Annotated in this window: 54 protein-coding genes, 2 tRNA genes, 1 pseudogene and 1 riboswitch (1 of these 58 only partly in view); of the genes and pseudogenes, 35 read left to right on the top strand and 22 right to left on the bottom strand. The window is 65.0% G+C overall.

Translation table 11 applies throughout. The features are described 5' to 3' along the window. From ACYCUK_RS05200 to ACYCUK_RS05190, 3 genes are all read right to left on the bottom strand, one after another. Nucleotides 1–1100, bottom strand: partial view of a translocation/assembly module TamB domain-containing protein gene (locus ACYCUK_RS05200; protein ID WP_461593763.1) — the start only. The gene continues 2884 nt to the left of window position 1, outside the view; 1100 of the gene's 3984 nt are visible here — the first part of the coding sequence; the start codon lies at nt 1098–1100; its stop codon lies beyond the left edge, outside the window. 1 nt (nt 1101) lies between these two features. Next, nucleotides 1102–3015 (bottom strand): autotransporter assembly complex protein TamA, encoded by a 1914-nt coding sequence (locus tag ACYCUK_RS05195; protein WP_461593762.1) that lies wholly within the window; start codon nt 3013–3015, stop codon nt 1102–1104. Nucleotides 3016–3268: 253 nt separating this feature from the next. Beyond that, entirely contained in the window at nt 3269–3910 is a 642-nt protein-coding gene (locus ACYCUK_RS05190) for a riboflavin synthase (protein WP_461593761.1), read from the bottom strand. A gap of 200 nt (nt 3911–4110) precedes the next feature. On the opposite strand from ACYCUK_RS05190, the gene ybgC reads away from it, so the two are divergent. The 4 genes from ybgC to tolA all read left to right on the top strand — a co-directional run bounded on the left by ybgC (nt 4111) and on the right by tolA (nt 7045). Further along, complete coding sequence (gene ybgC / locus ACYCUK_RS05185) at nt 4111–4575, top strand: tol-pal system-associated acyl-CoA thioesterase (protein ID WP_461593760.1); 465 nt, start codon at nt 4111–4113, stop codon at nt 4573–4575. Between the two features lie 174 nt (nt 4576–4749). Next, the gene (gene tolQ, locus ACYCUK_RS05180; protein WP_461593759.1) at nt 4750–5493 is read left to right on the top strand and encodes a protein TolQ; all 744 of its coding nucleotides are present in this window, start codon (nt 4750–4752) and stop codon (nt 5491–5493) included. Next, on the top strand, nt 5494–5976 hold the full coding sequence (locus tag ACYCUK_RS05175; protein WP_461593758.1) for an ExbD/TolR family protein: 483 nt from the start codon (nt 5494–5496) through the stop codon (nt 5974–5976). 88 nt (nt 5977–6064) lie between these two features. Then, on the top strand, nt 6065–7045 hold the full coding sequence (gene tolA, locus ACYCUK_RS05170; protein ID WP_461593757.1) for a cell envelope integrity protein TolA: 981 nt from the start codon (nt 6065–6067) through the stop codon (nt 7043–7045). Between the two features lie 131 nt (nt 7046–7176). On the opposite strand, the gene dnaE is transcribed toward tolA, so the two are convergent. After that, on the bottom strand, nt 7177–10662 hold the full coding sequence (gene dnaE, locus ACYCUK_RS05165; protein WP_461593756.1) for a DNA polymerase III subunit alpha: 3486 nt from the start codon (nt 10660–10662) through the stop codon (nt 7177–7179). 324 nt (nt 10663–10986) lie between these two features. Between dnaE and ACYCUK_RS05160 the strand changes: the two genes are divergently transcribed. Beyond that, nucleotides 10987–12213 carry a cation:proton antiporter domain-containing protein gene (locus tag ACYCUK_RS05160; protein WP_461593755.1) on the top strand — a complete coding sequence of 409 codons (1227 nt, stop codon included), beginning with the start codon at nt 10987–10989 and terminating at the stop codon, nt 12211–12213. Further along, nucleotides 12210–13334 (top strand): YbdK family carboxylate-amine ligase, encoded by a 1125-nt coding sequence (locus ACYCUK_RS05155; RefSeq protein WP_461593754.1) that lies wholly within the window; start codon nt 12210–12212, stop codon nt 13332–13334. Before ACYCUK_RS05160 ends, ACYCUK_RS05155 begins: the two co-directional genes overlap by 4 nt. 33 nt (nt 13335–13367) lie before the next feature. Here the strand turns inward: ACYCUK_RS05155 and ACYCUK_RS05150 are convergent, their stop codons facing one another. Next, nucleotides 13368–15134, bottom strand: a complete 1767-nt coding sequence (locus ACYCUK_RS05150; protein ID WP_461593753.1) for an ATP-binding cassette domain-containing protein — start codon at nt 15132–15134, stop codon at nt 13368–13370. Between the two features lie 300 nt (nt 15135–15434). Here ACYCUK_RS05150 and ACYCUK_RS05145 point away from each other — a divergent pair, with 300 nt between their 5' ends. From ACYCUK_RS05145 to ACYCUK_RS05105, 9 genes are all read left to right on the top strand, one after another. Continuing rightward, nucleotides 15435–16361 carry a glycosyltransferase family 2 protein gene (locus ACYCUK_RS05145; protein ID WP_461593752.1) on the top strand — a complete coding sequence of 309 codons (927 nt, stop codon included), beginning with the start codon at nt 15435–15437 and terminating at the stop codon, nt 16359–16361. Between the two features lie 49 nt (nt 16362–16410). After that, complete coding sequence (locus tag ACYCUK_RS05140) at nt 16411–17184, top strand: glycosyltransferase family 2 protein (protein ID WP_461593809.1); 774 nt, start codon at nt 16411–16413, stop codon at nt 17182–17184. 238 nt (nt 17185–17422) lie between these two features. Further along, nucleotides 17423–18763, top strand: a complete 1341-nt coding sequence (gene tolB, locus ACYCUK_RS05135) for a Tol-Pal system beta propeller repeat protein TolB (protein ID WP_461593751.1) — start codon at nt 17423–17425, stop codon at nt 18761–18763. Nucleotides 18764–18950: 187 nt separating this feature from the next. Next, nucleotides 18951–19496, top strand: coding sequence for a peptidoglycan-associated lipoprotein Pal (pal, locus tag ACYCUK_RS05130; RefSeq protein WP_461593750.1), 546 nt, complete (start codon nt 18951–18953; stop codon nt 19494–19496). Nucleotides 19497–19510: 14 nt separating this feature from the next. Further along, nucleotides 19511–20314: a tol-pal system protein YbgF gene (ybgF, locus tag ACYCUK_RS05125; RefSeq protein WP_461593749.1), complete on the top strand. Its 804-nt coding sequence runs from the start codon at nt 19511–19513 to the stop codon at nt 20312–20314. A 6-nt stretch (nt 20315–20320) separates the two neighbouring features. Next, entirely contained in the window at nt 20321–21052 is a 732-nt protein-coding gene (queC, locus tag ACYCUK_RS05120) for a 7-cyano-7-deazaguanine synthase QueC (RefSeq protein ID WP_461593748.1), read from the top strand. Nucleotides 21053–21258: 206 nt separating this feature from the next. After that, nucleotides 21259–22374, top strand: a complete 1116-nt coding sequence (locus ACYCUK_RS05115) for a YeeE/YedE family protein (protein WP_461593808.1) — start codon at nt 21259–21261, stop codon at nt 22372–22374. Nucleotides 22375–22428: 54 nt separating this feature from the next. Beyond that, the gene (locus ACYCUK_RS05110) at nt 22429–23235 is read left to right on the top strand and encodes a tRNA threonylcarbamoyladenosine dehydratase (RefSeq protein ID WP_461593747.1); all 807 of its coding nucleotides are present in this window, start codon (nt 22429–22431) and stop codon (nt 23233–23235) included. A 61-nt stretch (nt 23236–23296) separates the two neighbouring features. Further along, a tRNA-Lys gene (locus ACYCUK_RS05105) sits at nt 23297–23372 on the top strand. 20 nt (nt 23373–23392) lie between these two features. Here ACYCUK_RS05105 and ACYCUK_RS05100 read toward each other — a convergent pair. The 6 genes from ACYCUK_RS05100 to ACYCUK_RS05075 all read right to left on the bottom strand — a co-directional run bounded on the left by ACYCUK_RS05100 (nt 23393) and on the right by ACYCUK_RS05075 (nt 27102). Then, nucleotides 23393–24391, bottom strand: a complete 999-nt coding sequence (locus ACYCUK_RS05100; RefSeq protein WP_461593807.1) for a tyrosine-type recombinase/integrase — start codon at nt 24389–24391, stop codon at nt 23393–23395. Further along, entirely contained in the window at nt 24301–24636 is a 336-nt protein-coding gene (locus ACYCUK_RS05095) for a helix-turn-helix domain-containing protein (protein ID WP_461593746.1), read from the bottom strand. The genes ACYCUK_RS05100 and ACYCUK_RS05095 overlap by 91 nt, the downstream gene beginning before the upstream one ends. Further along, the gene (locus ACYCUK_RS05090; protein ID WP_461593745.1) at nt 24630–25580 is read right to left on the bottom strand and encodes a rolling circle replication-associated protein; all 951 of its coding nucleotides are present in this window, start codon (nt 25578–25580) and stop codon (nt 24630–24632) included. Before ACYCUK_RS05090 ends, ACYCUK_RS05095 begins: the two co-directional genes overlap by 7 nt. Beyond that, nucleotides 25580–26017 carry a hypothetical protein gene (locus ACYCUK_RS05085; RefSeq protein WP_461593744.1) on the bottom strand — a complete coding sequence of 146 codons (438 nt, stop codon included), beginning with the start codon at nt 26015–26017 and terminating at the stop codon, nt 25580–25582. The genes ACYCUK_RS05090 and ACYCUK_RS05085 overlap by 1 nt, the downstream gene beginning before the upstream one ends. A gap of 54 nt (nt 26018–26071) precedes the next feature. Then, nucleotides 26072–26440 (bottom strand): hypothetical protein, encoded by a 369-nt coding sequence (locus ACYCUK_RS05080; protein ID WP_461593743.1) that lies wholly within the window; start codon nt 26438–26440, stop codon nt 26072–26074. 416 nt (nt 26441–26856) lie between these two features. After that, a complete protein-coding gene (locus tag ACYCUK_RS05075) occupies nt 26857–27102 on the bottom strand; it encodes a YidB family protein (RefSeq protein WP_461593742.1) in 246 nt (81 codons plus the stop codon). 329 nt (nt 27103–27431) lie between these two features. On the opposite strand from ACYCUK_RS05075, the gene ACYCUK_RS05070 reads away from it, so the two are divergent. The 12 genes from ACYCUK_RS05070 (at nt 27432) to galE (ending at nt 35721) form a co-directional block, all read left to right on the top strand. Further along, nucleotides 27432–27507: transfer RNA gene (locus ACYCUK_RS05070), tRNA-Lys, on the top strand. Nucleotides 27508–27841: 334 nt separating this feature from the next. Beyond that, complete coding sequence (locus ACYCUK_RS05065; protein ID WP_461593741.1) at nt 27842–28894, top strand: tyrosine-type recombinase/integrase; 1053 nt, start codon at nt 27842–27844, stop codon at nt 28892–28894. A 3-nt stretch (nt 28895–28897) separates the two neighbouring features. Beyond that, on the top strand, nt 28898–29485 hold the full coding sequence (locus ACYCUK_RS05060) for a hypothetical protein (protein WP_461593740.1): 588 nt from the start codon (nt 28898–28900) through the stop codon (nt 29483–29485). A gap of 102 nt (nt 29486–29587) precedes the next feature. Next, complete coding sequence (locus ACYCUK_RS05055; protein ID WP_461593739.1) at nt 29588–29818, top strand: hypothetical protein; 231 nt, start codon at nt 29588–29590, stop codon at nt 29816–29818. A gap of 220 nt (nt 29819–30038) precedes the next feature. Further along, nucleotides 30039–30905, top strand: a complete 867-nt coding sequence (locus ACYCUK_RS05050) for a toprim domain-containing protein (RefSeq protein ID WP_461593738.1) — start codon at nt 30039–30041, stop codon at nt 30903–30905. Beyond that, nucleotides 30902–32374 carry a DUF3631 domain-containing protein gene (locus ACYCUK_RS05045; RefSeq protein WP_461593737.1) on the top strand — a complete coding sequence of 491 codons (1473 nt, stop codon included), beginning with the start codon at nt 30902–30904 and terminating at the stop codon, nt 32372–32374. The genes ACYCUK_RS05050 and ACYCUK_RS05045 overlap by 4 nt, the downstream gene beginning before the upstream one ends. Next, nucleotides 32374–32832 carry a TubC N-terminal docking domain-related protein gene (locus ACYCUK_RS05040; protein WP_461593736.1) on the top strand — a complete coding sequence of 153 codons (459 nt, stop codon included), beginning with the start codon at nt 32374–32376 and terminating at the stop codon, nt 32830–32832. Before ACYCUK_RS05045 ends, ACYCUK_RS05040 begins: the two co-directional genes overlap by 1 nt. Continuing rightward, nucleotides 32829–32993, top strand: coding sequence for a hypothetical protein (locus tag ACYCUK_RS05035; protein WP_461593735.1), 165 nt, complete (start codon nt 32829–32831; stop codon nt 32991–32993). The genes ACYCUK_RS05040 and ACYCUK_RS05035 overlap by 4 nt, the downstream gene beginning before the upstream one ends. Continuing rightward, nucleotides 32974–33141, top strand: coding sequence for a hypothetical protein (locus ACYCUK_RS05030; protein ID WP_461593734.1), 168 nt, complete (start codon nt 32974–32976; stop codon nt 33139–33141). The genes ACYCUK_RS05035 and ACYCUK_RS05030 overlap by 20 nt, the downstream gene beginning before the upstream one ends. Next, on the top strand, nt 33138–33611 hold the full coding sequence (locus ACYCUK_RS05025) for a hypothetical protein (RefSeq protein ID WP_461593733.1): 474 nt from the start codon (nt 33138–33140) through the stop codon (nt 33609–33611). The genes ACYCUK_RS05030 and ACYCUK_RS05025 overlap by 4 nt, the downstream gene beginning before the upstream one ends. 72 nt (nt 33612–33683) lie before the next feature. Beyond that, on the top strand, nt 33684–34094 hold the full coding sequence (locus tag ACYCUK_RS05020; RefSeq protein ID WP_461593732.1) for an HGGxSTG domain-containing protein: 411 nt from the start codon (nt 33684–33686) through the stop codon (nt 34092–34094). Between the two features lie 607 nt (nt 34095–34701). Then, nucleotides 34702–35721 carry a UDP-glucose 4-epimerase GalE gene (gene galE / locus ACYCUK_RS05015; protein WP_461593731.1) on the top strand — a complete coding sequence of 340 codons (1020 nt, stop codon included), beginning with the start codon at nt 34702–34704 and terminating at the stop codon, nt 35719–35721. Nucleotides 35722–35834: 113 nt separating this feature from the next. On the opposite strand, the gene glyA is transcribed toward galE, so the two are convergent. Both glyA and ACYCUK_RS05005 read right to left on the bottom strand, forming a co-directional pair. Next, nucleotides 35835–37088 (bottom strand): serine hydroxymethyltransferase, encoded by a 1254-nt coding sequence (gene glyA / locus ACYCUK_RS05010; protein ID WP_461593730.1) that lies wholly within the window; start codon nt 37086–37088, stop codon nt 35835–35837. Nucleotides 37089–37153: 65 nt separating this feature from the next. After that, a riboswitch (ZMP/ZTP riboswitch) is annotated at nt 37154–37271 on the bottom strand. Between the two features lie 149 nt (nt 37272–37420). After that, a complete protein-coding gene (locus ACYCUK_RS05005; protein ID WP_461593729.1) occupies nt 37421–38275 on the bottom strand; it encodes a transglycosylase SLT domain-containing protein in 855 nt (284 codons plus the stop codon). A 286-nt stretch (nt 38276–38561) separates the two neighbouring features. On the opposite strand from ACYCUK_RS05005, the gene ubiD reads away from it, so the two are divergent. From ubiD to msrA, 3 genes are all read left to right on the top strand, one after another. Then, nucleotides 38562–40103 (top strand): 4-hydroxy-3-polyprenylbenzoate decarboxylase, encoded by a 1542-nt coding sequence (gene ubiD, locus ACYCUK_RS05000; RefSeq protein WP_461593728.1) that lies wholly within the window; start codon nt 38562–38564, stop codon nt 40101–40103. 145 nt (nt 40104–40248) lie between these two features. Next, a complete protein-coding gene (locus ACYCUK_RS04995) occupies nt 40249–44301 on the top strand; it encodes a DUF748 domain-containing protein (RefSeq protein WP_461593727.1) in 4053 nt (1350 codons plus the stop codon). A 496-nt stretch (nt 44302–44797) separates the two neighbouring features. Next, complete coding sequence (gene msrA, locus ACYCUK_RS04990) at nt 44798–45382, top strand: peptide-methionine (S)-S-oxide reductase MsrA (protein ID WP_461593726.1); 585 nt, start codon at nt 44798–44800, stop codon at nt 45380–45382. Between the two features lie 85 nt (nt 45383–45467). On the opposite strand, the gene ACYCUK_RS04985 is transcribed toward msrA, so the two are convergent. The 4 genes from ACYCUK_RS04985 to ACYCUK_RS04970 all read right to left on the bottom strand — a co-directional run bounded on the left by ACYCUK_RS04985 (nt 45468) and on the right by ACYCUK_RS04970 (nt 48433). Further along, nucleotides 45468–46064 (bottom strand): thioredoxin fold domain-containing protein, encoded by a 597-nt coding sequence (locus tag ACYCUK_RS04985; RefSeq protein ID WP_461593725.1) that lies wholly within the window; start codon nt 46062–46064, stop codon nt 45468–45470. A gap of 294 nt (nt 46065–46358) precedes the next feature. Further along, on the bottom strand, nt 46359–46997 hold the full coding sequence (gene pdxH / locus ACYCUK_RS04980; protein WP_461593724.1) for a pyridoxamine 5'-phosphate oxidase: 639 nt from the start codon (nt 46995–46997) through the stop codon (nt 46359–46361). Nucleotides 46998–47141: 144 nt separating this feature from the next. Next, the gene (locus ACYCUK_RS04975) at nt 47142–47735 is read right to left on the bottom strand and encodes a thioredoxin fold domain-containing protein (RefSeq protein ID WP_461593723.1); all 594 of its coding nucleotides are present in this window, start codon (nt 47733–47735) and stop codon (nt 47142–47144) included. A gap of 77 nt (nt 47736–47812) precedes the next feature. Then, nucleotides 47813–48433, bottom strand: coding sequence for a thioredoxin fold domain-containing protein (locus ACYCUK_RS04970; protein WP_461593722.1), 621 nt, complete (start codon nt 48431–48433; stop codon nt 47813–47815). A gap of 206 nt (nt 48434–48639) precedes the next feature. Here ACYCUK_RS04970 and ACYCUK_RS04965 point away from each other — a divergent pair, with 206 nt between their 5' ends. From ACYCUK_RS04965 to ACYCUK_RS04955, 3 genes are all read left to right on the top strand, one after another. Continuing rightward, complete coding sequence (locus ACYCUK_RS04965; RefSeq protein ID WP_461593721.1) at nt 48640–49221, top strand: sigma-70 family RNA polymerase sigma factor; 582 nt, start codon at nt 48640–48642, stop codon at nt 49219–49221. Then, complete coding sequence (locus ACYCUK_RS04960; RefSeq protein WP_461593720.1) at nt 49218–49436, top strand: zf-HC2 domain-containing protein; 219 nt, start codon at nt 49218–49220, stop codon at nt 49434–49436. Before ACYCUK_RS04965 ends, ACYCUK_RS04960 begins: the two co-directional genes overlap by 4 nt. A 115-nt stretch (nt 49437–49551) precedes the next feature. Continuing rightward, entirely contained in the window at nt 49552–49998 is a 447-nt protein-coding gene (locus ACYCUK_RS04955) for a VOC family protein (protein ID WP_461593719.1), read from the top strand. Nucleotides 49999–50009: 11 nt separating this feature from the next. Here the strand turns inward: ACYCUK_RS04955 and ACYCUK_RS04950 are convergent, their stop codons facing one another. Genes ACYCUK_RS04950 through ACYCUK_RS04940 form a run of 3 tightly spaced genes read right to left on the bottom strand, consistent with a single transcriptional unit; the run spans nt 50010 to nt 52911 of the window. Further along, the gene (locus ACYCUK_RS04950) at nt 50010–50942 is read right to left on the bottom strand and encodes a DMT family transporter (RefSeq protein WP_461593718.1); all 933 of its coding nucleotides are present in this window, start codon (nt 50940–50942) and stop codon (nt 50010–50012) included. Next, complete coding sequence (locus ACYCUK_RS04945; RefSeq protein WP_461593806.1) at nt 50939–51472, bottom strand: methylated-DNA--[protein]-cysteine S-methyltransferase; 534 nt, start codon at nt 51470–51472, stop codon at nt 50939–50941. The genes ACYCUK_RS04950 and ACYCUK_RS04945 overlap by 4 nt, the downstream gene beginning before the upstream one ends. Continuing rightward, nucleotides 51451–52911 carry an AlkA N-terminal domain-containing protein gene (locus tag ACYCUK_RS04940; RefSeq protein WP_461593717.1) on the bottom strand — a complete coding sequence of 487 codons (1461 nt, stop codon included), beginning with the start codon at nt 52909–52911 and terminating at the stop codon, nt 51451–51453. Before ACYCUK_RS04940 ends, ACYCUK_RS04945 begins: the two co-directional genes overlap by 22 nt. Before the next feature lie 235 nt (nt 52912–53146). Between ACYCUK_RS04940 and ACYCUK_RS04935 the strand changes: the two genes are divergently transcribed. Both ACYCUK_RS04935 and ACYCUK_RS04930 read left to right on the top strand, forming a co-directional pair. Then, nucleotides 53147–53713 carry an isochorismatase family protein gene (locus ACYCUK_RS04935; RefSeq protein WP_461593716.1) on the top strand — a complete coding sequence of 189 codons (567 nt, stop codon included), beginning with the start codon at nt 53147–53149 and terminating at the stop codon, nt 53711–53713. Next, the gene (locus ACYCUK_RS04930; RefSeq protein ID WP_461593715.1) at nt 53710–54699 is read left to right on the top strand and encodes a GlxA family transcriptional regulator; all 990 of its coding nucleotides are present in this window, start codon (nt 53710–53712) and stop codon (nt 54697–54699) included. Before ACYCUK_RS04935 ends, ACYCUK_RS04930 begins: the two co-directional genes overlap by 4 nt. A gap of 98 nt (nt 54700–54797) precedes the next feature. Here ACYCUK_RS04930 and ACYCUK_RS04925 read toward each other — a convergent pair. Both ACYCUK_RS04925 and ACYCUK_RS04920 read right to left on the bottom strand, forming a co-directional pair. Further along, nucleotides 54798–55108: pseudogene (locus tag ACYCUK_RS04925) on the bottom strand (HigA family addiction module antitoxin). Nucleotides 55109–55118: 10 nt separating this feature from the next. Then, nucleotides 55119–55217, bottom strand: coding sequence for a hypothetical protein (locus ACYCUK_RS04920; protein WP_461593714.1), 99 nt, complete (start codon nt 55215–55217; stop codon nt 55119–55121). Nucleotides 55218–55611: the final 394 nt, after the last annotated feature.

Here is a 55611-nt window from a genome sequence, read left to right as displayed (position 1 = left end):
CCGGCCAGGGTGCCGCCGCCGGACAGGCGGGCCAAAAGCTGCTGGACCTGCACCCGCCCCGGCTGCAAGTCCAGCACCGCTTGCAGGCCGAGCAGTGGCAGGCGCTTGGTGTTGATCGCACCGGGGCGGGCGTTGCTCAGCTTCAAGCTGCCACGCACGCGCTGCGCGCTGGAAGGCTGCAGGTCGAGCTGCAGGTCGAGCAGGGCCGTGGGCAGCTTGGGGTCGATGCGCGCCGGGTCCACATGCTTGGCGTCGATCGTCGCGCTGCGCAGCGGCAGCGCGGCAAACGGCGCCAGCTCGGCGTTGAAACTGGCGCGGGTTTGCAAGGCGCTGGCCGTGCCCCGCAGGCGCAAGGCTTGCAGGCTGCCGGTGGATTGCATGTCGAGCTGCACCTGCGCTGGAACCCTTGCGCCCTGCAGGCGCAGCGTCGCCTGCAGGCTGCCCTGCACGGCGAACGGCCGCGCCGCGCCCAGCGTCAACTGCGCCCGGCCCTGGCCCCAGGGCGTGGTGGCTTCGGCATGGAGCTGCACTTGCCCTGCCCTGGTCTGCAGGCTGGCGTCGAGTCCGCCCAGGGTTTTGCGTGCGCCGGACGGGCCCAGGCGCAGGGTGCCGATGTGCAGCCGCGCCACGCGCAGGTCCAGTGGCAGCGCCAGGCTTTGCGGCAGCGTGGGCGGGCCGCTGCCCGGGCTGGGCGGCAGGGTCAAGTCGAGCGCGCTGACCGACAAGAGCTGCACATCCACCAGCCCGGGCTGGTGCAACAGGGCGCGCGGGTTCCAGCGCAGGTGCAGGTCGCGCGCATCCACATCCACCTTGGGGCTTTGCAGTTGCAGCCGGTCGATGCGCAAATCGCCCCAGACATCGCCCCGCACACCTTGCAGTTCCAGGTGGACGGCGCCGAACTGCAAGGGCTGGCTGCCGAGCCAGCGCAGGCCCGGGCCGCTGCCCAGCCAGGCGAGCGCCGCCAGCAGCAGCGCGATGAGCAGCAGCAAAGCCGCAAGGCCGCGCCAGGCCCAGAACCATGGCCGGCGCCAGGCGCTGCGCCGACGTGGCGCGGGCGCCTCGGGCGCAGCGGAAGGGCTTGGATCCGGCGTCAGGGCCATCTCAGAAATTCACCCCGGCGTTGAACTGCAGGCGGTAGGACTGGGTGGCCTGGCCATAGGCCAGGTCGACGCTGATGATGCCGGCCGGGCTGCGCCAGCGTGCGCCGATGCCGTAACCGGCCACGGTCTTCAAGGCGCCGAAGCTGTTGGCAGCGTCGCCCCGGTCGTAGAACACCGAGGCGCCCCATTGCGGCGTGAGCCAGTGCACCGCCTCGGCACTGGCGGTGAGCAGGGCGCGACCGCCGACGATGGCATCGCCCTCGGTCACGCCCAGGCTCTGGTAGGCGTAGCCGCGCACCGAGCCGATGCCGCCGGCGCGAAACAGCTCCTGCTGTGGAATGCCGTTGGCCGAAGGGCTGAGCACGCTGCCCACCTCGCCGCGCAGGATGAGCTGGTTGCGCGTGCCCAGCGGGATGTACTGCACCCCGCGCAGCACCAGGCGAATGAAGTTCTGGTCCGACAGGACGGCCTTGCTGCCAGCGCCGATCTGGGCGTTGACCAGGCTGCCGCTGCTGGGGTCGATCGGGTTGTCCAGGCGCCGCCGCGTCCAGGAATAGTTGGGCATGAGCGCCTGGGCGGTGGTGCTGCCGTAGCCGGCCACGTCCTGCCGCTCGGTGATGTACTGCAGCGACAGCACGGTGTCGATCGGCCCGTCCAGGCGCTGGCGCTGGCCGCCGAGAATCAGGCTGCGCGTGGTCAGGCCTTGGATGTTGGCGTGCTGCACATCGGCGCTCAGGCTGTAGCGCGAGCCGTTTGCCACCCGCGGGAAGGCCAGGCCCGCGCTCAAGGACTGCAGCAGGGTTTCCAGCTTCAGTGCACTGGTGAAACGCCAGGCGCGACCGAGGATGTTGAGGTTCTCGTAATCCACCTGGGTACGCGCCCCGGTGTTGCTGCTGTAACCCACGCCCAGTCCCAATTTTTGCGGCTTGTATTCCACCACCTGCACCTGCACCGGCAGCGTGGTGCCCTGCGCCTCGGCCAGCGGCGCGGCCACCGTGGCCGTGCGGAAATAGCTGCTGCCCTGCAGCAGCTGCTGGTATTCCAGCAGCTTGGCCTGCGCATAAGGCTGGCCGGGCTGGAAGGGTGCCAGGCGCTGCACGATGGTCTCGGGGTAGCGCTTCAGGCCTTCAACCTGCACCGGGCCGAAGCTGTAGCCCGGCCCGGTGTCGAGCACCAGACTGAGCGCCGCGCCGTGCCGCTTCGGGTCCACCCGCGCCTGGCTTTGCGCGATGCGCGCCGCCGGGTAGCGCTGCGTCAGCAGGGTCAGCAGGGCATTGCTCTTGGCGGTTTCCCAGGCGGCGCTGCGAAACACCTGTCCGTCGGCCAGCGACCAGTCGTGGCGCAGTTTGGCTGCCAGCGGCGCATCGGGCTGGCCGTCGGGGCCGTTCACCTGCAAGTCCAGGCTGCTCACGCGTGTCGGCTCGCCGGCTTGGACCTGCACCTCCACCAGCGGCGGCCGCGCTGCTGCGTTCAATGTGGCCTTGACCTGTGGCGCGAAATAACCCTCGGCGGCAAGCAAGTCATCGGCCTGCCGCGGGATTTTGTCGACCAGGCCGCGCAACTGGGTGGGCGTGATGCCGGGGAAAAAGCGCCAGCGCTCGATCTCCAGGTATTGCGCCAACATGCCGCGCAAGGCCTCGGGCGCATCGATGCGAACGTCATAACTGGGCTGCGATGCCGCGGCGGCGGGCGCCCCTGCCGATGCCCCCTCTGCGCCCGATGCCGCAGTTTGCGGCGCGGATGCGGCAAAGCCCCCCGGCGCCGCCGATGCCGATGCGCTCGGCGCAGGCGCCGCCGCGGCAACGGGTGCTGCCAGCGCCCAGAAGGCGCCAAGCAACAGTCCGGCCCACAGGCGCCGCCGCGCAGCAGCCCGAAGGCGGTGGATGGGCGGGACGGCGGCGTACTTACGGGGCATGCAGTGAGTCTTGCGCCGCGCACGGGCGCGGCGTCTGGGCAGCGTTGGAAAAGGGTTGATTATGGCTGCGCCGCCAATTCGGCTGGGCGCAGTTGGTCAATCGGGAAAACCCGTCGCCGCCGTCCATCGCGACTGCATGGATTCGCGCCCAAGGTGCCATGCTCCATGGCTACTGCGACACGGCAAGGTCCAAGCATGGACGATGATGGCACCGCAGCCCGGATCTCGGGGGGCCGAAAGCCTCAGAACCGTTTCAGGTCCTAGCTGCCAAATCCACCCGCAAGCCCGGCAGCATGCGTTCCACATATCGCGCGATCAGGTCCACCTCCAGGTTCACCGCGCTGCCTGGCTTGAGGCTGTGCAGATTGGTGTGCCGCAGGGTGTGGGGTATGAGGTTGATGTGCACGCTGGCCGAGGCGTCGTTGGCGTCGGTCACGCGGTTCACCGTCAGGCTCACGCCGTTCACGGCGATCGAGCCCTTGTAGGCAAAAAAACGCGCAAGCCCACTGGGCACGCGCAGCGCCAGATGCCAGGATTCGCCCGCCGGCTCGAAGCGCTCCACCTGGCCGATGCCGTCCACATGGCCGGTGACCAGATGGCCGCCGAGCTTGGTGGCCAGGGTCAGCGACTGTTCCAGGTTCACCTCGATCCCCGCCGCGTCGAGCCCGGTGGTCCGCGCCAGGCTCTCGGCCGAGATGTCGAAGGCAAAGTGCGCCGCGCCCAGCTCCACGGCGGTCATGCAGGCGCCGCTCACGCAGATGCTGTCGCCCAGGTCCACGCCCTGCAGCCACGCTGCCGGCACCTGCACCGTGACGCGCAAACCGCTGCCCTCGCCGGCTTGCAGCGGCACCACTTCGGAAATACGGCCAAGAGCCGTGACGAGACCTGTGAACATGGTGAATGAACGCAATGAAAGGGTTGAAAGGATCGGGGATGGGGTTTTGGCGCTGCCGGCAAGGCTTGGCCTGCGGCCCCGCCGAGCATAGCCGGCATCGGCCGCGCTGGTGCAAAGCCGCCCACGTTCAGCGCTGGTCAGGTCGACGCAGGCCAGCCAAGACGCGACGAGGTGCGCCAGAAAATCAATAGACTCCCCGCATGAGCGCAACCCCATTCACCGCCCCTGCCACCGCGCCCGCCTTCATCTGGCCGGTGCGGATCTATTGGGAAGACACCGACGCCGGCGGCGTGGTGTATTACGCCAACTACCTCAAGTTCTGCGAGCGCGCCCGCACCGAATGGCTGCGCTCCCTGGGCCTGGATCAGCAACGCCTGGCCGAGCGCGACGCGCTGCTGTTCGTCGTCAGCAGTGCGCAGGTGCGCTACCTCGCGCCGGCGCGGCTGGACGATCAACTCACCGTCAGCGTGACCGTGGTCGAGGTGGGCGGCGCCAGTCTGGAGTTGCTGCAGGAAGTGCGCCGCTGCGCGCCCGCGTCCGATACGTCGAACGCCGCGGCCACCACCCTGCTGGCCAGCGTGCAAGTGCGCGTGGCCTGCGTGCAAGCCGGCAGCTTCAAGCCAAGGCGCCTGCCGGCCGCGGTGCTGCAAGCCATCATGGGATAGTCCCCAGGGCACCGCCAGCGCGGGCGCTACACAAAACGTCACGCGGGCACGGCTTGCAGCGGTGCAAAATAGCGGGCTTCAGGAGTCTGCCCGCACTCCCGGGGAACCCGGCGCCGTCTGCGGGCTCTGCATCCATAGCGCCGCTCTTCCCGCCACTTTCAGCCTGGACTTTGCATGGACCAAAACTTTTCCATCATCTCACTCGTACTGGGTGCCAGCGCCGTCGTCCAATTCGTCCTGGCGCTGCTCATGGCGGTGTCGCTCGCGAGTTGGACCGTCATCTTCCGCAAATACTTCGCCATCAAAAGCGCCCGCCTCAAGACCGACGATTTCGAGCAGGAATTCTGGTCCGGCACCAGCTTGAACGACCTGTACCAGGCGGCCATCAACAGCGCGCGCCAGGGCAGTCCGCTGCAGCGCATCTTCGCCTCCGGCATGCGCGAATTCCTCAAGCTGCGCGAGCGCCGGCTCGACTCCACCACCCTGGTGGACGGCTCGCGCCGCGCCATGCGCGCCGCCTTTCAGCGCGAGATGGACGTGATCGAGTCCAACCTGTCCTTCCTCGCTTCGGTGGCGTCGGTGTCGCCCTACGTGGGCCTGTTCGGCACGGTCTGGGGCATCATGCACGCCTTCGTCGGCCTGTCCAACCTGCAGCAGGTGACGCTGGCCACGGTGGCCCCCGGCATCGCCGAGGCGCTGGTGGCCACGGCCATCGGCCTGTTCGCCGCCATTCCGGCCGTCATCGCCTACAACTTTTTCGCCCGCGACATCGACCGCCTGGCCATTCGCTTCGAGTCCTTCACCGAAGAGTTCTCCAACATCCTGCAGCGCCAGGTGGCACCGCACCCGCAAGGCGCGCCGGCGCAGGACGCCGGGTCCATGACCCGGCCCATGTCGGCTGCAACGGGAGCGCGCTGAATGGCCTCGATACAGCGCGGCAGCGGGCACCGGCGGCGCGCGCTGGCCGAAATCAACGTCGTGCCGTATATCGACGTGATGCTGGTGCTGCTCATCATTTTCATGGTCACCGCGCCGCTCATCACCCCAAGCGCCGTGAAGCTGCCCAGCGTGGGCCAGGCCACGCGCGCGCCCGACACCGTGGTGGAAGTGGACATCAAGGCCGACAAGATTCTGAGCGTGCGCCTGCGCGACCCCAAGGCCAAGGCCGGAACCACGGGCCTGAATCCGCAACCCACGAGCATGGCCGATTTGCAAAAGGCCGTGGCGCAACTCGCCCAGCAAAGCGGCTCCACCCTGGCCGAAATGCCGGTGCTGATCGCCGCCGACAAGGACGTGAAATACGACGACGTCATCCAGGTGCTCAACCGCCTGAAGGAAGGCGGCGTGCAGCGCGTCGGCCTGGCGGTGCAGGCGACCGGGCAAGCCGCACGTCAACCGTGAAGCCCAACGCGCCGTTTGTCCTGCATGCTGCAATCTCCACGCTTCTGCGCCGGCGCATGGGCCTGAACAGGCCTTGGCACCTTCCGACATGAACACCTACAACCCCCCGGCCGACAAGCTGCGCCCACCGCCCGAAAAGGGCATTGGCCGCGCGTTGCTGTTCGCCGCCCTGATCCACCTGCTGCTCATCATCGTCATCGCACTGGGCGTGCACTGGAAAAGCCACACCCCTGAAGCCGTCGAGGCCGAGCTGTGGGCGCCCACGGCGCATCTGGCCGCGCCACGGCCACCCAAGGTCGAGCCCCAAGCGGTGCGGCCCGCACCCAAACCACAGCCTCAGCCGCAGCCAGCCCCACCACCGCTGGCCAAGGTGCAACCCACGCCGGACAACGCCGAAATCGCGCTGGAAAAAGCCCGCAAGCGCAAGCAGGAAGAAGAGAAGCGCCAAGCCGCCCTGCTCGCCCAGCAACAGGCCCAGCAACGCCTGGCGGACAAGCTGGCGGCGGAAAAACTGACGCTGCAACAGCAGCGTCTGGCACAGGAAAAAGCCGCTGAGCAGCGCAAACTCGCCGAGCAGAAGAAACAGCAGGAACTCAAGGCGCAGCAATTGGCGCAACAACAGGCCGAGAAAAAGGCGGAGCAACTGCGCAAGGCCGAGCAGCAACGCGAACAGCAACTCGCCAAACTGCAGCAACAGGCGCGCTCGGACTACATGAAAAACCTCATGTCCCAGGCCGGCACCGGCCCTGCGACCAGCACGGGTACGGCCGCCGTGAGCTCGGGCCCGTCCGGCGCCTACGCGGCGCGTCTGGCGACACTGGTGCGGCAGAACGTGATCTATCCGCAGATCGACCAGATTCAGGGCGACCCGAAAGTCATCATCACCGTCACGCTCGACCCGAACTCGGGCGAAGTCCTGGGCACGAGCGTCAAGCACTCAAGCGGCGTGCCGAGCTGGGATCAGGCCGTGCTGCGCGCCGTCCAGCGCGTCGGCCGCTTCCCGGCGGACGGCAGCGGCCGGTGGTACACGCCGATGGAAATCAAGGCCGGGCCGCGCGACGCGGGCTGAACGCCATCCCATCTCGTCTTACCGACTTGCTGCCGGGCAAGGCGAGAACAGCAAAAGGTCGGGCCCGGCTGGGTTGGACTCGTTTCGGCCCGGGAGCGACAGCGATTCACGCAGCCTGTGCCGCAGGCATCTCAATGCTGCATGCGCTGGGCCGCAGCTGAGTCGCTGCCGTCGTACACCACCTGCACCCGTCCATCCAGCGCCAGTGTGGCCAGTTCCGCGAGCACGTCGTCGCCGGGGCGCAGGCGCACGCGGTCGAGGCGCAGCAGGGCGGCGGCGCCGCTGCGTTCGACTTCGATGTCCAGCGGCAGGCCGTCTTCCTTGCCGGCGGCCCGGGTGCGGGCCAGCTCGATGAGCGGGGCGGCGTCGGCCAGGCCGTTGACGCGCAGGCGAATGCGCCGGCCCAGGCGCGCGCGGGTCTGCTCCAGGGTCCACACGGCGTCGACGTTGAAGCGCAGGCCGCCGCTGAAGCGGTCGTTCTGGGCGCGGCCTTGCAGCACCAGCAGTTCGTCGTCGCGCAGCAGAGCGCGCACGGTGTCGAGCAGGCGCTCGTTGACCACGGTTTCGAGCATGCCGGAGCGGTCTTCCAGGGTGACGATGGCCACCCGCCCGCGCTGGCCTTGCACCACGCGCACGGCAGCGACGATGCCGGCGACGATTTGCGGCTCGCGCGCATCGGCCAGCTCCGCCAGCGGGCGCGGGGCGAAGCGGCGCACCTCGTCGGCATGGGCGTCGAACAGATGGCCGCTGAGCACGAAGCCGATGGCGAGTTTTTCCTCGGACAGGCGTTTGCGCAAATCCCACGGCGGCTGCGGCTCGGGCGCGGGGGCGCTGGCCGTGGCGGCGCTGGCGTCGTCGAACAGGCTGTCGAACAGTCCCCCTTGGGTCGCATGCTCGGCACATTGGGCGGCATGCTCCAGCGCCATGCCCACGGCCGCCATGAGGGTGGCGCGATTGGGGTCGATGGCGTCGAAGGCGCCGGCACGAATCAGGGCTTCGAGCACGCGGCGGTTGATGCGGGTGCGGTCCACGCGCGCGGCGAAATCCATCAGCGACGTGAACGGTTTGTCGCCACGCGCCTCGACGATGCCTTCGATGGCCGCACGCCCGGTGCCCTTGATCGCGCCGAGCGCGTAGCGAATGGTGTGCGCGTCCACCGGGTCGAAGCGCCAGCCGCCGAGATTGATGTCGGGCGGCAGGAGCTTGAGGCCCAGATTGCGGGCGTCGTCCACCAGCACCTTGAGCTTGTCGGTGTCGTCCAGCGCGATGCTCATGTTGGCCGCCATGAATTCGGCCGGGTAATGCGCCTTCAGCCACGCCGTCTGCACCGCGAGCAAGGCGTAAGCGGCGGCGTGCGACTTGTTGAAACCGTAGCCGGCGAACTTCTCCATCAAGTCGAAGATTTCGTTGGCCTTGTCCGCCGCGATGCCGTTCTTCGCCGCGCCCTCGGCGAAGATGCCGCGGTGCTTGGCCATCTCCTCGGGCTTCTTTTTACCCATGGCACGGCGCAGCAGGTCGGCGCCGCCGAGCGAGTAGCCGCCGATGACCTGCGCCACCTGCATCACCTGCTCCTGGTAGACCATGATGCCGTAGGTCTCCTGCAGCACCGAGGCCATGCGCGGGTCGGGGTAGACGATGGGCTCGGTGCCGTCCTTGCGGTGGCAGAAGCTGGGGATCAGGTCCATCGGCCCCGGGCGGTACAGCGCAACCAGGGCGATGATGTCCTCGAAGCGGTCGGGCTTGGCCTCGCGCAACATGCCCTGCATGCCGCGCGATTCCAGCTGGAACACCGCCACGGTGTCGCCGCGCGCCATGAGCTTGTAGCTGGCAGCGTCGTCCAGCGGAATGTCCTCGAGCTTGAAGTCGGCCCGCTCCGGGTGGTGGCGGCGAATGTGCTGGGCGGCAAGCTCCAGGATGGTGAGCGTGGCCAGGCCGAGGAAGTCGAACTTCACCAGGCCGATGGCTTCGACGTCATCCTTGTCGAACTGCGACACCGCATCGGTGCTGCCGGGCTGGGCGTAGAGCGGGCAGAAGTCGGTGAGCTTGCCGGGGGCGATGAGCACGCCGCCCGCATGCATGCCGATATTGCGCGGCAGGCCTTCGAGCTGCTGCGCCAGCGTCAGCAGGTGGCGCACTTCGTCCTCCTGCTCCATGCGCTCTTTCAGCTGCGGCTCGACCTCGATGGCCTGGGCGATGGTGATGTGCTGCCCCGGCTTGTTGGGAATGAGCTTGGCCAGCGCGTCGCAGAAGTTGTAGCCCAGCTCCTGCACCCGGCCCACGTCGCGCAGCGCGGCACGCGCCGCCAGGGTGCCGAAGGTGGCGATTTGCGACACCGCACCTGCGCCGAATTTCTGCTTCACGTAGTCGATCACGCGGTCGCGGTTTTCCTGGCAGAAGTCGATGTCGAAGTCGGGCATCGACACCCGCTCCGGGTTGAGGAAGCGCTCGAAGAGAAGGTTGTAGGCCAGTGGGTCGAGGTCGGTGATGCGCAGGCTGTAGGCCACCAGCGAGCCCGCCCCGGAACCCCGCCCCGGCCCCACCGGACAGCCGTTGTCCTTGGCCCAGTTGATGAAGTCGGCCACGATGAGGAAATAGCCCTCGAAACCCATCTTGGCGATGGTGCCGAGTTCGAACTCCAGCCGCTCCACATAACGCGCTCGCTGCGCCTCGCGCTTGGCGGCATCGGGGTAGAGCTGCTGCAGGCGCCGCTCCATCCCCTCGAAGGACTGCGCCCGGAAATAGGCCGCCATGGGCATGCCGTCCGGCGTGGGGAAGTCGGGCAGTTGCGGCTTGCCCAGCGTGAGGGTGAGGTTGCAGCGCTTGGCGATTTCCACCGCGTTCGCCAGCGCCGAGGGGATGTCGGCGAACAGCGCCTGCATCTCGGCCTGGGTCTTGAAATACTGGTCGGCGGTGAAATGCCGCTGCCGCCGCGGATTGCCCAGGGTTTCGCCCTCGGCGATGCACACCCGCGCTTCATGCGCCTCGAAGTCAGTGGCCTGCAGAAATTGCACCGGATGCGTCGCCACCACCGGCAGGCCGAGGTCGGCGGCCAGCCGCACCGCGGCAGCCACATGGCGCGCGCACTCCGCATGGCCGCTGCGTTGCAGCTCCAGATAGAAACGGCCGGGAAAGACGCTGGCATGGCGCTGGGCGAGCCAGCGCGCACGCACCCCGTCGCCCGCCAGCAGCGCCTGGCCGATGGCGCCCTGGCGTGCGCCGCACAAGGCGATGAGCCCGGCGCTCAAACCCTCGTGCTCCAGCCAGGCCCACTGAACCTCCGCCTGGCCGTTGCGCTGGCCCTCGAGCCAGGCGCGGCTGAGCAGGGTGCAAAGGTTGAGATAGCCCTGCCGATTCGTGGCCAGGAGCAGCAAACCGGTGTTGGGCGCCTGGGGCGATGGCTCGCTCGGAGCCACGCGAACATCGCAACCGATGATGGGCTTGACGCCTGCGCCGCGGGCCTCGGAATAAAAACGCACGGCCGCGAACAGGTTGTTCAGATCGGTGATGGCCAGCGCGCCCTGGCCGTCAGCGCGGGCCGCGGCAACGGCTGCATCGACCCGCAAACTGCCGTCGACGATGGAGAACTCGGTATGGATGCGCAGGTGGACGTAGGACATGGCTGCATTGTAGGAAGGCGGGGGCTCGCAGCCGCGCTTGACAAATGCCGAAAAGCTGAAATTGTGAGTGAACACTCTCATCCAGTAGCTCTGTTTTCATGAGTTTTGCAATTTTCCGGTGTTGAATGGGCGCGACATGGCGGCTTCCTATAATCGTCTGGCCATTCACGACGGTGCAGGCCGCTCGATGGCGCGTTGGTTGCCTCGATCCGGCGTCGATCTGACCGCGATCTGGCCTCGGTAACCCGCCATCAACGCGGTTCGCGCTCATCCCCGCGCCTTCGCCTGCGCCCTTGTCTGCCCCCCTCACGAGCCCCACGCCCGATGCCCGAATTCCACGTCCCGCCCCTGCTTGCGCTGCATGCCGACGGTGTACTGTGGGTGGGCTTGGCGCTGGTGCTGGCCACGCTGATGGGGGAATCGGTCTTCCGCTTCCTGCGCTGGCCGCGACTCATCGGCTACACCGCCGCCGGGCTGGTCATCGCCGCCGGCGGCGGTGGCTTGCAGGCCCTGTCACTGCAGCCCAGCGCGCGCGCCATCGTGGACGCCGCGCTGGCGGTGCTGCTGTTCGAAATTGGCCACCGCGTCAATCTGCGCTGGCTGCGCGCCAATCCCTGGCTGGTGTTCATCAGCCTGGGGGAATGGGTGCTCAGTCTGGTGGCCATGTGGGTGGTGCTGGGGCTGCTGGGTCTGGGCGGGCTGCACGGCGTGGCCACTGCCGCCGCGCTGGCCTGCACCGCGCCCGCCGTGGCGCTGCGCCTGAGCGGGGAATTCAATGCGCGCGGCCAGGTGACCGAGCGCCTGCTGCTCATCTCCGCCCTCGGCACCATCCTGTCCATCCTCGCCGTGGGCGTGCTCACCGGCTGGCTCGGCGCGCAGGCCAGCGTGCAATGGTGGAACGCCCTGCTGCAGCAGGGCTACGCCATCGGCGGCGCGGTGCTGGCGGCAGCGCTGCTGGCCTGGGCGGTGAACTGGGTGGAGCGCCATTTCGACTTCGCCGACGAAGGCGCCGCGCTGCTGCTGGTGGGGCTGATCCTGCTGGTGCTGTCCATCACCCGCATGCTGCATTGGTCCACTCTGCTCACGCCGCTGCTGGCCGGGTTGCTGCTGCGCGCCCGCAGCCAGCGCCCACGGGTCTGGCCGCGCCACTTCGGCACGGCCGGCGGCGTGCTGGTGGTGCTGCTGTTCCTCATTCTCGGCCTGAGCCTGAACTGGGCGGCGCTGGCCAGCGGCATGGCCATGGGGCTGGCGCTGGCCGGCGTGCGCGCGCTGGCCAAGCTGGCCGTGCCGCTGGCGCTGGGCAAACCTTCGGGCCTGAGCTGGCGGCAATCGACCGCGCTGGGGCTGGCGCTGAATCCGGCAGCCGGTGTGAGCTTCGTGCTGCTGCTCGACCTGGCGCAGGCCGTGCCGCAGTTTCCTCACACGCTGATTGCCGCGGCCTTCGCCGCCATCGCCGTGCTGGAACTGGCCGGCACCTTGCTGGCACGCTGGGCGCTCGGGCGCTCGGGCGATATTGCCTCCGTGCGCAAGAAACCACAAGGATCCGCATGAGCCTGGGCCCGTTTTCGCAATCGGCGGCATTGAGCATCGGCATCGAGCTGGAACTGCAGATCGTCAGCCGCCACAACTACGACCTCATGCCCTGTGCGCCCGACCTGCTGCGCCTGCTGGAAGGCCGCAAGCTGCCCGGGTTGGTGACGCCGGAGATGACCGAGAGCATGATCGAACTCTCCACCGGCATTTGCACCGGCTATGACGACGCGCTGGCGCAGCTCACCGAAATCCAGGGCGCGCTGGTGGAAGCGGCGAGCAAGCTGGACGTGGGTCTGGCGGGCGGGGGCACCCATCCTTTCCAGCACTGGGCGCAGCAGCGCATTTTCGACAAGCCGCGCTTCCTGCAACTCTCTGAGCTGTACGGCTACCTCAGCAAGCAGTTCACCGTGTTCGGCCAGCATGTGCACCTGGGCTGCCCGGACGCCGACACCGCCCTCTACACCCTGCATTGCGTTTCGCGTTTCATTCCGCATTTCATCGCGCTGTCGGCCTCCTCGCCCTATGTGCAGGGCGAGGACACGGGCTTTCACTCGGCGCGGCTGAACTCGGTGTTCGCCTTCCCGCTCTCGGGCCGCGCGCCCTTCGCGCTGACCTGGGACGCATTCGAGCGCTACTTCGAGAAAATGACCGCAACCGGCGTGGTCAAGAGCATGAAGGATTTCTACTGGGACATTCGCCCCAAGCCCGAGTACGGCACCATCGAAGTGCGGGTGATGGACACGCCGCTGACCATCACCAAAGCCGCGCGCATCGCCGCCTACATCCAGACCCTGGGCCGCTACATCCAGACCGAGCGCCCCTTCACCCCGCAGGAAGACGACTACCTCGTCTACACCTTCAACCGCTTCCAGGCCTGCCGCTTCGGCTTCGACGGCACGTTCGTCGATCCCGCCACGCGCGAGCACCGCACCCTGCGCGAAGACCTGATCCGCACCATCGTCAAGCTCGAAGGCCACGCAGCGGAGCTGAAGTCCGACACCGCCCTGCGCGAACTGCTGGCCGACGTCGGCAGCCGCGGCAACGACGCGCAATGGATCCGCGAAACCTTCAACCGCGAAAAGCACCTGCCCGAGGTGGTGCGGCAGCAATGCGGGCGGTGGATGGGCAGCGTCGGCTGATCCGCCGCGCCAGCGCGCGGGCATCGGCCAAGGTCAATCGCGCCCGACTGGCGTTGGCGCAGATGCTGGCGATGGTCCCGACTGCGCAGCGAACTGCATGCGATGGAGTTGCGCATACAACCCTTCACGCGCCAACAGTTCGGCCTGCGTCCCAAGCTCCACCAAGCGCCCTTCGTCGAGCACGGCGATGCGATCGCAATGGGCAATGGTGGCGAGGCGGTGGGCGATGACGATGGTGGTGCGGCCCTGCATCAGCCGGTCGACCGCCTGCTGCACCAGGCGCTCGCTCTCGGCGTCGAGCGCGCTGGTGGCTTCATCCAGAATGAGCAGCGGCGAATCGCGGTAGAGCGCGCGGGCGATGGACAGGCGCTGGCGCTGGCCGCCGGAGAGCTGCGAGCCGTTATGCCCCACTTCGGCCCGCAGCCCGCCAGGCAGTCCGCGCACGAAATCGGCCAGCGCGGCGGCCTCCAGCGCGGCCCAGGCACGGGCCGCGTCCACCGGCTCGCCGAAGCTGACGTTGATGCCCACGGAATCGTTCAGCAGCACCACCTCCTGGCCGACGTAGGCGATTTGCTGGCGCAGGCTGTGCAGGGTCCAGTCGCGCAGCGGCACGCCGTCGAGCAGCAGGCGGCCCTGGCTCGGCTCCAGCAGGCGCGGCACCAGGCGCATGAGTGTGGTCTTGCCGGCGCCGGAAGGCCCCACCAGCGCGAGGCTTTCACCCGCATGCACCCGCAGGCTGACGCCAGCCAGCACCGGGCGGTCGAGCGCGCCGATGCGCACGGTGACGTCGTCGAACTCCAACTCGCCCCGCACCCGCTCCACCGCATGGCTGCCCGTGTCCAGTTCCTGCGGCGTATCGACGATGCCGCGCAGCCGCTCCAGCGAACTGAGCGCGCGCATCATCGGCTGCACGATGTCGGACACCCGCCGCAGCGGCGACAGCGTCATCAGCATGGCGGTGATGAAGGACACGAAACTGCCAACGCTGTGCTGGCCCGAAACATCGCTTTGCCACATGGCGTAGACCATGACCACCGAGACCGCCAGCGCCGACAACCACTGCGACACCGGCGTGGTGGACGAGCCCGACACCAGCGTCTTCACCGTGGTGCGGCGCAGGTTCTGGTTGATGGCCTCGAAGCGCGAGGCGAACCCCTCCTGCGCGTTGTGCACCCGCACCACCGGGGCGGCCAACATGCCCTCCTCCAGCGCATACGACACCTCTTCGGCCGCGCCCTGCATCTGCGCATTCAGCCGTTTGGCACGGCGGCTGATGCCGCGCATGACGAACAACAGCGGCAGCAACACCGCCAGGGTGAGCAGCGTGAGACTCCAGTTCACCCACATCAAGTAGCCGAACAGCGCCACCAGCGTCAGGCTGTCGCGCACCAGGGTGAGCAGCCCGGGGAAGATCATGCCCAGCGCCAGCTGCGCCTCGTACACCGCCGCGCCAATCAGGCTGCTGGCGCTTTCGCGCTGCAGCCCGGCAAGCTGCGCATGCACAATCTGCCCATACACCAGCGTGCGAACCCGCGCCAACACGTTCTGCGTCAGCCACTGTGTGAGAAACTGCGAGGCCAACCATGCCAGGCCACGCACTGTGAACAGCCCGAGCAACACCGCCGGCACGGCCCACAGCGGAAAATCGCGCTTAGGCGTGAAGCCGACATCGAGCACATGCTTCATCAACGCCGGCAACACCGGCTCGGTCGCCGCGACGATGGCGGCGAACAATACGATGAGCAGTGCGGCCGAGCGGTTGCGAGGGTTGGCCGCAAAGAGGCGGCGAAGCAGATCCAAGGCAACGCGGTGATCCCACGACGCCCTTTTGGCTAGGGGCGGATTGTTTGATTGCATAGAGCCTCGCGGTGATGGAAATACGCCCTTGCCCGGCCTTCGGGGCCATCTTTCTACCATACAGCCCATTGGCATCTTGATCCAGGCCCATGACCACCATCCAAGCCTTTCGTCCAGCGCAGCGCAGGTCTGGCGCGGCGCACCTCGACCCAGCGCTGATCGAGTGCTGCTGCACAGGCGAGTCCATCAGCATCCGACACTGAAAACGGCCCCTGGCAAGTTCCCATCCAACCCAAATCCTCCATGTTCAGCATCCTGATTCCGACTTGGAATAATCTTCCCTACCTGCAACTGTGCCTCGACAGCATTCGGCGGCACAGTTGCATGGAGCACGACATTCTGGTTCACGTCAATGACGGCTCCGACGGCACATTGGAGTGGGTTCGGGATCAGGGCATTGCGCACACGCATTCGACCTCCAACGTGGGCATCTGCCTCGCGGTCAATCAACTCGCCAGCATGGCGACTCGCCAGTGGTTGGTCTATCTCAACGACGACATGGTGTGTTGCCCCGGATGGGACGCGGCGCTGATCAACGCCATCGATCGCCAGCCGCACGATCTCGTCTATCTCTCGCCCACCATCATCGAGCCGCGCTCGACCGTCAATCCTCTCACCATCGTGCAGGACTTCGGTTCGACCGCGGAAACCTTCAATGAAGCCGCCATGGTGGAGCAGTTCGCATCCGATCCGCGCGGCGACAGACTCGGACAAGCTTCGCCGGTCAGCGTCGTGAGCAAGCGCTGGTGGCATATGGTCGGCGGCTACAGCATCGAATTCAGCCCAGGCATGGGTAGCGAAGACGACTTGATGATGAAATTCTGGGTTGCCGGTTGCCGCCACTATGCCGTGATTGGCGACAGCCGCATCTATCACTTTGCCTGCCGCAGCACGGGACGGGTGCGGCGCAACCACGGAGCGCGGACCTTTGTCACCAAGTGGGGAGTGACGCAGGGAGACTTCAAGCGCCGCTCGCTTTTACCCAGTGCGATCCCACAAGTGCCTGCACAGCCCATGCCCCAGCCGACGCCGATGGGACGCCTCAAACGCGCCGTCTACGGCCTCGCTGGCAATTTCCCGCTGGGCGACCTTTCCGCCTGGGATGCGACGCCGGGCCAACATATTCCTCCCAAGCAGGTGTCAAAAGAAAAATTTCCAGATGCCAAATAATATAAATCTGCACGCATCAAGAATTTCACCTTAAATTCAAAAATTGAAAATGCAAAAAATTAGCGTAATCATTGTAGCCAAAAATGAAGCTCATGACATCATGGCATGCATCGAGTCCGTCAAGAATTTTGCGGAAGAAATAATTGTTTTTGATTCCGGCAGCACAGATGGCACGCAAGATATTTGCAGGGCTTCCGGCGTAAAACTATTTGAAACCGACTGGCCAGGCGATGGCCCTCAAAAAAATCGTGCTTTAGATCAAGCCACATCAGAATGGGTGCTCTGCCTCGATGCTGACGAGCGCGTTAGCGAAGAATTGAAAACTGAAATTATTTCAATTTTAAGTGCGGAATCAACGCATAACGCCTTTAGCATGCCACGCTCCTCAAGTTTTTGCGGGCAATTTATGCGGCATAGCGGATGGTGGCCTGACCGCATTGTTCGACTTTTTCGGCGCGGTGCTGGACGTTTTTCTGAACTCAGAACCCATGCAAGTTTGGAAATTAATGGAAGCGTTGGTAAACTCAAGGGCCCGCTGATACACTATTCAGACAGGGATATTGATGAGGCCCTTCAAAAAATAAATGTTTATTCAACTGAGGGCGCACTAACATTGTATAAGCGTGGGCGACGCTCGTCCCTATCAAAGGCGCTTGGAAAATCAATTTGGGCATTTGTTCGAACTTACATTTTTCGTCTAGGAGTACTCGATGGCAGGATGGGTTTGGTTTTGGCGTTCGCCAACTCACAAGAAACTTACTATCGTTATCTGAAACTATGGTTACTTCATCATCCCACACTCTCGAAAAAACCCGCAAATTAATATTGATGCATAGATAACAAGCTGCAATACATGGCTAACATTCTGTTCTGGGATTCCCCTCAAATCGCATGGCTTCGAATCCTTGCCCCTGATCTTGTTGCATACTCTTACCTCTGCACGGGTAGCTGCTACATAGAATGCAACCGTCATTCATCGCGCTTGAAGTGACAATCCCTTTCAAGCATTTTTTCTTAGGCATTTCACATCCCACACGTGGGAATTCGACCTCCATCCATAGATGAAACGACGCCACTTACTGACCGCCCCACTTGCCTATGTAACCAACATACTGGCCCGCCCTTCACTTGCACTCAGTGGACTGGGCGCGGCTGCCACGCTGGGCCTGCCCAAGCTCGCCCAGGCCCAGTTCAAGATCGATGTTTCCGGCATCGGCGCCACGCAGATTCCCGTCGGGATTGCGCCGTTCAAAGGGCAGGACTCCTGCCCGCAACCGATTGCCGACATCGTCCGCGCCGACCTCACGCGCAGTGGCCAGTTCCGCACCATCAACCTCGGCGGCGCCGTGCTCACCGAGCAGGGGCCGCCGAACTATGCGGCTTGGCGCACGCAGGCGCTGGAAGCCGTGGCCGGCGGCAGCATCACGCCCGAGGGGCCTAACCGCTGGATGATCCGCTTCCGTTTGTGGGACGCGGTGAAACAGGCCGACATGGGCGGCGAGATCTACCAGGTGGTCACGGGCGATCTGCGTCTGGCCGCGCATCGCATTGCCGACTTCATCTACCAGAAGCTCACGGGCCAGCGCGGCGTGTTCGCCACGCGCATTGCCTACATCAGCAAGGCCGGACAGCACAATTTCGCGCTGATCGTGGCCGATAGCGACGGCGAAAACGCCCGCACCGCGCTGCGCAGCCGCGAGCCGCTGCTCTCCCCTGCCTGGGCACCGGACGGCGGCAGCCTGGCCTATGTCTCGTTCGAAACCGGCAAGCCGGTCGTTTTCATTCAAGACATTCGCAATGGCGCGCGCCGCATGTTGGCCAATTTCAAAGGCACGAACAGCGCTCCGGCGTTCTCGCCGGACGGCCGCACCATGGCCGTGGTGCTGACGCTCACCGGGCGTTCGCAAATCTACTTGATGCCGAGCTCGGGCGGCCAGCCGCGCCAGCTCATGCGCAGTGGATCCATCGACACCGAGCCGGTCTTCGCGCCCGACGGCAAGAGCATCTACTTCGTGAGCGACCGCGACGGCTCGCCGCAGATCTATGTGGTGGGTCTGGACGGCAGTGGCGTGCGGCGCCTCACGTTCAGCGGCGGCTACAACGTCAGCCCCGCCATCAGCGCAGACGGCAAGAATCTTGCCTACGTTTCGCAGCAGGGCAACAATTTCCAACTTTGGCTGCAAGACCTGGCTTCCGGCAACACCCGCCCCTTGGGCAATGGCACCGACGACGGGCACCCGAGTTTTGCCCCGAACGGGCAAATCCTGCTGTACTCTGCCCATGAAGGCGGGTCCGAGGTGCTGAAAACCGTGTCGCTGGACGGCAGCGTTCGCACCACGTTGGCCGCGGCAGGTCTGCAGGTCCGAGAGCCGTCCTGGGGTCCGTGGACGCCTGGCAATTGAAACCTCAAGCCCTGCGCGATCCGGTGCTGATCGATGTCTTGATGACCGCGCCCCCGCTTCGCCGCCCACCGTTGAATTCTTCCCGAATCCTCTGCAAAATTCATTGTTGCACCGCAGTTGTTGAACCACGTCTGACTCAAAACACCCTTTTCCACCACGCACAACCCTGACCATTTGGAGAATCACGATGAACCAACGCTCTGCCCTTCTGCTCACGGCCCTCGCCGCAGCGCTCACCCTGGGCGGCTGCGCCTCGGGGGTGAAAATGCAACCGGCTCCGGTCGAATCCAAGACCGCTGCTCCCGTGAGTGGTACCGCGGGGGCCAACGCCCAGGGCGCCGGGCAAAGCCAGGTCGCCGCAGTGCAGGCCCCCGCCGAGAACAACGCCGGCCCCGGCCCTGACGTACCCAAGAGCGTGTTCTTCGCCTTCAACAGCTATGTGGTCGAGGGCAAATACCGTCCGGTGCTGGAAAACAATGCGCAGTACCTGACCGGCCACCCGGCCGCGCATGTGCAATTGCAAGGCAATACCGATGCCCGCGGCAGCCGTGAATACAACCTGGCGCTTGGCCAGAAACGTGCCGATGCGGTGATGAAGGGCATGGAACTGCTGGGCGTCAAACCCAGCCAGATGGAAGCCATCAGCTACGGCAAGGAAAAGCCCAAGGCACTGGGCAACACCGAGGCTGATTACGCCGAAAACCGCCGTGTGGACATCGTCTACCAGAAATGATGCAGCGCAACGCGATGGAAGCGCCCCGCCCTGCGGGGTTTGCCCGACTGCGCCGCGGGGCTCCGGCCCTGCTGCTCAGCCTTGGGCTCGGGCTGGCATGGCTGCCCCAGGCGCATGCCGACATGTTTCCCGACAACGAGGCGCGCCGCGCCATTCTGGACCTGCGCGGGCAGATTGCGCAAAACCAGCAGGCCAACCAGGCGCAATTGGCGCAGCAGGCGCAGCAGATCCAGCAGGTCCGCAGTTCGCTGCTCGATCTGGCGAATCAGATCGAGCAGCTCAAAACTGAAATCGCCCAGCTGCGTGGCCAGCAAGACACCACCACGCGCCAGCTCAACGACACCATCGCCAAGGTGGCCGCAAGCCAGAAAGACCTGAGCCAGCGCATGGCGCCGCTGGAACCGGTGGCGGTGCAGATCGGTGGCAAGAGCTACACCGTGCAGCCGGCTGAAAAGGCGGCTTACGAACAGGCGTTGGCGGCCTTCCGCAGTTCCGATTTTGCCGGGGCCGGTAGCCAGTTCAAGGCGTTCCTGGCCCAGTATCCATCGAGCCCCTATGCCTCGGAGGCGCAGTATTGGCTGGCCAATTCCCTGTACGCGCAAAAGCAGTACAAAGATGCCGTCACGGCCTTCAACGGCCTCATCAACGGCTACCCGGGCAGCAGCCGCATCCCCGAGTCCATGCTCGGATTGGCCAATTGCCAGGTGGAGTTGCGCGAAGTGCGTGCAGCCAGGCTCACGCTGCAAAAACTGGTGAAGAACTACCCGCAGTCCGAGGCCGCGCAAGCCGCCAAGGACCGCCTGGCCAAGTTGCGCTGAAGGCGCATGGCTGAAGCAACAGCGCCGGTGGCGGCCGGCACGCCCGCCGTGGTGTTGCTGTCGGGCGGCCTGGATTCAGCCACCGTGCTGGCCCAGGCGCGCGCCCAGGGCTTCAGCTGCTACGCCCTCTCCTTGCACTACGGCCAGCGCCACAGCGCCGAGCTGGATGCGGCGCGGCGGGTGGCCCAGGCGCTGGGTGCGGCGCGGCATGAAGTCATCCAGCTCGATCTGGCGCGTTTCGGCGGCTCGGCCCTCACCGATACCGCGCTGCAGGTCCCCACTGCAGGCGAGCAGGGCGGCATTCCCATCACCTACGTGCCCGCGCGCAACACCGTGATGCTGGCGCTGGCCTTGTCGTGGGCCGAGGCGCTGGGGGCGCGCGATTTGTTCTACGGCGCCAACGCGGTCGATTATTCCGGCTACCCGGACTGCCGCCCCGAGTTCGTGGCCGCGTTCGAGCGCCTGGCCAACCTCGCGACCAAGGCCGGGGTGGAGGGCGGGCACATCCGCGTGCGTGCGCCCATCATCCAGTTGAGCAAGGCGCAAATCATCCGCGAAGGCCTGCGCCTGGGCGTTGACTACAGCCAGACCGTGAGCTGCTATCAGGCCGACGACCAGGGCCGCGCCTGCGGGCGTTGCGATTCCTGCCGCATCCGCGCCGCCGGCTTCGCCGAAGCCGGCGTGGCCGACCCCACACGCTACCAGTCTGCCGATCAACCCGCTTCACCTCGGGCCTGATTCTCACCAGCCTGGCGCTGCCTGAACCGATGCAGTCTTGAGTCGGGCTGAAACGGCGAAGGCATCCAGCCGGCATACCCTTGCAGACCCGAGTCGTTTCACCCGCATTGCAGCGGCGTGTGACAATTCCCGATTGCCATGCGGCAACGCAAGCAAACGGCCCCATCGCCACCCCGGATCATTCCGCACCCTTCATCAACATTGCCTTGCAAGACCTCTCCATCACCGCCCTCACTGCCACCGTACTGTGGTGGACGTTCTTCCTGAGCGTGGCCTTCGGCGCCGTCATGCACCGCTCCCAGTTCTGCGCCATGGGCTCGGTTGCCGACATCGTCAATTTCGGCGACTGGACGCGCATGCGCATGTGGGCGCTGGCCATTGCCACGGCGCTGCTGGGCACCAGTGTCCTGGCGGCTCTGGGTCAGATCAACACCGACCAGACCATCTACACCGCCAACCGCGTGCTGTGGCTCTCGGCCCTGCTGGGCGGGGTGATGTTCGGCTTCGGCATGGTGCTGGCGTCGGGCTGCGGCAGCAAGACCCTGGTGCGCCTGGGAGCGGGCAGCCTCAAGGCGCTGGTGGTCTTCGTCATGCTGGCCGTGGGTGCCTACGCCACGCTGCGCGGCATCACCGCCGAGTTGCGGGTCTATGGGCTTGACCGCGTGGCCGTGGCGCTGAATGGCGCGCAAGACCTGCCCTCGGTCCTGGCCCGGCATACCGCCATCGCCCGCCCCACCTGGCTGCTCGTCCTGGGCGTCGGCGCGGCGCTGGCGCTCGGGGCATGGGCGCTGTGGCCGCGCGAGGCGCGCAGCCTGCGGCATCTGCTCGGGGGCATCGGCATCGGCGCGCTGGTCGTGGCTCTGTGGTGGGTGTCCGGCCATCTCGGCTTCGTGGCGGAAGACCCGCAAACGCTGCAGCACGCTTACGTTGGCAGCACCGGGAACCACATGGAGTCGTTCACCTTCGTCGCACCGCTGGCCTATACGCTGTACTGGTTCCTCATGTACAGCGACGCCAGCAATGTGCTGAGCATCGGCATCGTCTCGGTGTTCGGGGTCATCGCCGGCTCCGCGCTGCACGCGCTGGCCACCCGGCGTTTTCGCTGGGAAGGGCTGGCCGGAGTGGAGGACACGGCCAACCATATCGTCGGCGGCTTGCTCATGGGCATCGGCGGCGTCACCGCCATGGGCTGCACCATCGGCCAGGGCATCACCGGCGTGTCCACCCTGTCCATCACGAGCTGGATTGCCCTGGCCTCCATCATCGGCGGCGGTGTGCTGGGCGTGAAGTTCCAGGCCTGGCGGCTGGATCGGGCGGGTTGAACCGCACGCCTCGCTCGAAGCTGCGGCTCGTTATTCGCTGCGTTCATCCCTCCCATGTCAGCCCTGCCCTGCAGCGCCAATCTGCCCGACCCTGAGCGCCGCTTCGGCGGCGTGGCGCGGCTTTACGGCGCACAGGCCGCGGCCCGGATCCGCACGGCCCATATCGTCATCGTCGGCGTTGGCGGCGTTGGCTCCTGGGCTGCGGAGGCGCTGGCTCGCAGCGGCATCGGCGCGCTGACGGTGATCGATCTCGACCATGTTGCCGAGTCCAACATCAACCGCCAGATTCAAGCGCTCGACTCCACCCTCGGCATGGCCAAGGTCCGGGCGCTGGCATCCCGCATCGCCGACATCAACCCTGCGTGCAGGGTGCACGAAGTGGAAGACTTCGCCAGCCCCGACAACCTCGCCAGCCTCATCCCTGCGAACGCGCAAGCCCTGCTCGACTGCTGCGATCAGGCCCGCACCAAAGCCGCCCTGGCTGCACACGCGCTGCAGCACAAACTGGCCATCATCATGGCCGGCGCCGCAGGCGGCAAACGCCAACCACAGCGGGCGCAGGTTCTTGACCTGGCCGAAGTACGCAACGACCCCCTGCTGGCCAAGGTGCGCTACCGCCTGCGCCGCGCCCATGGCGCACCGCGCAGCGGCCCGATGGGCGTGCCCTGCGTCTGCTCGGCCGAGCCCGTATTCATGGCAACGGCCGGCGATGGCAGTCAGGCCGACCAGGCCCCGCAGGGCCTCAACTGCGCCGGCTACGGCTCCAGCGTCATGGTCACGGCCACTTTCGGCATGGTCGCTGCCAGCCTTGCGCTCGAAGCAGTCATGCAGCCGATGCGCCCTTTGAGTGAGCGCGCGTGAATTCCTCCATGCCATACTTCCAAGAAACCGTCGCCTGGCCTTTGCTATGATTGACGGCTTTGGGTCGTTAGCTCAGTCGGTAGAGCAGCGGACTTTTAATCCGTTGGTCGCGTGTTCGAGTCACGCACGACCCACCAGTGAACATAGGCCTCTGGCATCATGCGTCAGGGGCTTTTTCATGCCCTTGTGCCGTAGATGTGCCGTCAAGAAGACCGGACAGGGCTTCGGCGTGGGGCGCTAGGTGCATTGGTGCAAGGTGCGCGTAACGACGAACCATGCTCGGAGTCTGCCAACCACCCATTTCCTGGAGGGCATAAAGCGGCGTTCCGTGTTGAGCGTGCCAACTGGCCCACGTGTGGCGCAAGTCGTGCCAGCGGAAATTCTCGATACCTGCACGCTTAACTGCTTCGCGCCATGCTCGAGTGTTGGCGTAGGCGATAGGTTCGCCGCGAAACGTGAACACTCTTTCAGGATGCTCGCCCTTGCAACGTTCCAGGATGCCCATTGCGTCGCCGTTCAGTGGCACGCCTATGCCCATCCCTGCCTTCGCCTCATCGGGGTGGATCCAGGCCGTCTTGCGAGCCATATCGATCTGGTCCCACCGCAAGTCGCGCACGTTGGCTTGGCGCAACCCTGTCGCCAACGCAAACACGACCATATTGCGCTGATGCTCGGGCAGTTCAGCAAGCAGTCGCAGCGCCTGCTCCAGCGTGAGCCAGCGCACACGACGCTTAGGCTCAGGGTAAAGCGAAACCTTCGGGGCACGGTCGAGCCATTCCCACTCCAGCCAGGCCTTGCGCAAAATCGCACGGATCAAAGCGAGGTAGCGATTAGCCGTCGAGTTGGAGGACGCGCCGGCCTTCTTGCGCGCAATCTCGGCGATTACTTCGCGGGTCAACGAGTCCAGACGTCGCATCGACAAGTGTGGCTGCAACCATCGCAGCTTGGCCTTGTCCTCATCATAGGTGGCCTTGTGCGACGACTCTTCAAGCCATTTCAATGCGGCCTCATCCCAGGTGCGCACAGGCTTCTCGCCGAGCTTTGCAACGCGCCAGGCTTCCGCCTTCAGCTTGTCATGCAGTTCTTGCGCCTGGGCTCTGTCTCCGCTGCAAGCAGACGTTCTAACGCGTTCGCCGCTTGGAGTGGTGAAGTCGATCCACCAGATTTTTTTGCGTTTGTAGAGTGCCATGATTCGAGGCGGCGATAGCGCAGGGACGCCGAGACAGCCTGGGTTCGAGTTGGGTAAAGGGATCGCAGGTAGTCAGCCAGATCGGTTTCGATGAAGACCCATCGCCGCCCAACTTTGGCACCTGGAAGAATGCCAAGGCGTGCGCGCTTACTAACCTCCTGCGGGTGCAGTTTCAGGAAGCTGGATGCTTCGTCGAGCGACAAGGTCAACATGCAGCACCGCGGGGCGCATCAAGGCGCGAATATGGGCCTGCGATGTCTAGGATGCCGCCTACGTAGCGGAATAGTTCCGTCGCAACAAGGCGGCCTCCGCTAAAGGACACCCGCCAGGGCGATTGCACGCAAACCCCCGTACTTCGTTCAACCAGTCCGACACGTTGGATTCGCACATACTGATCGCCAATCCCGGCGAAAGGCTTGAGCCATGCGGGCAGGTTGAACCACCGACGAACCTGGCGCCCGAATTGGTCGAGGCCGCCGCCGCCGTGGAGTCTGGCACCCTTCGGCAGCTGTGCATCTGAGTCGAACTTGCTGACGTATTTGACGAGGTAACCAACTGCGTTGCGCGCCCATTCGATCCGTGTGTGTCCATGAGGCCACCATCCTTGCTTGTCAGGTTTAGGGAGAGTGAGGCCACGTGGCAGCCAAAGCAGCACGTGGTAATGCAGGGCGCCGCGCTGCTGGAGCTCAGCGACCCAGACATAGGGAAACGCATGACCACGTCGTGCTAGCCAATGGCGGATGCGTTGAAGAAGGTCTGAGATATGACACCGTTGCCAGCCATCCACGTCCCGATAGGTCAAAGTGAGCATGGCCGGTTTGAATCGGCGAGGACCAAGTTCAAACTGAACCATGCGTGCTGTAGTTAAAACAGACCGACGCATACGCTTCATGCGGCCCGCTTTCTCATCAATCTCAACAGACCGGAAAGCAGGCGTACCACTTGTTCCATAGTTGACAAGCCCAGGGGGCGGCACCACTGCATGGTGCGAAAAGGCAACAGAAGAAGGCCCGAAAAGAGCAGGAGAGAAGGCTCCGGCAGATGCCGAATGAACATCAAGAGGAAACGACCCCGCGCGAACGGGGGCGGTCGAGCCGCCCAGCGACCGCGCGGGGGTGGTCGGTGTGAACCCCATCTGCTGGCTGGTGGAAGCCATCAGGAGCACCCCTGCGAGTGTCCAAGCATGAGCCCCTGCAAGAGGGTGCGCTGCTGTGCTCCTAGCTGAATCTGAGGCACGAACCAGACGGAACCGAGCTTGACGAAGGGCACGAACTGGAGACCACCGAGCCCAACCATGGGCACAAGATCGTGACCGATGACATCGTGGAGCGGCACGAACTCCAGCGCCATGAAATCGGCGAGAGAAAGCTGGTCAAGCTCGCCTGAGCCTGAGGTGGCCACAGGCAGGAGCCGGTGTGCCCCTATGTCGAGTAGGAGAGAGAGCTGATGACCTCCTAGCTCGACTAGGTTCGCAAGCTCGATGGGGGCGCACTCAACCAGAGAAACAAGCACCTGTGAGGAGATGTCGAACAGAGACACCAGGTGCAGATGAGCATGCGGTGCTGCGGAGTCTGGAAATAGAGGGTTTTTCATGATCCCTCCACTTTAGAGGGATCATGAAGCTACGTCAAGGGATTTTAATAACCCCTATTTGAGGGTGCGGCGCTGTTCTCTGGCTATATCCAGCTTTTGCGCTCCAGAAACAACCTTCCAGAAGTTGCTGAACGCCTGTGCAGCCAGGAAGCCCAAGGAACGATTTGACTCTGGACCAGCTTCGTCGAATGCCTCTCGAACCTTGATACCTAGGATGGCCTCATATTTGGCAACGGTCTTTTTTGTGTGTACCAGATACAGCACCTTCCAGCCAACGTGACGCCCGAGAACGTACATGCCGATGGCCGATTCGAGCTCATCAAGCTGGCCGCTGAAACGGTGCACTGCGCCGTCGAAAAGCTCAAGCATGCGCATGGCTTCATCCGCATCAAGAGAGGGAGCACGGGGGCGAGGTTTGGTCATGGACGAAGCATATCAAATAAGGGTCGATAAAAACCCCTCTTATTAGCGTGCGTATGCAGTTCTCGGCTGATGCGCTCAAATAGACCAACACCGTCGCTGTGCAGCTCGCGGGCCGCGCGGCCCGTAACGAAAGCACAGAATGCCGCCAAAGGCGGGCTAGCAAAAGGAAGCTCTGCGATAAGCGATGTTGTGCCGCCAATGTGACGCGCTGCACAGTCGAAGCCCATCACTCGCAGCGTCTCGCCACAGATGAAAAAAGCACCTCGGGTCATGGAACTCGACTTTTAATCCGTTGGTCGCGTGTTCGAGTCACGCACGACCCACCAGATGACAACAAAACAAAAGCCCGTGGCTGCATCGTCAGCATCCACAGGCTTTTGCTTCGCCCCCTGCCGCAAGAGCTGAAGTGCGAAACCTCAGCCGAACAGCTCGCCCTTGAGCCTGCCGAGACCCTGCGACAACAAATCGCCTTCCGGAATTTGGCCGCCTGGAGTGAGCTTGTCCACCAGTTGCGGCAGCAGTTCCGACAAGCCAGAGGCCGCCTGTGTCGGATCGATACCGGCCTTGGCAGCGAGTTCTTTGACGGTGTCGCTCCCGAGCACTTGATGGATCTGATCTGCGGACACGGGCTGGTTCTGTCCCGTACCAATCCACGACCGCACCACCTCGACCAGCCCGCCGTTCTGGAACTTCTCGGCCAGTCCAGCCAGGCCACCCGGCTTGGTTTTGAATCATGCTCATCACGGCGCCCATCATGGAGTTTGGGTTGGCGCCGGAGCCGCCAGTCAGAGCACCCAACGCCTCGTCGAACAACCCCATCTTCTTGTACTCCTCAAGTTGACCATCGAATGTTCAGAGCAGCCGACCCCTGGTTTTCAACCACCATTGTCAACAACACGCCATCGGCCCCGGCTGCTCGCTCGGCGCCCATCTTTTGCCGGGCCGATCTGGCCAAAGATGGGGAGAAATGCGCTATGATGCTCGGCTTTTCGGGGGTATAGCTCAGTTGGTAGAGCAGCTGACTCTTAATCAGTAGGTCCTGGGTTCGAATCCCTGTGCCCCCACCAATAGATTCAAGCACTTAGCCCACCTTCGCCGGTGGGCTTTTTGCTTCCTGGGGCACTGGTGGGGCACTCAGAGATAAAACCACGCAACACAGCGCAGCACAATGGCCGGGACGGTGCAGACCTGAACCCGGCATTTTTTCGCCTGTCACTGCCCCATCACTGCCCCATTTTTTCGAGCAGATGCCCCATGAGTGCCCCGCCGGAAAAGCGGAATAGTGCAAGCCATTGTTTTTACTGCTATTTATCGTCATGAGCTACGGATAGGCTATCAGGTGTTGCCTTTTATTGTGTGTTCCGATACGCTGAGAACCATCGGAACGAAAGGCGGCACGTCATGGCGAACATCGAAAAGCGCACCAGCGAGCAGGGCACCACCTTCAGGGTGAAAGTTCGACTGAAGGGACATCCGGCGCAGTCCGCATCATTCGAGCGACTGACAGACGCACGTCGATGGGCACAGCAGACAGAAGCCGCGATTCGTGAAGGCCGTCACTTCGCTGGCACGGCTGCCAAGCGCACCACGCTGGCTGACGCCATCGACCGCTTCAAGCGGGAGAAGCTGCCCAGCCTGAACGGGCAAGCCGACCGCCTGCGCTATCTGAATTTCTGGACGGATTCACTGGGTGCTTACGCCTTGGCCGATGTGACCCCGAAGCGCATCAATGAAGTTATGCAGGCGCTCGCCACCGAACCCAGCGCACGCACACACGCGCCGCGCAGTGCCGCCACCTTGGGCCAGTACCGCCAAGCCCTATCCGGCGTCCTAGGTGCTTGTGTGAAGGGATGGGAGTTAATCGACGTTTCGCCCATGCACCGCGTGAGCAAGCCGAAGCTGCCGGGCGGGCGTGTGCGGTATCTCAGCGACCCCGAGCGCGACAAGCTGTTGACCGAGTGCAAGGCATCGAGCAGTGCAGACCTCTACGCCGCCGTCATCCTGGCATTGACCACCGGCGCACGGCAGGCCGAAATCATGGGCGCGACATGGGCGCAGGTTGACCTTGGCCGCCGCGTGCTGATTCTCGAAAAGACGAAGAACGGAGAGCGGCGCGCACTGCCCCTGGCTGGCCCTGCCCTGGTTGTCCTGCAATTGCGCATTCGTCGAATCGACACCGACCTGATTTTTCCCGCCAAGAACCCGAAGCAGCCTATCGACCTGCGCAAGCCGTGGGAAACCGCACTTAAGCGCGCTGGCATTGAGGATTTTCACTGGCACGATTTGCGGCACACCTGCGCTAGTTATCTCGCAATGAGCGGCGCGAGCTTGGCCGAAATCGCGGAGATTCTCGGACACAAAACCCTGGCGATGGTGAAGCGATACAGCCATTTGTCACATGACCATGTGGCGAGCGTTGCCGAGCGCATGGCCGCGAAATACTTTCAGGGGTGAACGATGGAATATCGAGTTCCCGTCAAAATCCGCGCCATGCTTGGCCCAAAGCCGACCGAGCAGGGCTACCCCATGACCGGGATTGTGAGCACGCCGGACGGCGATTATCTCGGCGCGGTGAGCGGGTTCGTGCCTCGACCTCAGCCAAAGCGCAAGGGCAGACCGAAGACGCCGGAAGCCGCGATGCTGCGTTACTGCAAATTCTTGGCGCAATGGGCAAACCCGCAAACCAATACGGACCTGACCGACAAGCCCGGCGCACGGCGGCGCGCTGGCCTCACGGTGGCGGACGAAAACACTTTGCAGCGACAGGCGCGGCGCGATGAATTGGCGTGCATGGGATGGCTGGAAGTTGTGATTCACCAGCGCGGCATCGTGCATGAGGTAATCGTTTTCCCAGCGACGCCAGCCGTGGCCGTAGCAACGAATGCTCTTCGCATCATCGGGCCAGCATGGCGCTACCAGGGCGGCGCTTTGGCTCACGGTGATGTGAACCTCACCATCGCACTGCACGGGGACGCTGACGCCCTGGTAGCGCGCATTCGAGCCGAGCGAACGATTCTTGCTCTGCCTGGAGCGCCGGACATTTAATCGACGAAAACGGGGGCGCTTTATTGTCCTGGATTTCTGTACAGTAGTTCCTTTCAATGTGGTCATCGCACACCGCGATGAAACACAAAAGGAATCTACCCCATGGAAGCCACAATTCACGAAGCCACCCGTTTTGTTACGGTGCGCGACTTGCCGAAGTATGAGCCAGCCTTTACAAACGGCGGCATGCGGCACATTCTTTTCTTTCGTGGCCCGGAGCTTGAAAAAGCAGGAGTTACAACCCGCTTCGGGCGAAAAATCCTGATTGACCTGCCCGCGTTTCGGGCCTGGGTGGCATCGGGTGGCGCTCGCCACATCGCAGGGGCGAAATAATGGCCGCCCGCCTGTTGTTCGCGCTGCGCCGCTTCGCTCATCGGCTGCTCGACGTGGCGCTGTTGCTGGGAGTGCGACCATGAGCCGCGCCAATGAAAACGCCCGGCGGCAACCGGGCGCGGCACAGCAAAACCAACGCCGCAATTTTAGCCCAGTCAGCCAGGCCAAGTCACGCGCCGCGCTGTCCGCAATGGCACCGCACCAAGACGCCTGCGCGGCAATGCTCGACGTGCTGCGCGCCCACGGCGCTGAGCCAGCCGACCCGAGTGCAATCATTGCCGATGGCGTGCTGCACCGCTACCAAGTCGCCGCCGACAAGCCACGCAGTCGCAACGGCTGGTTCGTTCTGTACGACGACCACGGAGCGGGCGGTTCTTGGAAGTCTGGCGCGACTGTTGGCTGGAGTTCCAAGGCCACGGCCAAAATGACGCGGCAGGAAAAAGATGCGCATTTCGCCAGCGTTCGCCAAGCCCAGGCCGAAGCCCATCACCAGCGTGCTGCCGAACATCAAGCCGCTGCCGAACGAGCAGCACTGTTATGGGATAACGCGACACCCGCAACGGCAGAGCACGCCTATCTCGTTCGCAAGCGCATTCCACCTGGCAATGCTCGACAGCAAGGCGAACTGCTTGTGCTGAAAATCGAGGACGTGCACGGCGCAACCAAGTCGCTCCAATACATATCAGGCGATGGCACCAAGCGCATGCTGTCTGGCGGCGCGAAACGCGGGCACTTCATTCTTGTGGCTGGTTCGCTGCCGGCCGCCTGCATCGTCATAGGCGAAGGCTTTGCGACGTGCTCCACAGCCGCAACGCAGTTCCCCGGTGCTTGCGTGCTGGCTGCAACCGACGCGGGCAATCTTGCGACTGCCGCACTCGCAATCCGTGCCAAGTACCCAGCCGCTGAAATCGTTGTGGTTGCCGATGATGATCGATTGACGCCTGGCAATCCGGGACTGACGAAGGCAAGCGCTGCCGCTGCTGCGGTTCACGGCAAGCTCTGCCGCCCTGTCTGGCCAGATGGTGCGCCTGAGTCGCTGTCGGACTTCAATGACCTTGCATGCTGGCTGCTGGAGGTGGCAGCATGAGCGCCCTGCCGATGGTTGTAGATCAACCGCAAGAAAGCATCACCGCATCCATCGCGCGCCTAGCCGCCATGCCGCCATTGGATTACGAGTTGGTACGCGAGCGCGAAGCGAAAGCACTGGGACTGCGCACCGCCGTCCTTGACCAAGAAATCAAAACGGCACGCGAAGCAGGGCGCGAGACATCACCCGGCAAGGGCGCGATGTTTGCCGAGGTTGTGCCGTGGCCTGACCCCGTGAACGCCGATGCACTGCTGCACGAAATTCGCGCCACCATCAAGCGGTTCATCGTGTGCGAGCCTGAAACGCGAGTTGCCGTGACGCTGTGGGCTGCGTTCACCTGGCTGATAGACGCGGTTGAAGTCGCGCCATTGGCTGTAATTACGGCACCGGAAAAGCGCTGCGGGAAATCGCAACTGCTAAATCTCATGGGCAAATTGGCACGCCGCCCGCTGGTTGCATCGAATATCAGCCCAGCCGCCACATTCCGGGTAATCGAAGCACACCAGCCCACATTGCTGATTGACGAGGCTGATTCGTTTTTCAAGGAAAACGAGGAACTGCGCGGCATCATCAATTCAGGCCACACGCGGCAAAGTGCCTACGTCATCCGCACAGTGGGCGAGGATTTTGAGCCAAAGCAGTTCAGCACCTGGAGTGCGAAAGCAATTTCAGGCATCGGGCACCTGGCTGAAACGCTGATGGATCGGGCCATTGTCCTGGAATTGCGCCGCAAGCTGCCGACCGAAACGGTGGAGCGCCTGCGCCATGCAGAGCCGGGTTTGTTCAATCGCCTGGCGTCCAAGCTGGCACGGTTCGCGGACGACGCTGCGCCATACATCGAACGCGCCCGGCCTGCACTGCCAGAAGCCCTGAACGACCGTGCGCAAGACAACTGGGAGCCGTTGCTGGCCATTGCCGACTATGCCGGTGGCGACTGGCCGCGCCTGGCCCGTGACGCTGCTTTGAAAATATCGGGTGCCGAGCAAGACGCGGTTTCGCTGTCGGCTGAACTGCTTGCCGATGTGCAAGAGGTGTTTGAGTTCAAACACTTGGCACGGCTCAAAACCGCTGACCTGATTCAGGCACTGATCGACGACGATATGAAGCCCTGGGCAACGTACAACCGGGGCCGCCCCATGTCTCCGCGTCAATTGGCGAAGCGGTTGGAGGATTACGGCATTCGACCAAAGACGCAACGGATGGGTTCAGGCATCGCCAAAGGTTACGACGTAGCCGACATGCGCGACGCCTTCGTTCGATACCTTCAACCGGCACCCCCTGAAAAGGGCGATTTATCCGTAACACCGTCACAAGCCAATGATTCTGCGGCTCTCCGCGTTACGGATGTGGGCGATGTAACGGTAACGGGGGCTGCTGCCGTAACGCGGAGAGCCGCAGAAACACTGGGCTGTAACGGTGTTACGGCAAAAACCGCCTTTTCAGACAACCCTGAAGGCGAGGTGTTTTGATGAACGCCATGACCCTGATTCGTGAACTCAAGGCCGCTGGCCTGACGCTCGACCCTGCGCCGGATGGCTTGCACGTCACGCCAAAGACGCGCATCACGCCGGAACTGCGGGAGCACATTCGTGCCCACAAAGCCGAAATTCTGGCTGCGCTTCAACAGCCCGCAAACGACGCCAACGACCTCGACGAAGCGCAGGCCGAACGCGCAGCCATCCGGGAGCATGACGGTGGCATCAATCGCGGCATCGCCGAACTACTGGCACGTCATGGTGATGCGTCGGCTGGTGGCGTCGATTGGACGGTTTGCCGCCTGGTGGCAGACGCTCAGGCATCGCGCCGATGGCTTGTAGTCACGGCGCTGGGCTGTACGACGCTCACCAGCTCGGAACCAAGGACGCGGGCCGAAATCATGAAGGCCATGTGCTACAGCACGGCGCTGCCGATTGGAGAGCAGCCATGAGTGAACCGACATTCGCGCAAATGGTGCAAATCCACAGCCGCCACCTTGCTGGCGAGACTGCCGAAGCCATCGCCGCCCGCCTGGGCTTGCCACTTGAGCAGGTTCTCGAAACACTTTTTCCACCCGCCCGAAAGGCACACCATGAAACCCACCACCCCTGAACTCAACAGCCAAGTTCGTGAGCACCTCGCAAAGCTCAAACCAGCCGAGGCGCACAGCGTTGGCCGCAGTTCTTCAAGCCGCGCCGCATTCGTGGCAATGGTCGAAAAACTGGCATCACAACCCGCAACCCCGAAGGAATCGAAATGAACTCCGCCGAAAAATGGGCATCATTCGACGCCGCCCGCACCGCTTCGCTGTTCGAGATTGGCGAGCGGCTGCGCCTGGCACGCGAGGCGCAGGTTCACCTGCAAGCCGACTTCGCCCGAGCACGCACCACGGTGCTCGACCCCTTCAGCAGCCCGAAAGCACGCGCAGCGGCGATTCAAACTCAGGTCGCAGCGGTCGCAGGCGGCCCGCAAGCTGCCGAGACGGTGCGCGTGCTGGAGGCTGAGCAGAGCGCCGCCCTGCGTGGCGACCATCCCGCGATGGTCGCGCTGCGATTGAGCGCTCAGCTCAGCGAGCGGGCGGAGCACGTCGCCACGGCCGGCCGCGCAGACGCCGCGCTACGGGACGTGATGCACTCTTTTGGGGTGCAGGCCGCGCTAGGCGGCGCTGAGGGCGCTACGGGACGCGTCAAGGCGCTGGAGCGGGCCGCCGAGTTCCTGGGGGCCTCATGAGCGAAAAGCCGACAACGAAAGCCTCCCGTTTCGCCTGGAGGCCGCCGCGCAGGTGATGCGTGCGGGCATGGCATGAGCAAATCCCACCAGAGCGGCCAAGGAACCGGCGCGCACCGCTACCCCCCGCAGCGCGCCAGCCCTGGGACTGCGCACCTGCAATACGAGATTTGGAAGCGCGAAAACGATGCGAGGTGGGCGACGTGGTGGGCAGAGAGCAAAGCAGCCGAGCGCATCGAGGCATTGCATCGGCAAATCCGCGACGCTGGCCTAGAGCCGGAAACGCCCGAAGGCCAGCGACTTCAGCGCAAGATTGAGCGCAGCGGCTTAAATCTTTGCCTTGCACGGAACCGACACGGCGGGTTATGCCGATGCCTGGGCGACGGCAACGGCGGGCGCTGCAAGTTCCACGGTGGACGCAGCACGGGCGCGAAAACACCCGAAGGGCGGGCGCGGGCACTGGCGAACCTGAAGCGCGGGCGGTGAATTTCGCCACAAGTACGCAGGCGCGGGATGGACTGCGAGAGACACCCCCCGTAAAACTAGAGATTCCCGGCCTATGGGGTTCGGGTGGCGTGCTATCAAAAGCTAACATTCCCGGCCCTATGGGGTGCGATGGACTGATTGCTAAAACTTATCATTCCCGCGCACTTCGCAGCCCGCTATCGCCTGCGGCAGCGAAACTACGCGACAGCCTGCGCCGCGTGCTGGGGGTGAGCCATGCGAACCCTTGAGCGCCGGGTTTGTCGTTTCTGGAGCGGGCAACATGCCGGCCATCGAGCGCAATGCCGTGGGGCACTGGCGGGGCACTCAGGGGCAAATAATGGCAGTTATCCACAGCACGACACAAAACAACGGCACGCCTAAGTCACTGATTTACATGCTGTTGTCTGTTGCGCTGTGCTGCCGAATATAGTTTTCAGGGGACTCTTAATCAGTAGGTCCTGGGTTCGAATCCCTGTGCCCCCACCAAATTCTTGTCGGCGAAGGCCGCATGCGCTTGAGCAATCAACCGCATGCGGCCTTTTGTTTTGTGGGCTGTGGTTTTGTTGACTTACATTTCACCGCATTCAGCATTTTGAAAGGCTTGTCCATGTCTGCAACCATCCTCGTCACCGGCGGCGCCGGCTACATCGGCTCGCACACTTGTGTCGCGCTCATCGAAGCTGGCTACACGCCGCTGGTGGTTGACAACCTGTGCAACAGCAGTGCGGAGTCGCTGGCGCGGGTGGAGCGCATCACCGGTGTACGGCCTGTCTTCATCCAGGCTGATATTCGTGATGCCGCGGCGCTGGACGGCGCCTTCGCCGCGCATGACATTCAGGCTGTGATCCATTTCGCCGGGCTGAAGGCGGTGGGTGAATCGGTGGACAAGCCGCTGAGCTATTACGACAACAACGTGGGCGGGACGGTGGTGTTGCTGCAGGCCATGCAACGGGCCGGGGTGAGGAACATCATCTTCTCGTCCTCGGCCACGGTGTATGGCGATCCGGCCTCGGTGCCCATCCGCGAAGACTTTCCGCTCAGCGCGACCAATGCCTATGGCCGCAGCAAGCTGATGATCGAGGAGATTCTGGGCGATCTGCATCGCGCCGAGCCGCAGTGGCGCATCGCCCGGCTGCGCTATTTCAACCCGGTGGGGGCCCATGAAAGTGGGCTCATCGGCGAAGACCCTCGCGGCATTCCCAACAACCTCATGCCCTACGTCACGCAGGTGGCGGTGGGCCGCTTGCCGCGACTGCGCATTTTCGGTGGCGACTGGCCGACGGTGGACGGCACCGGAGTACGCGACTACATCCACGTGATGGACTTGGCCGAGGGCCATGTGGCGGCATTGCGGCATTTGCTCGCGCATGACGGCATGTTCACCGTGAACCTGGGCACCGGCCAGGGCTACTCGGTGTTGCAGATGGTGCAGGCTTTCGGCCGCAGCATCGGCCGCGAACTGCCGTATGAAATCGTCGCGCGACGGCCCGGCGACATCGCCGAATGCTGGGCCGACCCTGCAGCAGCTGAACAGTTGCTGGGCTGGAAGACCAGGCGCGGGCTGGACGCCATCTGCGCCGATGCCTGGCGCTGGCAACAGGGCAATCCGCAGGGTTACGGCGACTGAATACCAAACGGGTAAGCGGCCGTCATCGCCAACCCAACCGTCAAGCAGGCTGCGTTTGGGCAACACTGAACGAGGTCGCGCACTCGCGAGAACCTGTTCAGTGTTGCCTCAGCTCATGCCCCGGCGGAGTACACCGGATGGGCATCTGCCAGAGCCTTGACCGCTGCCCGCACCCGCGCCATCACGGCGGCGTCTTGCGGCGCGTCCAGCATGTCGGCAATGAGATGGGCGGTCTGCACCACCTGCGCCTCGCCAAACCCGCGCGTGGTCATGGCCGGGGTGCCGACGCGAATGCCGGAGGTGACCATGGGCTTTTGCGGGTCGTTCGGGATGGCGTTCTTGTTCACCGTGATGTGGGCCTGGCCGAGCAAGGCCTCGGCCTCCTTGCCGGTGATGCCCTTGGCGCGCAGGTCCACCAGCATGAGGTGGCTCTCGGTACGCCCGCTGACGATGCGCAGGCCGCGCTGCTGCAGCGCCTGCGCCATGGCTTGCGCGTTGGCGAGAACCTGCTGCTGATAGGTCTTGAACGCGGGGGTCAGCGCCTCTTTGAACGCCACCGCCTTGGCGGCAATCACATGCATCAGCGGCCCGCCCTGCAGGCCGGGGAAGATAGCGGAGTTGATGGCCTTCTCATGCTCGGCCTTCATGAGGATGATGCCGCCGCGCGGACCGCGCAAGGTCTTGTGCGTGGTGGAGGTCACCACGTCGGCATGCGGCACGGGGTTGGGGTAGATGCCTGCGGCGATGAGGCCGGCGTAATGCGCCATGTCCACCATGAAGATGGCGCCCACGTCCTTGGCCACCTTGGCGAAACGGGCGAAGTCGATGCGCAGGCTGTAGGCCGAGGCGCCGGCGATGATGAGCTTGGGCTTGTGCTCGTGCGCCAGCGCTTCCATGCGGTCGTAGTCGATCTCTTCCTGCGCGTTCAGCCCGTAGGGCACGATCTTGAACCACTTGCCGCTCATGTTCAGCGCCATGCCGTGGGTGAGGTGGCCACCTTCGGCCAGGCTCATGCCCATGATGGTGTCGCCAGGCTTGAGGAAGGCGAGAAACACGGCTTCGTTGGCCGAGGCGCCGCAATGCGGCTGCACATTGGCGGCCTCGGCGCCGAACAGTTGCCTGACGCGCTCGATGGCGAGCGTCTCGGCCACGTCGACGAATTCGCAGCCGCCGTAGTAGCGGCGGCCGGGATAGCCCTCGGCGTATTTGTTGGTGAGCTGCGTGCCCTGCGCCTGCATCACCGCGGGCGAGGCGTAGTTCTCGGAGGCGATGAGTTCCAGATGCTCGTGCTGGCGCTGGTTCTCGCTTTGGATGGCCGTCCAGACTTCAGGATCGGTTTGGGCGATGGTGATGTTGCGGTCAAACATGGGAGACGTCCTTGCAGGCTGCTGTGGGATGCGCAGGCAGGCCCGTGGGCGGGCTGGCTTGCGTTGTGGAGCGCCCAGGCGAACGGCGGGAACCGCTGCGCTTCCCGGTGGTTCATCCACCTCGACGGGCCGTGGCAGCGTCAGAGCCGCCGTGCCGTCTTATCGCCAGTCGCGCAACGGAGAAATGGTAGCGCAGGCAAGCTGCGCCGCTGGGGCCCCGGCCCGATTCCCCGGCAGCGCAAAGAATGGCCGGGGACTGACGGCAGGAGCACCACTGGGCCGTCGAAAACCTGACCGCCCGCTGCGGGCTTGGCCCGGGCGATGCAAGCACCTCAAACGCTGCGCTTGGCGGGATGGGCCACCACGACGGCCTGGGCTGTTTGCTCGACCCTGGGCGCTGGTGGCTGGGGCTTGGCTTCGGGCGCGGCGGCCGTCATGGGTGCGTTGGGGGCGGGCTTGCTGCTGGCGACGATTTGCGCCAGGCGCGCCTGCTCGGCCATCACCTTGGCGGCGTAGCCACCTTCGGTCGCATCGCTGGTGGCGCCCACATACATGCGCAAGCCGGCCTGCAGGGAGCCGCCACGGGCGATGGCATCTTTCAACACCAGCGCGCCGACGCGCACATTGGCCATGGGGTCGATGCTGGCGCGCGGGCCGCCGTAGGGGGCGAACTTGTCGCGGTGCACATTGGCCATCACCTGCATCAAGCCGGTGGCGCCAACCGCGCTTTGCGCATAGGGGTTGAACGAGGACTCGACCGCCATCACCGCCAGAATGAGGGTGGGGTCGAGGTGCTCCTGCTTGCCCACCTGCCAGGCGCTGCTCACCAGCTCCTGCATGGCCAATGGGGCAATGCTGTAGCGGCGCGACAACCAGTTGGCCACGGCCATTTGCGTGTGGTTGAGTTGCGGGCCGACGGGCATGGCGACTTCAGCCACCGGCTCGGCCGCCGCGGCCTGCTGGCCCAGGGCCTGCAACTCCTCGACTGCGGCTTTGCGGGCAACCACCCATTGGGTGACGCCCTTTTCCAGCGACAGCACGGTTTGCGGGTGCATATAGAGATACGCACCGGCGGCAACCACGAAAAAACCCACCATCATCAGCGTGTGATGGGTCCACTCCAGGACTTCGGCGCCAAGGGTGCGCCAGCTCGGGGGCTGGGCTTGGGCCTGTGAGGCATTCGACATCTTGCTCTCCTGTGTCAAGTCGCATCGGTGTGGCAGGCCATGCTGGGAAGCACGACAGGTTGAATACCAATGCTGGGCACAGATCCGGAACGGGCCCTGGGGGAGCCTCACGCCTAAGATGCGTTGACATCACTGCCGGCTTGTCTCTTGCCGGTGGCTTTTCCGGGACGTTTTGTTGGCACGCCGCGCTATGTTGGCGGTCTGTTGTGCGCAACCAAGCTGAATTTTAGGGTTTGCTTATTTCTTGTCAATCTATAACAACCACAATAACAAAACTAATCTGTCTATGAAATACCGCGATCTCCGGGATTTCCTGGGTGCCTTGCACATGCAAGGCGAGCTGATGGAGGTAGACGAGCCCGTTTCTCCGCACCTCGACATGACGGCCGTGTGCAACGCCATGCTGCAACGTGCAGGCCCCGCCCTGCTGTTCCGCCAGCCCACAGGCTATGCCATGCCGGTGCTCGGCAACCTGTTCGGCACGCCCAGGCGCGTGGCGCTGGGCATGGGGGTGGACGATGTGAGCGAGCTGCGCCGCATCGGCCAGGTGCTGGCGCGGCTCAAGCAGCCCGAGCCGCCACGCGGCCTGAAAGATGCGGGCGAGTTGCTCCACCTGGTGCGCGCGGTGTGGGATATGCGCCCGACCGAAGTGCGCAAGCCACCCTGCCAGCAAATCGTCATCGAGGGCAGCGAGGTGGACTTGAACGCCATGCCCATGCAAACCTGCTGGCCGGGCGATGCCGCGCCCTTGCTCACCTGGGGTCTGGTGATCACACGCGGGCCGCACAAGACGCGGCAGAACCTGGGCATCTACCGCCAGCAGCGCATCGGCCGGCGGCGGCTCATCATGCGCTGGCTGGCGCATCGTGGCGGCGCGCTCGATTTCCGCGACCATGCGGCCGCCCACCCCGGCGAGCCCTTCCCGATTGCCGTGGCGCTGGGGGCGGACCCGGCCACCATCCTCGGCGCGGTGACGCCGGTGCCGGATTCGCTGTCCGAATACCAGTTCGCCGGCCTCTTGCGCGGCGGGCGCACCGAGCTTGCACGCTGCATCGGGCTCGACCTGCAAGTGCCGGCGCATGCCGAAATCGTGCTCGAAGGCCAGATTCCGCCTGCCGCGCCCGGCTTTGTGGGCACGAGCGAAACCGGCGTGCGCCTGAAGGAAATCGGCGGTTATCTGCACGCGCTGGAAGGCCCGTTCGGCGACCACACCGGCTATTACAACGAGCAGGACTGGTTCCCGGTGTTCGAGGTGCAGCGCATCACCATGCGCGAGAACCCCATCTACCACTCCACCTACACCGGCAAGCCGCCGGACGAGCCGGCCGTGCTCGGCGTGGCGCTGAACGAGGTGTTCGTGCCGCTGCTGCAGCAGCAGTTCCCGGAAATCACCGACTTCTACCTGCCGCCCGAAGGCTGTTCCTACCGCCTGGCGGTGGTGTCCATCCGCAAACAGTATGCCGGCCACGCCAAGCGGGTGATGTTCGGGGTGTGGAGTTTTCTGCGGCAGTTCATGTACACCAAGTTCATCATCGTGACGGACGATGACATCGACATTCGCAACTGGCGCGACGTGATCTGGGCCGTGACCACCCGCATGGACCCGGTGCGCGACACCACGCTCATCGACCAGACCCCCATCGACTACCTGGATTTCGCCTCGCCCGAAAGCGGCCTGGGCGGCAAGATGGGCCTGGACGCGACCCACAAATGGCCCGGCGAGACACGGCGCGAATGGGGCCGCGCCATCGTGCCCGACGCTGCTGCCACCACCCGGGCCGAAGCGCTGGTGGCGCGCTTGTGGCCGGGGGAAAACACGCCGGCTTGAGATCTCCTCCTGGCTGCTTCGCAACGGCCGCATCCCACCGGGAATGAGAGAACTTCGCCAGGCCGCGCGTTTCCTTGAGAAGTCAAGCTCATGGCCGCGAAGGCGCACCGCGCCCCTGCATGGCGGACGCGGCCATAATTCGGCCATGTCTGCCGCACGCTCCACAACATTGCGCCGCCTGCTCTGGCTCTTGCTCGGTCTGGTTCTGCTGCTGGTGCTGGCCTTTGTCACCACGCCGCTCACGGTCCCGGCGCTGCTGCGCGACAAGGCGGCGCAGTGGATCGAGCAGAGCACCGGGCGGCAGGCCAGCATTGGCGACATTGGCTTCAACCCCTGGAGCCTGCGCCTGCGCGTGGACGATCTGCAGTTGCGCAACGCCGCCAATACCGCCGACAGCCTGCGCCTGGGTAGCGCGCAAGTGCGCCTGGCATGGAGCACGGCGTGGACCGGCAAGCCGCAGATCACCGCGCTCACGCTGGATGCGCCGCAACTGCGCATCGTGCGCGCGCCCTCGGGGCGGATGGACTTCGACGACATCCTCGCGCGCCTGGCCAAGAAGCCGAGCAAGCCGTCCAGCGGCACCCCCGCCTTCGCGCTGCACGACGCCCGCATCAGCAACGGCAGCGTGACCTTCGACGACCAGCTGGCGAAAGTCACGACCCACCTCACCGGGCTGAACGCCAGCCTGCCCTTGCTGTCCACCCTGGCGGGCAGCAAGGGGCGGATGCAGCTGAGTGCCAGTGCCAAGCTCAACGGTGCGCCGCTGCAACTCAGCGCCAGCGGCATGCCTTTCGCCGCCAGCACGCCGCTGGCCGTGACGGCGCAGTTGCAACATCTGGCCCTGGCCGCCTTCGCGCCCTACCAGCCAGCCACGCTGCCCGCGCGCCTGCAAAGCGGCGACCTCAGCACGCGCCTGCAACTCAGTCTCGTGCCGGCACACCTGGACAGCCTGACGCTGAGCGGCACGGCGCAAGTGCTGAACGGCGCCGTGAAAACCCCGACCGCGCCGCTGGCCGGCTGGAAGACACTGAAGCTCACCCTCGCTCAGGTGCGCCCGCTGGCACGGGTGGTGGAGGTGAGCGCGGTGCAGATCTCCGGCCTCTCGGCCGAGCTCGGCCGCAGCGCGCAAGGCCTGGTCGGCTTCGGCCAGGCGACAGGCCGGAAACCCGCCACGGCCGCCAGCGCACCACCCGCCGCGCAGGGAGCGCATGCCGCGAGCCCCGCAAACCGCGGCACCAACAACTGGAACGTCCACGTCGGCAGCGTGACGCTGATCGACAGCCATGTGCGCTGGCGCGACGCCACCGTGAAGCCCGCGGTGGACTGGAGCTTCGACGCGCCCAAGCTGGAGGTCAGCCACATCGCCTGGCCGCGGACGGCCCCGGCGTCCTTCATGGCCGACATCACCGGTCCGCAGGGCATGCAGTTGCAACTGCAAGGCCGGGGCGATTTGCAGCAGGCGCAAGCATCGCTCACGGCCACGCACATCGACCCGCAAATCGCCGCCCCCTACACGGCGCCGGCCCTGCATGGCATGGCACTGCCGCGCGGCCTGCTCACCACGCAGGCTGACTTGCAATGGCAGTCCAAGGACAACAGCGCCGTGATCAAGATGCATCGGGCGCACTGGACCGGTTTCGCCTTCGGCCCGGCCGGCGGCTTGCTGGCGCGCGACATTGCCGTGCGCGATGCCAGCCTGCACTGGGCCGCCGCGCCGCAAACCCTGACGCTGGACATCGGCCAGGCGCAGATCGACGGCTTCGCCGCAGGCCACAACGCCGCGCTGCGTGCCGCGCAACTGAGCGTGCGCCAGGCCAAGGTCGATTTGAACGCGCACACGGCGCAGTTCGGCCTGGTGCAAGTGCTGAATCCGCAAGCCAGCGTCGCGCGCGACTCCACCGGGCAATGGTCGTTCAAGCAATGGCTGCCGCCAGGACTGCTGCCGCCGCCCGGCAAAACCACGGTGCCCGCCCGGCGAGGCCAAACGGTCCAAGCTTCCGCCCCCTGGCGCTTGCAGGTGCAGCAGGCCGAGGTGAAGGGGGGACGTTTCTACCTTGCCGACGCCAGCCCGAAAAAGCCGGTGGTGGTGGCCATCACCGGCTTCAATCTCGGCCTGCGCGACGTCGCCTGGCCGCAGACCCAACCGACCGACGTCACCCTGGCCGCGCAGATCAGCGACGAGCTGCCAGCCGATCTGGCCCAGGGGACAGCCACTGTCGCCGCCAACACCTCAAGCAGACCACCCAGCGCGACGGGCACCGCCGTGGCCGCCATTCCGCCGCAGGCAAGCGTGGCACCGGGCGAAGTGGTCGCAGCATCCAGCAAGCCCGGTGAAACCACAGGCATGACGGCGACGAATGCGGGCTCGGAACTGATCCCCGTGGCAGGCTCGCTGCAGTTCACCGGCCAGGTGCAGGCTAGCCCCTTCAGCCTGCGCGGCAAGCTCGACGCGCGCAACCTGCCGGCGCAGATTGCCGACAACTACCTGCCGCCACGCGTGAACGCCGAAGTGCTGCGCGCCCCGGCCAGCGCATCGGGCAAGGTCGCCCTGAGCCTGGGACCAGCCGGGCCCGCCTTCAGCTTCGACGGCAGCGCAGGCTTGAGCCATTTCGTGGCCGACACCCTGGAACCGCGCGAGCGCCTGCTGGGCTGGAACAGCCTGCAACTCAATGGCCTGCACATTGCGCACACCCCGCGCGCCGGCCTGGGCCCGGCCACCAAAGTCGCAGTGGACCAGGTGGCGCTGCGCGACTTCTATGCCCGCGTCATCCTGAGCAAAGATGCCAAGCTCAACCTCACCCAGGTGTTCAAGCCACTGCCGGCGCCGGCGGCTGCGACTGCGGCCAAAAGCATCGCCACGACCACGAGCTCTGGCGCAACCGTCGCCAAGGGCACCAATCTTGCGACGGAAGGCACGGCCGGGCATATCGGGGCCGAGTGGCCGTTCGGTGGCAGCAGCACGACGAAATCGGCCACGCCATCGGCCGCGCAAAATGTGGTGATCGACGTTGGCGGCATCACCCTCGCCGGTGGCCGGGTGGACTACACCGACCACTTCGTTCAGCCCAATTACTCCACCAGCCTTTCGGGTGTCGAGGGCAGCATCGGCGCCTTCGGCACGGCCACGTCAAAACCTGCTTCAGTGGAGCTGCGCGGCACCGCGGAGGGCACGGCAGCGGTGGTGTTGAGCGGCAATATCAACCCGCTGCTGTCGCCGCCACAGCTCGACCTGCACGGCAAGATGACCGACCTGCAGCTCGCGCCGCTCTCGCCCTATTCCGGGCGTTACGCCGGCTACGACATCAAGCGCGGCCTGCTGTCCATGGACGTGCACTACGACATCGACGCAAGCGGCCGGCTGACTGCGGACAACCAGCTCGTGCTCAACCAGCTCACCTTCGGCAAGCGGGTGGACAGCCCAACCGCCACCAAGCTGCCGGTGCTGCTGGCGGTGGAATTGCTGAAGGACCGCAACGGCAATATCAACGTCAACATCCCGATCTCCGGCTCGCTCAACAACCCCGAGTTCAGCCTCGGTTCGGTCATCGGCCGCGCCATCGTCAGCCTGCTGGTGCGCGCCGTCACCGCGCCGTTCAGCCTGCTCGGCAACCTGATCGGCAACGACGTGTCGGCCGAACAGCTCAGCCATGTGGCCTTCGTGCCGGGAACCGCCATCCTCCAACCCCAAGACCAAGCCAAGCTGGCCGACATCGCCAAAGCCCTGAAGGCCAAGTCCGAGCTCATCCTCACCATCACCGGCGAGGTGGATCCGGCCGCTGAACGCGAGCCCTACCGCGAAGCCCGCTTGAACCAGCAGATGCTGGCCTTGTGGAAGCGCGACCTGCCACGCGCCGAGGCCTATGCCAACGCCAAGACCCAGGCCGTGCCGCAGACCGATTACGCCAAGGTGCTGGCCACCGTCTACCGCCAAACGCCCTTGGCCAACAAGCCGCGTGACGCCATCGGGCTGCCCAAGACGTTGCCCGAGGCCGAGATGCAAAAGCTGCTGCTGCAAAACATTCCAGCGTCGGACGACCGCATGCAGGCATTGGCCATGGAGCGCGCGGTGAGCCTGCGCACCGCGCTCGACGCCCTGGGCGTGCCAGGGGCGCGCCAGTTCATTGCCGCGCCCGTGCTGCTGGACAAGCCCGCTGCCGGCTGGACGCCGCAGGCCAGCCTGTCGCTGACCTTGCCCTGATGCGAGCGCCACGACCGCCACGCTTTGGCAGCCGATCCGTACGGCTCCATCAATCTGGATTCCAACGAGATGATGCAAAGCGCGCTGAATCAAGCGCTTGCGCGGCATGCTGCAGGCGCATCCCGCAATAACCCACCGGCCAGCATCAGTTTGGTTGACGCTGCGAGCGTCGCAGGCCTACATTGGGCCTGCCGAGGCGGTGCAGCCGCAACGGTGGCCGGACTGGGTGAAGCCCGGGCCGGAGTCCCCCCAAAATCCCTGCATCCCTGCGGGGTTGGCGCCAGGCAACAAACCCTCGTGCCGTGCTGAACCGGGCCGCGTCACCGCAAGGTACGCGGCCTTCTTCATGGATGTCGGCGAAGCACGGGCCGGCATCAAGCGCCAGCCGCGGCTCGGCTGGCCCTGCTGCGCGCTCGGCTTGTTGGGCACGCCCGGCGGCGCGCGCCGAAACTGCGCACAATGCTGCTTGTCCGCCTGCCCCCTCCGGAGCCCCATCATGCAAGCCGCCAACCTCAACCCCATCACGCCACCAGGCGCTGCCATGCAGTTGTCCACCATCACCCTCGCCGGCGGCTGTTTCTGGTGCGTCGAGGCCGCGTTCGACGCGGTGGACGGCGTGCTCGAAGCCACCAGCGGCTATGCCCAGGGCCAGGTTCAGCAGCCAAGCTACGAGCAGGTTTGCGGCGGGCGCACCGGGCATGCCGAAGCGGTCCGCATCCGCTTCGATCCCGCCAAGCTCAGCCTGGACGATGTCCTGGATCTGTTCTTCACCATCCACGACCCGACCACCCCCGACCGCCAGGGGGCGGACGTCGGCCCGCAATACCGCTCCGGCATCTACTTCGAGCAGCCCGAGCACGAAGCCGGGGTGCGTGCCTATATCGCCCAACTTGCCGCCAGCGGGCACTACGGCGCTGCGCCCATCGTCACTGAAATCGAGCCGCTGCGGGTGTTCTGGCCCGCCGAGCCCTACCACCAGCGCTATTTCGAACGCCACCCCGAGCAGGGCTATTGCCAGGCGGTGATCGCGCCCAAAATGCACAAGCTGCAGCATCGCTTCGCCGACAAGCTGCGTGCTTGAGGCGGCGTTCCAATGCCTGGCTGTCCAGGCTGCTTCCAGGCAGATATTGACTGGTTCTACCTGATTCTGAAGGATTCTCGCGCCCTCAGCGCACCGAGCGCAAGATGCTGCTCAATTCGGCATCCGACGGCACGCCGGTGAGCGACGCGGCACGGCGGTCGGCCTTTGTCCAAACCATCACCGGCACGCCGAACAACCTGTTGCCGTTGTAGACGGCCAGATTGCTCGCCAGTTCCTGCCGCACCTTCGGCGTGATGGTGGTGGCCGGCTCGATGCCGCCGCCAGGCTGGCCGTTGGCGGCAAAGTCGTAGTCGTTCTCATTTTTGTGAAAAGCCTGCAGCGGGTCCTCGGCCTGCAAAATGGCCGCCGCCTTGGGCAGGCTGCTCGGGGTGAGCATGCCCAGCGGAATCCAGCGAAACTGCAAATCGTCCTTGCCGACTTCGGCACGCAGCATGCCGTAAAGCTTGTGGCAGTAGGGACAGTTGGGGTCGAAAAAAATGTACAGCGCCCTCTTGCCCTGGCCTTCGGCAATCCACGTGGTCTTGTCGATTTGCGCCAGCACGCCCTCCGCCTGGCGCGCGCTTTGCGCCACAACCGGCACCGGCAGCGCCGCCAGCGCCAGCAGCGCCAAGGCGCGCAGGGTCAAACGTCGATTGGGCCTGATGCTCGGGTGATTCTGCATGCTTGTCTCCCGTGTGATGCGGGTGGTTCAAGACGCGTGTGCACGCCCCCTGCGGATGTCGCACACAGCGCCGTTCGGAATTTTCGCGCGCCGGGCAAAAAGAGGTCGTCCGTCACCACCCAATCCTGACACCATGACCTGGACCCTATCCACCCCGCTGCATGCCTGGGGGCGCCCCGATTTCGCCCAGGTGCTGCAAGATGAACTGCTGCGCTGCAATGCCCTGGCCGGGCCGACGTTCGCCTGCTGGACGTTTGATGACCGCGATGTGGCGCGCAGCGCGCCGGGGCCGGTTCAAGGCGCCAGTCGCTGTCGCTGCCACGTCCCGTGTTGCTGCAGGCGATAAGCCAACCTGTCGTGCAGGCGCGAGCGGCGGCCCTGCCAGAACTCCCAGGCGTCCGGCACCAGGCGATAGCCGCCCCAGTGCGGCGGGCGGGGCGGATTCAGGCCGAACTTCAGGCCATATTCGACGGCGCGCTTGACCAGCACGTCACGGCTGTCGATGACTTCGCTTTGCGGCGAAGCCCAGGCGCCAATGCGTGAGACCAAAGGCCGGCTGGCGAAGTAAGCGTCGGACTCATCCGCGTTCCCCCGCTCCACCCGGCCCTCGATGCGCACCACCCGTTCCAGTTCAACCCAATGAAACTGCAGCGCGGCAAAGGGATGCGCCGCCAGCTCGCGCCCCTTGCGGCTGGCGTAGTTGGTGTACCAGACGAGGCCGCGGGCATCGAAACCCTTGATCAGCACCACCCGGGTCGACGGCCTGCCATCCTCCCCGACCGTCGCCAGGGTCATGGCGTTGGGCTCGGGGACTTGCGCCTGCACCGCCTCGGACAACCAGCGCTCGAACAGCTTGAACGGGTCGGCGTCGGCCTGCCGCTCGTCCAGTTCGGCACGGGTGTAATCCTTGCGTAAATCGGCGAGTGTCTGCATGGGTTCGAGTATAGGGAGGACCTGGATGCTGCTGCGTCGGCGGCCCTGGCGACAAGCCAACAACTCGGCGCCGTGTAGCGCCGTCCGCGTGCATTGAAATCTTCGGCTGCGCAGCCGACGCCAGGAAGGCGCCGTGCCAAGCGTCTACTTCACGCTGGCGAGAATCTCCTTCAACTGCTGGGCGTCCGGCGGGCCGACGACCAGCATGGCATGACCCGCCTTGTCGCGGTAGAGCATGGTGGGCACGCCGGGAGATTTCGTGGCTTCGAGCAGTGCGTTGTTGGCGTTGAGGATGGCGCTGGTCGCGGGCAGCACCTTGGTCGCCGGAGTGATTCCACCCCCCTGTCCGGTCGGGCCCTTGCCGTAGGTGTTCTCGTTGTCGTGGAAGGCCTTGAGCCGGTCGGGCGCTTGCAATATCGCCGCGCCCTTGGTCACGCTCGTCGGGGTGAGAATGGCCACCGGCACCCAGCGGAACTGCAAGCCGCCCTTGCCCACCTCGGGACGCAGGGCGGTGTAAAGCTCGTGGCAGTAAGGGCAGTTGGCGTCGAAGAAGATATCAAGCACGCGCGGCCCTTTGCCTTCGGTGATGACCGTGGCCTTGCCCATCTCCCCCAGCACCCTGACGGCGTCTGGGTTCTGCGTCTGCTGCGCGGCGGCCAGCGGTGCCAGGCCGATGAGGCTGGCACCGATTGCCGCGGCCAGGGCGGTGCGCAGCACGGCGCGTCGGTTCGAATGCATGCGGCAATCTCCTGTGTTGGTCGTGATGTCGAATGGGGCAACGCGCATCGGGCTGAGAAGTCCAGACGACGCCCAGCTTACGGCCCGACGGTCTGCAGCAACTCGGCCAGTGCCTTTTCGCCGCGCGGTGCGCCGAGCAGGAGTTGCGGCTGGCCTTCGCGGTTGCGGAACACGGCCAGCGGCACGCTGTAATAGACCCCGGCGCGCTTGAGCACGGCGTCGTTGGTTTTCAAGGTCTGCCGCGTTTTGGCGCTGATCTGGCCGGCTGAGAGTTGGGCTGGTGCTGGCCGATTGGGGTCGAGCCCGTGGTCTTCCATCTCGCGAAAAGCCTGCAAGGGATCGGCGGACTGCAGGATGGCTGCGGCCTTGCCCGGGCTGGACGGAGCGAGGATGGCCACGGGCACCCAGCGCAACTGCAAATCGTTCTTGCCGACGAAGGGGCGCAGATCGCCGTAGAGCTGGCGGCAATAGGGGCAGTTGGGGTCGAAGAAGATGGTGAGCACGCGCGCGCCCTGGCCTTCGGTGATGACTCTGGCCGCGCCCAGATGCTGCAGCACCTGGGCCGCCGCCAGCATGTCGGGCGACGTTTTGGCCACCGCCGCTGTTGCGCCTGGCTGTTGTGCCCCGGCGGGCTGGTCGGGTAGCAGCCCGGTCGCCAGCGCGGCGCAAAGCAGGAGGATGGGTGCTGTGGGTTTCATGGCGTGTTCATGGCTTGCGCTGCTGGATTCATGGCAGCCAGCTTACGCGCGATGCCGGGTTTTCAGCCCATGATCGACCGCCCACATTCCCCACACCCACGTTGACGCCACGGTATTGACGACGCACAGTCCTATGGAAGAATGCGCTGAACCAGATGCCTCAGGTCTGCGTCACGGACCTCGCCCTGGCCGACTTCGCATCCCCCATGCCCGCTGAAACCGCTGATACGCTGGCTGAACTGCACCGCCGCGTCGAGGCCCTGCGCCCGACGCTGCTGCGCCTGGCGCAACTGCAGCTGCGCAACCTGGCCTGGGCGGAAGACGCGGTGTCGGAAACCCTGCTGGCCGTGCTCGAAGGGGCGGCGCGCTTCAACGGGCAAGCCCAATTCAAGACCTGGGTGGTGGGCATCCTCAAGCACAAGGTGCTGGACCAGCTGCGCCTGCGCAAGCGCGAAGCCGCCTACGACACCGACGAAGAGGGCGAAGTGGTCGAAGACCTCGTCTTTGCCCCGGACGGCCATTTCCGCACCATGCCGCAAACCTGGGAGACACCCGCCGGCGCGCTGCAACAGCGCCAGTTCTTCGAAGTGCTCGAAGCCTGCATGGCCGCCCTGCCCGGGCAGATCGGCCGCGTGTTCCTGATGCGCGAGTGGCTGGAACTCGACACCGACGCCATCTGTCAGGAATTGCGCATTTCCTCGACCAATGTGTGGACGATGCTGCACCGCGCCCGCATGCGCCTGCGCGAATGCCTGCAACTCAACTGGTTCGGGAACCCTGCCAAGTGAATCACCCCTTCCGCCGCACCTGCCGCGAAGTCGCTGCGCTCGTCCTGGCGAGGGAGGACCGCACGCTCAATCCTGCCGAACGCCTGGCCGTGCGCATCCATTTCCTGGTGTGCAAGGCCTGTCCCATCTTCGCGCAGGAAGTGCAAACCATGCGACATGCGCTGGGCAGCTGGCGCCATTACAGTGAGCAAGACGAAGACCATCCCTTGAGCTGAGTGCTGCGGGCTGAGAGATACTCGGCCCTGCGCAACCTGCCATTTCGAGTTGCCGAAGGCCGTCCTGCATGCATCTGTGCCCGGCCCCAGGCAGTCCAACCGGAGCGACATCACCATGCCCCACGCAACACAAACCCAACCCCCGTTCCATTTGGCCTTCCCGGTGCATGACATCGCCGAGGCCAGGCGCTTCTACGGTGGCCTGCTCGGCTGCCCCGAGGGGCGCAGTGCGCCGGAATGGGTGGACTTCAACTTCTACGGCCATCAGATCGTGGCCCACCTGGCTCCCGGCGAATGCGGGCCCCGGGCAGCGCCTTCGGCAACCAGCACCGTGGACGACCACCAGGTGCCCGTGCGCCATTTCGGCGCTGTCCTTGACATGCCGCAGTGGCAGGAACTGGCCAACACCCTGCAGGCCGCTGGCGTGCCATTCATCATCGAGCCGCACATCCGCTTCCAGGGCGAAGTGGGCGAGCAGGCCACCATGTTCTTGCTCGACCCTTCAGGCAACGCGCTGGAGTTCAAGGCCTTCGCCGACATGAGCTCCTTGTTCGCGAAGTAGCCGATCTGTCGTTACGGCGCCTCGCCGCGCCTGGATGTTTCTGCCGATGCCTGTGGATTCGCGGTGCGTCGCTTCAAGGCGGACACTCCCATCCATCCAGGTTTTGCACTCGACAGGGTGATGCCCAGAAGCACGATCGCACCGCCGACAAGCATGCTCGGCGTGATCGGTTCGCCCAGGAAAACGCCCCCCCAGAGCACGCCGAAGATCGGAATGAGCAAGGTGACGGACGCGGCATAGGCGGCGCCGGCGCGCGCAATCAGCCTGAAGTAGAGAACATAGGCAAACCCCGTGCAGACGATGCCCAGGGCAGCGGTACAGGCCCAGACCAGGGGCGTGACCGCATGGGTCGGCCACAACACCAAAGCCGGTGGCAGCAAGACGAGAGCCGCGAACGCCTGGCTAGCGAAAGCCACGACCAAAGGTTGGACGCCCGCGAGATGCCGTTTGCTGTAGTTCACCGCGAAGCCATAGAACAAGGTGGCGAGCAGCGCGGCAGCCGTGGCGACGGGCACCCCCGCGACGCCGGTGTCGAGCGTGTCCCACACCAGCACGAGAACACCCGCAAAGCCGAGCAGCAGGCCCGTGACTTGCTGGCGGCCGAGCGCGGCCTTGTATCCCACGGCCATGATCAGCGCGGCCCAAAACGGCGTCGTCGCATTCAGGATGGAGTCGAGGCCGGCGTGCAGGACCAGCGTGGAATAGGCGAACAGGCTGAACGGAATGGCGGAGTTGGTGACTCCGACCACGAACAGTGGCCATGCCTTGGCCCGGCATTGACGTCGGGCCGCCGCAGAACGCAACACAGGCGCCAGGATGGCAGCCGCAATGGTGACGCGCAGCGCGATCAGCGCAATCGGGCCGAGTTCAGGCACCGCCACCCGCATGAACAGAAAAGACGCGCCCCAGATGGCGGCCAGCAACAAGAGTTCGGCCAGGTTCATGGCTGCGGGCCGGCGCGGGTTTGGCGCGTTTGCGCGGGACGCATGGCAGCCGCGCCGGCTTCCAGCGCGAGCAAGGCCTGTTTGCGGGCTACACCTCCCGCGTATCCGGTCAGTTGGCCGCTGGCACCGACAACGCGGTGGCACGGAACGATGACGGAGACCGGATTCCTGCCAATCGCCGCACCAACGGCGCGGGCATACCCCGCCGCCAAACCCAGCCGCTTGGCGATCGCGCCGTAGGACGTGACCGTGCCATACGGAATGGCGGCAAGCTGCTGCCACACCGCGTGCTCGAACGCCGTTCCCTGCAACTGCAGCGGCAGGTCGAAGGCCTGCCTGCGCCCGGCGAAATAGTCTTCGATCTGGGCTTGCGCCAACCGCGCCAGCAGCGGTGCATCGCTCCGCAGCCGACCGATGGGCATGGCGGGAAAGTATTTCTGCCCGGCGAAGAACAAGCCGGTCAGGTGGTCATGCTCGATGCGCAGGGCGATGTCGCCCAGCGGACTGTTCAGCAGGTAGCCTTGCATGATGCGCGTGCCTCCTCGTGTTGGCGCCACAGATGGAGCGTGGCGTATGCGCGCCACGGCTCCCACTGGCTGGCGTGCTGCCTGAGCGCGGCGGCGCTCGTACAGCCCAGTTGTCGTTTCAGCACGGCGTCGCCTTCGGGAAACGCGTTCGGCCAGGCCAATGCGCGCATGGCGATGTATTGCGCCGTCCATTCGCCAATGCCGGGAATGCGCCGCAATGCGGCGAGCGTCTCGTCCAGCGGCGCCAGGGGCTCGGGCGTGATGCGGCCGGCCGACACCTCCCGCGCAGCCGCGATGATGGCTTGCGCGCGCATGCGGGTGATGCCGCAGGCCTGCAAGGCGGCGGGCGTCAAGCCGGCGAACACCGCTGCGCGGGGAAAGGTCGTGCGCAATGCTTCAGGGGCCGCACCGACCTGGGTGCCGAAGCGCTGTGCCATGCGCGCCAAAATGCCCCGTGCGTTGACGACCGAGATTTGCTGCCCGACGATGGCGCGCACGATGATCTCGAAGCCGTCGAAGGCGCCGGGCACCCGCATGCCGGGTTGCCCGGCGGCCAGGATGCCGAGTTGCGCGTCGACAAGGTCCGGGTTGGCGCTCAAGTCGAGCAGGCGCCGCACGCGCGCGAGGATGGGACCGACCGCCGGGGCCAGGGAGGCTGGCAGCGTGACGTCGACGGCGTAGCGCGCTGGCGCGTGGGTCACGCGCAGCCACCCGGCAACGTCGCGCCCGTTCTGCGTCAGTTCAAGGGTGCGCGCGTAGCTGGTGTGATCGATGGTCTCGACGCCATCGATACGGCGCTGCGCCAGAAAGTCGAGCAGAGCGGACCAGGCCAAGGGCGGGCGATAGCCAAGGGCGAAGGTCATGGTCTCGGCAGGTCTGGCACCAGTTCGCATGCGCAGGCGGCGCGGGTTCAAGCCATAGCGCTGCAGAAACACGGCGTTGAAGCGCCGCACGCTGCCGAAGCCTGCCGTGAGCGCCGCCACCGTGATCGACAACTGCGTCTCGGTCAGCAAGCGCTTGGCCAGCAGCAGGCGCTGGGTCTGGGCAAAGTCGATCAGGGAGACGCCGAATTCCGTCAGGAAAATGCGCCGCAGATGCCGCTCGCTGACGCCGATGCGCGCCGCCAGTTGCGCAATGGTCGCGTGATTCAAAAACCCTTCTTCGATGCGCAGGGCCGCAGCCTGCGCCAGGCGGCTCGATACGTCGAGCACCCCATGGCCGGGCGCCAGTTCCGGCCGGCAGCGCAGGCAGGGCCGAAAACCGGCTTTTTCCGCCGCCGCGGCGTTCCCAAAGAAATGGCAGTTCCGGCGCTTGGGGCTGCGCACGGCGCAGACCGAGCGGCAGTAAATGCCGGTCGAGGAGACGCCGACAAAAAACCAGCCATCGAAGCGGCGGTCGCGCGCCAGCAGGGCTGCGTAGCAGATGTCCGGGTCCGGGTTCATGCCCACACTCTAGAGCCGTCACGAGAAAATGACTGGCCGGATTCGGACATCAGTTTTTTTGCCTTGGGCAGGCGCCGAACGGGCGGCTTCATGGACCATGGGCGCAGCGCCCCAGCAGAGCGGCGATCAAAACCTCGAAGCATGTCCTGATTTGATCGATTCTGGTCCCACAACGGCGCGCAGAGATCGCCGCCTCGGTGAACAATCCGGCTTCCATCCTCAAAGGAATCTCGCGATGAACACATGTCTGCTGGTGATCGATGCGCAGGAGTCGTTCCGGCATCGTCCCTATTTCACGGCCGAGCGCGCCACACCTTACCTTGCTGCGCAGAACGCGCTCATTCAAGGATGCGCGGCCGAAGGCATTCCCATCGTGCGCGTGTTGCACAGCGATGGCCCGGAGCAGGCCGACAATCCCTTCGCGCGAAGCTCCGGCTTCGTGCGGCCGCTGGAGGGGTTGGTCGCATTCGAGCCGGCGGCCGAATTTGTCAAGACGCGGCACAGCGCCCTGGTCGGTACGGGGCTCGATGTCTGGCTGACGCGGCATGGGGTGCGCAGGCTGATCGTCAGCGGCATTCGCACCGAACAATGCTGCGAAACCACCACGCGCCATGCCTCCGACCTGGGTTGGGAAGTGGACTTCGCCGCCGCCACGCTCACCTTCGACATGCAGCAAGCCGATGGAACCATCTTGCCCGCCGACGCCATCGTGCAACGCACGGCAACCGTGCTGCAGGGCCGGTTCGCCACTGTATGCAGCGTCGATCAGGCCCTTGGACGGGCTGCCCGGCAAAGACCATGACCGCCCCCATCCGCGTGCTGTTCGTCATGCTGCCGAACAGCCTGGCGCTGGACTGGGCGGGGCCGGCTGAAGCCTTGCGCACGGCCAATCAAGTTCTCCTGGGGCTGAGGCAGCCACTGGGCTTTCAACTGGAGTTCATCGGGCCTGTTTCTGACCCCATCAGCTCGGTCGGGCTCGGGCTGCGCGACGTCAAGCCCCTGCCCGATCTCAGCGTGGTGGACGGAGCGCCGCCCGTCTGGGTGGTGCTGCTCGGGCAGCCGGGGACGACCATCGACATTCGCAGCGCACACAGCCGAGCCACCTTGCACTGGCTGCGTCGATTGCGATTGCAGCCGAGCCGATTGGAGCTGGTCTGCATCTGCGCCGGCAGCGTGCTGGCGGCACATGCCGGCCTGCTCGCCGGAGCCGAGGCGACGACGCACCACCACCATCTGGCCGAGCTGCAAGCCGCCGCGCCCGACTGCCATGTGCTGAGCAACCGCGTGTTCATCAGCAGCGGCGCCATCTGCAGCAGCGCCGGCGTCACCACCGGCATCGACCTGATGCTGCATCGCATTGCGGGGGTTTGCGGACCCGTGGTGGCCGCCAAAGTCGCCGAGTCCATGGTCGTGGCGTTGCGCCGCGGCCCCTCAGACCCGGAGTTGTCGCCCTTCCTGTCGCATCGCGGTCATTTGCATCCTGCGCTGCACCGTGTGCAGGACGCGATCTGCCAACAGCCGCAAGCCGTCTGGAGCGTGGCGGACATGGCCCGCGTGGCCTGCGCCTCGCCACGTCACCTCAGCCGCATCTTCGCCGAGCAGGCCGGGATTGCACCGCTGCAGTACCTGCGACGCATCCGGATCACCACGGCAGAGACCGCGCTCAAAGCCGGGGCGAGCGTGGGGCGTGCAGCGGAATTGGCGGGATTCAGCTCGGATACGCAATTGCGGCGAGCGTGGCGGCAGCTAGGCCCCCGGGGCTTGAGCCCTTCCGCCGTGCGCGACTGACGTGGAGTGACTTGCGGGACTTATTGGGGGCCGGTCCCAATGACTCCACAATGACTCCAATTGCTGTCCCTCTTCAGCCCAGTCAGTACCCGAGAGGCTCATGCCGCCAACTGCTCACGGACAGGGACTTCGCGCTCGATGTCCTGCCGGGTGGGTAAGGTCTTCAAGTCGTAGTTGGCCTGCATCACGAGCCAGGACGCAGCGTCGCCACCAAAGTACTTGGCCAAGCGAGCGGCGGTGTCTGCTGTCACACGGAGCGGCGCTCCTTGACGATTTCGTGAATGCGGGTTGCAGGAACACCCAGGGCAACAGACAAGGCGTTGACGCTCAGACCCAGAGGGACGAGAAAGTCCTCACGCAGCACTTCGCCAGGATGCACAGGACGCATACGGTTCACTGAGCGAGTCATGTTGTTTCCTTCAGCGATAGTCCACGATTTCGACGTCTGCCGGACCAGCTTCTGTCCAGACAAAGTCGATCCGCCACGGATCATTGATGCGCATGCTGTGCTGGCCCATGCGATTGCCTTTCAGTGCCTCCAGCCGGTTGCCTGGGGCGGTGCGCGCATGAAATCCAGCGTCTGCGCAGCATCAAGTTGGGCCAGTTTGCGCTCGGCGATGGAGGCAAACGACCTGGACCGACGCGGATGCATGCCCTCGCACTTGAACGACTGGATCATGGAGCCATTTTGTTACGCGAAACGTAACATCGCCAGCGAGTCGTTCAGACAAGGATGCGGCAATACGCACAAAACTGAGCGCCCTTGTATGTTTAAACCAGACCAACGCGGTACAGTCGGATCACCGCTGAGGTGACCAGACCGGACCGTGCAGCCTGGAACGCCCTGGAGTCGGCGAGCCTGCTCGCCAGCTCGTGGCTGAGTTGATTGCGCACGGGCCCCGTGCTGGTCTT

This window comes from Thiomonas sp. (assembly GCF_054608695.1).
The sequence above is the reverse complement of the archived record's forward strand: the minus strand, read 5'-3'. Positions and strand labels throughout refer to the sequence as shown.

What these genes read in the sequence shown, in the direction of transcription:
- ACYCUK_RS05195 (WP_461593762.1), bottom strand. Translation starts at nt 3,015, where the DNA reads ATGCCCCGTAAGTACGCCGCCGTCCCGCCCATCCACCGCCTTCGGGCT.
- ACYCUK_RS05190 (WP_461593761.1), bottom strand. Translation starts at nt 3,910, where the DNA reads ATGTTCACAGGTCTCGTCACGGCTCTTGGCCGTATTTCCGAAGTGGTG.
- ybgC (WP_461593760.1), top strand. Translation starts at nt 4,111, where the DNA reads ATGAGCGCAACCCCATTCACCGCCCCTGCCACCGCGCCCGCCTTCATC.
- tolQ (WP_461593759.1), top strand. Translation starts at nt 4,750, where the DNA reads ATGGACCAAAACTTTTCCATCATCTCACTCGTACTGGGTGCCAGCGCC.
- ACYCUK_RS05175 (WP_461593758.1), top strand. Translation starts at nt 5,494, where the DNA reads ATGGCCTCGATACAGCGCGGCAGCGGGCACCGGCGGCGCGCGCTGGCC.
- tolA (WP_461593757.1), top strand. Translation starts at nt 6,065, where the DNA reads ATGAACACCTACAACCCCCCGGCCGACAAGCTGCGCCCACCGCCCGAA.
- dnaE (WP_461593756.1), bottom strand. Translation starts at nt 10,662, where the DNA reads ATGTCCTACGTCCACCTGCGCATCCATACCGAGTTCTCCATCGTCGAC.
- ACYCUK_RS05160 (WP_461593755.1), top strand. Translation starts at nt 10,987, where the DNA reads ATGCCCGAATTCCACGTCCCGCCCCTGCTTGCGCTGCATGCCGACGGT.
- ACYCUK_RS05155 (WP_461593754.1), top strand. Translation starts at nt 12,210, where the DNA reads ATGAGCCTGGGCCCGTTTTCGCAATCGGCGGCATTGAGCATCGGCATC.
- ACYCUK_RS05145 (WP_461593752.1), top strand. Translation starts at nt 15,435, where the DNA reads ATGTTCAGCATCCTGATTCCGACTTGGAATAATCTTCCCTACCTGCAA.
- ACYCUK_RS05140 (WP_461593809.1), top strand. Translation starts at nt 16,411, where the DNA reads ATGCAAAAAATTAGCGTAATCATTGTAGCCAAAAATGAAGCTCATGAC.
- tolB (WP_461593751.1), top strand. Translation starts at nt 17,423, where the DNA reads ATGAAACGACGCCACTTACTGACCGCCCCACTTGCCTATGTAACCAAC.
- pal (WP_461593750.1), top strand. Translation starts at nt 18,951, where the DNA reads ATGAACCAACGCTCTGCCCTTCTGCTCACGGCCCTCGCCGCAGCGCTC.
- ybgF (WP_461593749.1), top strand. Translation starts at nt 19,511, where the DNA reads ATGGAAGCGCCCCGCCCTGCGGGGTTTGCCCGACTGCGCCGCGGGGCT.
- queC (WP_461593748.1), top strand. Translation starts at nt 20,321, where the DNA reads ATGGCTGAAGCAACAGCGCCGGTGGCGGCCGGCACGCCCGCCGTGGTG.
- ACYCUK_RS05110 (WP_461593747.1), top strand. Translation starts at nt 22,429, where the DNA reads ATGTCAGCCCTGCCCTGCAGCGCCAATCTGCCCGACCCTGAGCGCCGC.
- ACYCUK_RS05095 (WP_461593746.1), bottom strand. Translation starts at nt 24,636, where the DNA reads ATGTTGACCTTGTCGCTCGACGAAGCATCCAGCTTCCTGAAACTGCAC.
- ACYCUK_RS05090 (WP_461593745.1), bottom strand. Translation starts at nt 25,580, where the DNA reads ATGGCTTCCACCAGCCAGCAGATGGGGTTCACACCGACCACCCCCGCG.
- ACYCUK_RS05085 (WP_461593744.1), bottom strand. Translation starts at nt 26,017, where the DNA reads ATGAAAAACCCTCTATTTCCAGACTCCGCAGCACCGCATGCTCATCTG.
- ACYCUK_RS05080 (WP_461593743.1), bottom strand. Translation starts at nt 26,440, where the DNA reads ATGACCAAACCTCGCCCCCGTGCTCCCTCTCTTGATGCGGATGAAGCC.
- ACYCUK_RS05065 (WP_461593741.1), top strand. Translation starts at nt 27,842, where the DNA reads ATGGCGAACATCGAAAAGCGCACCAGCGAGCAGGGCACCACCTTCAGG.
- ACYCUK_RS05060 (WP_461593740.1), top strand. Translation starts at nt 28,898, where the DNA reads ATGGAATATCGAGTTCCCGTCAAAATCCGCGCCATGCTTGGCCCAAAG.
- ACYCUK_RS05055 (WP_461593739.1), top strand. Translation starts at nt 29,588, where the DNA reads ATGGAAGCCACAATTCACGAAGCCACCCGTTTTGTTACGGTGCGCGAC.
- ACYCUK_RS05050 (WP_461593738.1), top strand. Translation starts at nt 30,039, where the DNA reads ATGCTCGACGTGCTGCGCGCCCACGGCGCTGAGCCAGCCGACCCGAGT.
- ACYCUK_RS05045 (WP_461593737.1), top strand. Translation starts at nt 30,902, where the DNA reads ATGAGCGCCCTGCCGATGGTTGTAGATCAACCGCAAGAAAGCATCACC.
- ACYCUK_RS05040 (WP_461593736.1), top strand. Translation starts at nt 32,374, where the DNA reads ATGAACGCCATGACCCTGATTCGTGAACTCAAGGCCGCTGGCCTGACG.
- ACYCUK_RS05035 (WP_461593735.1), top strand. Translation starts at nt 32,829, where the DNA reads ATGAGTGAACCGACATTCGCGCAAATGGTGCAAATCCACAGCCGCCAC.
- ACYCUK_RS05030 (WP_461593734.1), top strand. Translation starts at nt 32,974, where the DNA reads ATGAAACCCACCACCCCTGAACTCAACAGCCAAGTTCGTGAGCACCTC.
- ACYCUK_RS05025 (WP_461593733.1), top strand. Translation starts at nt 33,138, where the DNA reads ATGAACTCCGCCGAAAAATGGGCATCATTCGACGCCGCCCGCACCGCT.
- ACYCUK_RS05020 (WP_461593732.1), top strand. Translation starts at nt 33,684, where the DNA reads ATGAGCAAATCCCACCAGAGCGGCCAAGGAACCGGCGCGCACCGCTAC.
- galE (WP_461593731.1), top strand. Translation starts at nt 34,702, where the DNA reads ATGTCTGCAACCATCCTCGTCACCGGCGGCGCCGGCTACATCGGCTCG.
- glyA (WP_461593730.1), bottom strand. Translation starts at nt 37,088, where the DNA reads ATGTTTGACCGCAACATCACCATCGCCCAAACCGATCCTGAAGTCTGG.
- ACYCUK_RS05005 (WP_461593729.1), bottom strand. Translation starts at nt 38,275, where the DNA reads ATGTCGAATGCCTCACAGGCCCAAGCCCAGCCCCCGAGCTGGCGCACC.
- ubiD (WP_461593728.1), top strand. Translation starts at nt 38,562, where the DNA reads ATGAAATACCGCGATCTCCGGGATTTCCTGGGTGCCTTGCACATGCAA.
- ACYCUK_RS04995 (WP_461593727.1), top strand. Translation starts at nt 40,249, where the DNA reads ATGTCTGCCGCACGCTCCACAACATTGCGCCGCCTGCTCTGGCTCTTG.
- msrA (WP_461593726.1), top strand. Translation starts at nt 44,798, where the DNA reads ATGCAAGCCGCCAACCTCAACCCCATCACGCCACCAGGCGCTGCCATG.
- ACYCUK_RS04985 (WP_461593725.1), bottom strand. Translation starts at nt 46,064, where the DNA reads ATGCAGAATCACCCGAGCATCAGGCCCAATCGACGTTTGACCCTGCGC.
- pdxH (WP_461593724.1), bottom strand. Translation starts at nt 46,997, where the DNA reads ATGCAGACACTCGCCGATTTACGCAAGGATTACACCCGTGCCGAACTG.
- ACYCUK_RS04975 (WP_461593723.1), bottom strand. Translation starts at nt 47,735, where the DNA reads ATGCATTCGAACCGACGCGCCGTGCTGCGCACCGCCCTGGCCGCGGCA.
- ACYCUK_RS04970 (WP_461593722.1), bottom strand. Translation starts at nt 48,433, where the DNA reads ATGAAACCCACAGCACCCATCCTCCTGCTTTGCGCCGCGCTGGCGACC.
- ACYCUK_RS04965 (WP_461593721.1), top strand. Translation starts at nt 48,640, where the DNA reads ATGCCCGCTGAAACCGCTGATACGCTGGCTGAACTGCACCGCCGCGTC.
- ACYCUK_RS04955 (WP_461593719.1), top strand. Translation starts at nt 49,552, where the DNA reads ATGCCCCACGCAACACAAACCCAACCCCCGTTCCATTTGGCCTTCCCG.
- ACYCUK_RS04950 (WP_461593718.1), bottom strand. Translation starts at nt 50,942, where the DNA reads ATGAACCTGGCCGAACTCTTGTTGCTGGCCGCCATCTGGGGCGCGTCT.
- ACYCUK_RS04940 (WP_461593717.1), bottom strand. Translation starts at nt 52,911, where the DNA reads ATGAACCCGGACCCGGACATCTGCTACGCAGCCCTGCTGGCGCGCGAC.
- ACYCUK_RS04935 (WP_461593716.1), top strand. Translation starts at nt 53,147, where the DNA reads ATGAACACATGTCTGCTGGTGATCGATGCGCAGGAGTCGTTCCGGCAT.
- ACYCUK_RS04930 (WP_461593715.1), top strand. Translation starts at nt 53,710, where the DNA reads ATGACCGCCCCCATCCGCGTGCTGTTCGTCATGCTGCCGAACAGCCTG.
- ACYCUK_RS04920 (WP_461593714.1), bottom strand. Translation starts at nt 55,217, where the DNA reads ATGGGCCAGCACAGCATGCGCATCAATGATCCGTGGCGGATCGACTTT.